Below are 57,671 nucleotides of genomic sequence, written 5' to 3'. Positions count from 1 at the left end.
GATGATAAGTTTTTTGTCATCCGTCTTGTTTTGTAAATTGAGGAAAATTATTTTTTGACGTAGAATACACTCAGAAACAGGAAATACTAAATAAAAGGCAGCAGAATTTCGAATTAGTCAAATAAAAGCTTTTTATCTGAAGGTTAGGAAACAAAACTGAGAAAGCTTAGAAGCTGATTCGAAAAGTTAAAACAAGAATAAACACAGATAGCCGGAAATAATGTAACGGCAAATTTCAGAAAGGTGGTAATTTTTATGTCAAAGAAAAAACATTCCGTATTAGGTATGGCAGCACTTGCTGCAGCAGGTGCAGGAGCAGCAGTTCTGGCAAACAAGAGCCGCGAAGAGAAACAGATCATAGAAGCACACGTAGACCCGAATTACCGCAATACAGAGCGTGGCAAAAATGAGAAAAACAGCAAGGGCATTTATTATACAAACGGTAACTACGAAGCATTTGCCCGCCCAGAGAAACCGGAAGGCGTAGATGACAAGCATGCATATCTGGTAGGAAGCGGACTTGCGGCTCTGGCAGCAGCTTGCTTCCTTGTAAGAGACGCGCAGATGCCTGGTGACCACATTCACATCCTGGAAGCGATGGACATTGCAGGCGGTGCATGTGATGGTATCTTCGATCCGATGAGAGGATACGTCATGCGAGGCGGCCGTGAGATGGAGAATCACTTCGAATGTCTCTGGGATCTTTTCCACAGCATTCCTTCCCTGGAAAAACCAGGCGCCTCTGTACTGGATGAGTACTACTGGCTGAACAAACATGATCCGAACTATTCTCTTTGCCGTGCTACTGTAAATCAGGGCCAAGACGCTCACACAGATGGCAAATTTAACCTGAGCCAGAAGGGCTGCATGGAAATCATGAAGCTGTTCTTTACAAAGGACGAGGATCTTTATGACAAGACCATTGAGGATGTATTCGATGACGAGGTTCTGAATTCCACATTCTGGTTATACTGGAGAACCATGTTTGCATTCGAAAACTGGCACAGCGCACTGGAGATGAAGCTTTATATCCAGCGTTTCATCCATCATATCGGCGGACTTCCGGATTTCAGTGCTCTGAAATTCACCAAATACAATCAGTATGAGTCCCTGATCCTTCCAATGAAGAAATATCTGGAGGATGCAGGTGTTGACTTCCAGTTCAACACAGAGGTTACCAATGTAATCTTCGATATTCACGATGGTAAAAAAGTGGCAACTGCTATTGAGTGCAAGGTAAAGGGTGTTGAGAAGGGAATCCTTCTTACTGAGAATGACTATGTATTTGTTACCAACGGAAGCTGTACAGAGGGAACCATCTACGGTGACCAGAACCACGCTCCAAACGGAGATGCTGAGGTTCGTACAAGCGGTTGCTGGAGCCTTTGGAAAAATATTGCAAAACAGGATCCGTCCTTCGGACATCCGGAGAAATTCTGTTCTGATATCGCGAAGACTAACTGGGAATCTGCAACTGTTACCACACTGGATGACAAGATCATTCCTTATATTACCGACATCTGCAAGCGAGATCCGAAGAGCGGAAAGGTTGTTACCGGCGGTATTGTAAGCTGTCAGGATTCCAGCTGGCTGTTAAGCTGGACCATCAACCGTCAGGGTCAGTTCAAGGATCAGGACAAAGATAAGGTTTGCGTCTGGGTATACGGTCTCTTCACAGATGTACCTGGCGATTATGTAAAGAAACCGATGAAAGAGTGTACCGGTAAAGAAATCACGGAAGAGTGGCTGTACCATATGGGTGTACCGACTGATCAGATCGAGGATCTGGCTGAAAACAGCGCAGTCTGCGTACCGACCATGATGCCTTACATCACTGCATTCTTTATGCCAAGAGCCAAAGGCGACAGACCGGACGTAATCCCGGATGGCTGTGTGAACTTCGCATTCCTTGGCCAGTTCGCTGAGACTCCAAGAGACACTATATTCACTACAGAATATTCTGTTCGTACCGCAATGGAAGCTGTATACGGACTTATGGGCGTAGACCGTGGCGTTCCGGAAGTATGGGGCAGCGTATACGACGTGCGAGAACTCCTTGACGCCAGCGTAAAACTCATGGATGGCAGATCACCACTTGAAATTGAGCTTCCTGGACCGCTGAATCTGGTGAAAAAACCTTTACTGAAAGCAATCAAGGGAACCTTGGTGGAGAAGGTGCTGAGAGACCATGATGTGATTAAGGATTATATGCTGGAGAAATAAGCGGTTGTAAAAATTTTATATGCTGAAACGAGCGAAGAGTCGGAGTGATCCGGCTCTTTGTTTAATAGTAATGAATGAAAGATAGAAGACTGAAAAATGTTGGAATATTGGAGAGTGAAAAAATCAAAGTAGGCATAACCGTTATTTATGTTTTGAGCAGACATAGGTAACGGTTTTTTGTGTCATGTTTTTGCAAGATAATAGATTAGACACTTTAAATAATATAAAAATATACAAAAAATGCAAAAAAACAATGATTTTATAGTGCGTTTGTATTATAATATTTGCATACTTGACCAAAATGATAATTATTTTAACGGAGAATGAAACATGTATGTAGAATTATGCATGGAGTTTGGAAAAACAGAAATAAATTTTCAGCAATCTTCAAATTTACAAGGTGTCATTATGGAGAATATAAGCACGGAGTATGCGGGAATTCTTCATGGAAATCAGCTTAATCCGTATAGTCAATATGTGTCAAAAGAAGAGAACGGTGTAGTTTGGCATATAAAGACTATTACAGATGAAGCATATAAGAATATTATACTTCCAATGTCCGAGCTGAAAGAGATTACACTAAGAAAACGAGGAATTACAATTGTTCCTGAGAAAAAAACAATACAAATGATGGAAGCGAAAACTCTATTGGATGAGTTTTATGACAAGAAATGCTCTAGGTATTTTGAGGTATATTTTTTAACACCTACAGCATTTAAGCATGATGGAAATTATATTTTTTATCCGGATTTAAGTCTGATATATGGAAGCTTAATGCGTAAATATAGTGCATTTTCACAGCAGATGACAATGGAAGATAAAGACACTTTAGAGGAACTGTGCAGGAGCAGTGAAGTCGTAAATTATCGTTTACAAACAATACCATTTCCATTGGAAAAAATAAACGTGACTGGGTTTGTTGGAAAAATTGGAATTAAAGTGAAAGGTTCAGAGACTATAGCAAGATATATAAGGCTTCTTTTTCATTTCGGGGAATTTTCAGGAGTGGGAATAAAAACTGGAATGGGAATGGGAGCTATAAGATGCGGAGGGAAAAAGGATGAATGATCGAAAAGCGAAGCTGATTATAGGAAGCCTTTTACATGATATTGGAAAAGTAATCTACAGAGAAGGTGGTGACAAAAGAAACCACAGCGTAAGTGGATATGATTACTTAAAAGAAGAAGCTGACATAAAAGAAAAGGAAATTTTGGATTGTGTTAAATATCATCATGCACTGCTATTAAAGAGTGCAAATCTTGAAGATGATAACCTGGCGTATATAACATATATAGCTGATAATATCGCGGCATTTGCAGATAGAAGAGAAAAAGAAAATGTCGATGACAAAGGATTTGAAATCGCGGTTCCACTTCAAAGCATTTTTAATATTTTAAATGGAAATAAACAAGAATATTATTATCAACCGGGAGACATGGATCCGGAAAGTGGAATCAATTATCCGTCAGAAGAGAAGAAAAACTTTTCACAGACATTTTATATAAAAATCCGTCAGAGAATAACGGATAATCTTCGAGGAATAGACTGGAATGATGAATATGTGAATTCCCTGTTGGCTGTAATGGAGGCAAATTTGTCATATGTACCGTCATCTACAGCAAAGGCGGAGCTGGCAGATATTTCATTATTTGATCATGTAAAATTTACAGCAGCAGTAGCCAGTTGCATTTATGATTATTTAAATGCTGGAAAAAAGAATTGTAAGGATGAACTTTTCACGAAAGAGAAAGAATTTTATGACAGACAGGCTTTTTTACTTTGCTCTTTAGATATTTCAGGTATTCAGAATTTTATTTATACAATTACTTCCCAAAATGCATTACGTACATTAAGAGCACGTTCTTTTTATTTAGAAATAATGATGGAGCACATTATTGATACGCTTCTTGAAAAATTAGAATTATCCAGAGCGAATTTATTGTATTCTGGTGGCGGACATTGTTATCTTTTATTGGCAAATACGGAAGATACGCTACATAAATTGGAAGATTGGAAAAAAGAGTTAAAGTTATGGTTCCTAAAGCATTTTCAAAATGAACTGTTCGTTGCATGTGGATATGTCAAATGTAGTGCTAATTCTCTGAGGAATATTCCTGAGGGAAGTTATTCTGAAATGTTTCGCGGGGTGGGAGAAAAACTGTCAGCGGAAAAAATGCATCGATATGAAGCGGACGAAATTATTTGGTTAAATAGCCAAAAGGCTGATGATTATACGAAAGAATGTAAAGTATGTAAGCATGTTGGGAAAGTAAGCGAAGATGGACTATGTCCATTATGCAGTAAAATACAGAAATTATCCAATAATGTATTGTATAGTGATTTCTTTTCTGTCGTATTAGAAGGAGAAGCGGATGGTCTTCCGCTTCCAGGGGGATATTTACTTCTTGCAGATGATGAAAAAACGTTATCAAAACGTATGGAAAAAGATTCATATTTCGTAAGGGTATATGCAAAAAATCAGATGTATACTGGAAAACATATTGCCACAAAGCTTTGGGTAGGAGATTACACTACTGGGGATACATTTGAAAAATTTGCGCAAAAGGCAGAAGGAATTAAACGTATTGGTGTTTTGAGAGCTGATGTGGATAATTTAGGACAGACTTTTGTTGCTGGATTTGCTGGAAAATATGCGACATTGTCAAGAACAGCAGCACTTTCAAGGCAGTTATCAATTTTCTTTAAATATTATATTCGTTCAATTTTAAAAAATGGAGAGTATCATATTGATGGAGAAAAGAAGTTGACAGAAAGAAATGCAACTATTGTATATTCAGGTGGAGATGACGTATTTATTGTAGGTGCGTGGAATGAGGTAATCGAGCTATCAATTGATTTACAGGAAAAATTTAAAAAATACACGCAAGGAACCTTGTCAATATCGTCTGGAATTGGAATTTATGAATGTACATATCCGATAGGTGCCATTGCGAATGAAACTGGGGAAATGGAAGCGGAGTCAAAAAGAATGCCTGAAAAAGATTCTGTGACGTTTATGGATGATGGTGAGACGCATTTGATTAATGAACTTGAAATATGCGATGGTACTTATCGGTGGGAAGAATTATATAAGAGTGTTCTTGGAGAAAAATATGATGTAATTCAAGATTTTCTTGGAGAATCAGATGAAAGAGGAATGTCATTCTTATACCGCATGCTGGAACTGATCCGAAATCAGAAGGAGAAAATTAACTTTGCAAGATTTGTCTATCTTCTGTCTCGCTTGGAGCCAGATAAAGAAGGTGAAAAGAAAGAAAAATATCGCAAGTTTTCCAGAAAAATGTATCAATGGGTGCAATCTGAAAAAGACTGTAGAGAATTGAAAACAGCAATAAATCTATATGCTTATATGCACAGAGAGAAGGGGGCTCATTAATATGCGAATAAATGAGAAAAATTATGTCGATAAGGCTGAAAAAGTAATTTCGGATCTGGCAGAAGAATCAAAGGTGAAGAACAGAGGGCGTGTAAATATTGTAACGACCTCTAAACTTCGAAATCTTCTGGCAATGACAGCTGATATATATAATCAGGTATTACTTTATCCGTCGGAGAGGCTTGATGATGAACTGCTAGGAAGAATAGAATATTTAAGAGTTCGGGTTATGTATGAATGTGGGCGTGATAATGAGCACAAGGTAGAAAAGTTTATAAAAAAGGCTGAAATAATTGAATGTTTGAAAGAAATTGGTGCAAGTAAAAAGAACTATTTGCTTTTTAGTCGATATATGGAAGCTCTTATTGCATTTCATAAGTACTATGGTGGAAAAGAACAGTAAAGGGGGAGCATTATGTACGCAAAAATTAGAATTAATGGGGATATTTTAGTGAAAACCGGTATGCATATTGGAGGAAGCAGTGCTTTTGCGGCAATTGGAGCAGTTGATTCTCCAATAGTAAGGGATGTAAGATCAAATCTTCCATTGCTTCCTGGAAGTTCTTTAAAAGGCAAAATGAGGAGTTTACTTGCTAAGGAATTTAATGAAAGTCTTCAGGATCCAGATAATGATCATGAAAGAATTGTACGTTTATTTGGTTCAGCTAAGAAGGGAAACGTAAAGCGAAGCAGGCTGTTATTTTCAGATATGGTATTGGCGAATGAAGGAGAATTAAGACGAGCAGGTCTGCAGAGTATGACCGAGGTGAAATTTGAGAATTCGATTTCCAGACTTACTGCAGTAGCAAACCCAAGACAAATAGAGAGAGCTGTTCGAGGTTCTATTTTTGAGTTAGATTTAATATACGAAGTGGAAGATGAAAAAGAAATGATAGAAGATGTGGAAACGCTGGCAGAGGGTATGCGCTTGCTTCAATACGATTATATTGGAGGAAGTGGTTCACGGGGATATGGGAAAATTGCATTTGAGAATATAATTGCGGAAACTGTTGTAGGTGAGGTAAGTGAAGAATTATTGGCGCAGTGTAATAAGATATTATCACAAGCAATTCAGGAGTGAATTCTGAAAGGAGAAAACATTGAATTACACAAGTTATCGTTTGGAATTCTTTAATGGAGTACGATTTGGACATGGGAATCTCGACAGTACAGATATATCATTTCATGCAGATACTCTTTTTTCGGCTCTTTATCAGGAAGCATTAAAATTAAATAAGGAAAATTTATTTTTGGAATTTGTAGAAAATGATAGGTTATTATTTTCAGATGGATTTCCCTATATTGGAAAGGAATATTTTATTCCAAAACCAATGTTAAAAATTGAACGAAAAAGTTCAGCTTCGCGTGGAGATTCGAGAGAAAAAAAGTTGATTAAAAATATGAAATATATTCCAGTAGAGCTTTTGGAAGAATACATAAATGGAGATTTTCCGTTAGATCAAATGGATTTACTCCATAATCTAGGAAAATCAGGAATGAGAGTATCTGTTGGAATCAGTGGCAATGAGGATCCAGAGCCATATAGAGTAAATGCTTTTTATTTCAATGATGGAAACGGGCTATATATTATAGTTGGTTTTCAGGATGAAAAAGTGAAAAATTTGTTTGAAGAATTATTAGAAAGTTTATCGTATACTGGAGTTGGAGGAAAGAAGAGCACAGGATTAGGGCGCTTTGAATATCAGGAAAGTGAAATTTCTACAAATTTAGAAAAAAAATTACAAAAAGCTGGAAAAATAAATATATTGCTTTCTACTGCGATGGCAGCAGATATGGAGCTGGAGAAGATTCTTGATTGTGCCTATTATAGTCTGTTAAAGCGAGGGGGCTTTATAGATTCGGAAAAATATGCAGAACAACAGATGAGAAAACAGGAAAGATATGTTTTTATACCGGGATCTTGTTTTCAGCAAGTATTTAAAGGAACTGTGATAACAGAAAAGAATCGTGGAACACACCCTATATTCAGATATGAGAAAGCACTTTTTCTGGGGGTAGACATATGAAAAGAGTATTAAAAACATATCAGTTAGAATTAGAGGTATGCGGACCTGTTTATGTCGGAAGTGGCATGGAAATTCAGAAAAAGGAATATCTTTTTTTGAATAGAAATACAGTTGGTATTATAGATATTGATAAGTTGTATATGTTAGCCAAGAAAAAGCACTTGGAAATTGAGTTTGAAAAATTTATGGTTGTAGATGGAAGAGAAGATTTGAAGCATTGGGTTGAAAGAAATCGAATTTCTCTGGATGAAATCAAGTGCTGTATGAAGTATAAAATAAATGTAGGAGATATTCAGATGGAAAAAGGGCGCATGCAAATTATGAATTTCATGCGAGATCCTTATGGAAATCCATATATTCCTGGCAGTTCAATAAAGGGAATGCTTCGTACAATTTTACTTGCAGCAGATATTATGAAAAATCCACTGTACTATAAACAAGATGTCCAGAAGATAAAAATGGAATTGGATGGACCGATTAGAAATAGAAATATTTTACAAAAAAATATAGGGGGAATTGAAGAAAAAGCATTTCATAAATTAAATAGAACAGAAAAAAGCAAAGATGCAGTGAATGATATTATGTCAGGAATTATAATCAGTGACAGTAAACCACTGAGCAATGAAGATATGATACTTTGTCAGAAATGGGAATATCATATCGATGGTAGCAGCAAAACACTAAATCTGCTTCGTGAATGTGTCAAGCCAGGAACTGTGATAAAGACGAGTATGAAAGTTGACGAATCAATCAATCAGATTACAAGTGAGAAAATTATGGAAGCAGTAAAAAAATTTTATCAATTTTACTATAGTGTATTTCAGAGCAAATATCCTATTGCAGATCAGATGTTTGATGAAACGGTATTTCTTGGTGGCGGAAGTGGATTTGTCTCAAAAACTGTGATATATTCTCTGTTAGGAGAAAGAGAAGGAGTTCAAGCTGTGCAGGATATTTTTGATAAAACTTACGTGCCAAAGGAACATAAGCATTACAAAGATTGCAGACTGGGAGTTTCTCCTCATGTCCTAAAATGTACGAAATATTGTGGGAAAACTTATATGATGGGGCAATGTAAATTCAAAATATATTAGTTTTCCCGCGCACCGCATAAAATAGGCATTTGGAGAGTTTCTTATAATGAAAAATAAACTTATATTTCTGAAAAATCATTTCCCACGCAAATTGCGTAATACAGTCAGTGTTTACAAGGAATTGCGGAGATGGTATTGAGAAATATAAGTCCCCGGTAGGGGACGGAAATGATGGAAAATCAGTGATTTCGGATTTTACATGAACAATTGAGAAATATAAGTCCCCGGTAGGGGACGGAAACGGATTCAAACCCGCGTGCGAAGTTAAAACCGGAACAATTGAGAAATATAAGTCCCCGGTAGGGGACGGAAACCCGTATGCCATTTTCAAAGTACAGAATGCCGAATGCCATTGAGAAATATAAGTCCCCGGTAGGGGACGGAAATCTAGTCTTTGCTGTGTACGGAGTTTCAAAAGGAATTGAGAAATATAAGTCCCCGGTAGGGGACGGAAACACTTCTTGTAATTCTCCAACGAAATCTTTTTTACTATTGAGAAATATAAGTCCCCGGTAGGGGACGAAAACCATTCGTCTACAATTCTCTGATTGTCTTTTGGCGTGTTATTGAGAAATATAAGCCCCCAATAGGGGACGAGAAAAACAAAGGGGGAACACAATGGGATTACTTTATGTTAATGAAAATGGAGCTCAGATTGGTTATGAAGCAAATAAATGTGTAGTAAATTATAAAGATGGTTTGAAAAAATTGATTCCTATTGAATCTCTAGAGGGTATCACTATTATGGGGCAATCACAGATGACGGCAAAATGTACCGAAGAATGTCTGAAAAGAGGAATTCCGGTCGTCTATTTTTCAAAAGGTGGGGTATACTTTGGTCGTGTAATGTCTACAAGCCATATAAACGCTGGAAGACAAAGAATGCAAAGTGCACTATATGACACAGAATTCGCGGTAGAACTTGGAAAAAGAATTTTAAGCGCAAAGATTAAAAATCAGAGTGTTGTATTGAGAAGATATGAAAAAAGTCGAAATATACGTCTTGAGGAAGAACAAAAAATGTTAAGTATATGCAGAGGAAAAATAGAAAATTCCAGACGTATTGAAGAAATTATCGGCTATGAAGGGCAAGCTGCGAAGTTCTATTTTAGAGGTCTTTCAAAGTGCATTGAGAGAGAATTTCAGTTTAACGGAAGAAGTAGACGCCCACCAAAAGATGAATTTAATTCAATGATCAGTTTAGGGTACTCTATTTTGATGAATGAATTATACTGTAAAATAGAAATGAAGGGGTTAAATCCATACTTCGGATTTATACATAGAGATGCTGAAAAGCATCCCACATTGGCAAGTGATATGATGGAAGAGTGGCGCGCTGTTATTGTGGACGCAACGGTTATGAGCATGATAAATGGGCATGAAATTTCAAAAGAAGATTTTGTTTTCAACTTGGAGCAACCAGGTTGCTATTTAACAAAGACTGGATTAAAATTATATTTGAATAAACTGGAACGTAAATTTCAGACAGAAATTCGATATTTAAAATATGTAGATTATCCTGTAAGCTTTCGTCGTGGAATTTTATTGCAAATGGAGCAGTTAACCAAAGCAATTGAGAAGGGAGATGCTTCTTTGTATGAACCAATTGTTATTCGATGATGAGGAATATTATTTTCAGATAACAGATGAACTGGAAAGTGACCGTCAATTTATCTTGATAATTTATGATATTGTTGACAATAAGCGTCGAACCAAGTTTGCCAAATTATTAGAAGGATATGGAAAACGGGTTCAAAAATCAGCATTTGAGGCAATGCTTTCAGAAAAAAATTATTACAAGCTGATTGATCAGATTCCAGCATACATTGACCGAAATGGAGAGGATAGTGTGCGGGTTTACAAAATTACAGGAAAGGGAAAAGTCAAGTCCTGGGGAATAGAGCCTGTTTCTGAGGAAGAGATAATTTTAGTATAGAGGAAAATGAAAATGGGAAAGAAGTATTTATTTTCACCAGTAGGAAATACGGATCCAATTAAGTATTTTCATGATGGTTCATTACTGCACATATGTAGACATTACCAGCCAGATGTTGTTTATTTGTATTTGTCTAAAGAAATGATTGAGAATCATAAAAAAGATAATCGATATGTAAGATCAGTGGAGTTATTGAGTGAAAAAATCAACCATAACATTGAAGTCCATGTGATTGAAAACAGTGATATGATTGACGTTCAGCAATATGATGTATTCTTTACTGAATTTCGAAAAATTATAGGAGAAATTGAAAAACAGAAGAACAACGAAGATATATTGTTGGTAAATATGGCATCGGGAACACCGGCAATGAAAAGTGCTCTCCTGGTTATGGCAACATTAGCTGAATATAGATTTATTCCAATACAGGTTTCCACACCAAAGAAAAAAGGAAATCTGGAATACGAAGACAGAGACGATTATGATGTTGAAACAAACTGGGAACTGAACGAAGATAATAGAAGCGAGGCGGAAAATCGATGCCATGAAATAAAGTGTATGAACTTAATGCGCTTGTTAAAGATTGATATTATAAAAAAGCATTTGCTTTCTTATGATTATCGTGCTGCTTTAGAAGTGGGAAAAGATATAAAGGATGATATTAGTCCAGAAATTTATAACTGGCTAGAAGCAGCGGCGGCAAGATCGGTATTAGATTGGAATAAAATGAACAAAGCGCTTCCAAAGGGAAATGGTATTGTTACGCCAGTGAAAACAGATGATGTTAAACGCTCCCTCTTTGAATATACTTTAATTTTGGATTTGAAGCTAAAAAGAGGAGAATATGCGGATTTTATTCGAGCGTTTACGCCTTTGGGTGTTGATCTAATGGAATCTGTAATTGAGCAATATTGTGAAGTGAACATTTCGGATTATTATAAGGGAAAGAATTCTGCTAAGCAGTGGAATCAGAGAAAACTGGAAAGTAGTGAAATATTGCCGCTTTTGCAAGGTGATTTTTCTCGGTTTAATTTTGGACCAGTATATTCTATTCAATTAGTTAATTTAATAGAAGCGAAGTGTTCTGATGACTTATTGAAACAACGAGCAAGAGAGTTGGTTACAGTGGAACAAAACACACGAAATATTGCCGCTCATAATATTGTATCTGTGACAGAGAAATGGGTCAAAGAACAGACCGGAAAAAGTGTATCAGAAATTATGTGGCTTATAAAATACATTTGTTCGCGAGTGAAGATTAATATCAGAGAGGAAAATTGGAATTCATATGATAAAATGAATACTCATATTATAAAGCTGCTAGATGAATTATGATAACGTTTAAAGCAATATGAGGCTGTAATTGTAATATCCATTTACGGTGTAATAATTCTATTAAAACTGAGGGAGACTTCAAAATGAAGAGAATACCTATTACCCCATTTCTTATTCTCGCTGCGCTATTTACAGTTATAGGTGCCTCAGTTTATATGGAAGCTGAGGCAGAGAAACGTAAGCAGGAAGAACTGCAACGACAGCAGGAGGAGTATTTGGAGAAGTATGAAAAGGCGGAGAATGCTATTCTGATGCAGGATTATAATACCGCAGTAGAGCTATTGGAGAATTTGCCAGAGAACTTTAAGGACAAGGAATATGTTTTGGTTTATGCAAAGTATTGTAAAAGTGTAGCCGATGGAGAAACAATACATACGCAGTATCGGATAACGTGGGAGTTGCCTCATGAAGGTGATATGTATACGGGAGATTTTGCAGAAGAAATGAAAATTGCCAGGGAAACAGCAGCTAAGGAGAATGAAGCAGAAGAACGGCGGTTAAAGAAGGAGAAAGAAAAGAAAGAGCGAGAAAAAATCAAGCAAGATCAGCCGTATAGAGGAATGGATGAGAAATACATTACAAGTACTATCTGGGGTTTTTATGATAAAAAAGAGTCAGAAAATTACAGAGATAGTAATGGACAGGTGAAAGTGCAGAATACGTATAAGTGGAAGGGAAGCGATGGCGCGTACAGAAATGGAGCAGTCTGCCGGGATGGAAAAGTTACGGACCTTATACGATATGTACAGAAATCTTCTTCTAGTTATAGTAGTTCTTCCAATAAATATTCGTCACGCAGTAAATCCTCTTCCAACAATAAATTGTCACAGAAAAAAGATGAATATGATGTATATGATTATGATGATCCAGAGGATTTCTATTATGATCATGAAGATGATTTTGACGAATATGGAGATGCGGAGGATTACTGGGATGAGGCTCAATAAAGCTACTTCGATATAATGATAGAAATAATTGAAATCAATCAAAAAAACAATCGTAAAAAAATACGATTGTTTTTTTGCGCGTTTTTGCATATAATAATAGAAATATAATTGAAAAGGAGCTGAATCGTATGAAGGAAACACGAACAATGGAGTTTAAAGAAACTGTCACAAATACTTTTTTGAAAACTGTTAGTGCCTTTTCAAATTACAATGGCGGCATGATTCTTTTTGGCGTTGATGATAATGGTGTTGCCAAAGGGTTACCAGATGAAAAGCAATCATGTCTGGATATTGAAAATAAAATTAACGATAGTATTTACCCTCAACCAGACTATACACTTGAGGTGCAGCAGGATCATATAATTAAACTGGTTGTCAAAAGTGGCGTTCATAAGCCTTATTTGTATAAATCCAAGGCGTATAAAAGAAACGATACTGCTACGATAGAAGTAGACACGCTGGAACTGTCAAGACTGATCCTGGAGGGGAAAAATATAAGATTTGAAGAGCTTCCGTGCAAAGATCAGGAATTATCGTTTGAAATCTTATATCATAAATTAAAAGAATGCATTCAGCTTGAGACTTTTGATCAGGATACTTTAAAAACATTGAATTTATATAATAATACGAATGGATATAATAATGCAGCAGGTCTTCTGGCTGACGAAAACCATTTTCCAGGGATTGACATTATGAAGTTTGGCGAAAATATCAGCATTATTCAGAGGAGAGCAACCTTTGAAAATATATCAATTCTTGAAGTATACGATAAGACAATTGATATATTCAGAGATTACTATCAATATGAAGTAATTGAGGGGGCTGACAGGAAAAAGGTAGAAAAAATACCAGAGGCTGCGTTCAGAGAGGCGGTTGCAAATGCGTTGATCCACAGAGCCTGGGACATAGAGGCCAGAATCAGAATTTTAATGTTTGATGACAGGATAGAAATTGTTTCTCCAGGCGGGTTGCCATCTGGAATAACAGAAGAGGAATATTTAGCTGGGAAATTATCTGTTTTAAGAAATAGAAATCTTGCAAATGTATTTTATCGGCTGGGGTTTGTTGAGATATTTGGAACTGGAGTTATGAGAATCAAACAACTATATGAAGATGGATTCAGTAAACCAGATTTTGAAGTATCAGAAAATTCTATTAAGATTGTACTCCCGAATTTTGAAAAAGATGTGGACTTAACGGAAGATGAAAGAATTGTATATAAAATTTTGAGCAAGAATTTGATGAAATCAATTAGTGAAATTGCACCATATATTCCTTTTGGAAAATCCAAGACAACGCAGTTGCTGAAGAGTATGGGACAAAAAGGCATTATAACAGTTGAGGGCAGAGGAAGAGGTACAAAATATATCATAAGATAAAGTGGTGGTCTTTTATGTTGCTATAAGGAGTCGCTGTCGGTTACTCCATTCACGGTAAGTAATTTGCAATGTATGGAAATAAAACTTCGCCAGATTTTTCAACAAAAAGAGAAGAGTACACTGATAGATAAGCTGAAATTGAGGAGAACCATTATGGAAAACAAAATTATCGTAAGAAAATACGAGGAAAAAGATCTTCCAGCTATGATCCGCATCTGGAATGAGGTTGTGGAAGATGGCGTGGCATTTCCACAGGAAGAATGTCTGGATGAGAAAACCGGCGCGGAATTTTTCGCAGCGCAGACTTATACAGCGGTAGCCGAGAATATGGAAAATGGACAGGTTCTTGGATTATATATTCTTCACCCGAACAATGTAGGCCGCTGCGGACACATCTGCAATGCAAGCTACGCCGTATCCCGCGACAGCCGCGGACTTCATATTGGAGAAAAGCTGGTAAAGGATTGCGTAGCCCAGGGAAAAGTACATGGCTTCCGTGTACTGCAGTTTAACGCAGTTGTGGCGAGCAATGTTCATGCAAGACATCTTTATGAGAGGGTTGGATTTCACCAACTTGGTGTGATTCCGGGAGGATTCAGATTGAAAAATGGGGAGTATGAGGATATCTGTCCGTATTATATTGAACTCATTAACACCGTTGATGAGTAGCGAGCAAGATCGGAAAGATACAATAAAAACAGCGATATTGCTTGCAAAACAGGATACCAGAGTAACCGCAGAAAAGACCGTAGCGATATTATATACAATGGCGGATAAGTTTTTGCAGGAAAGTGATTTGGAAGAGATAAAGGAGGTTGTTGCGATGACAAGATTAGGTCAGATGTTGTACGATGATGGATTAAAAGCTGGAAAAAGTGAAGGAAGAATAGAAGGAAGTGATAGAATGGCATCATTAACCAAGAAGCTTTTGGAAGCTGACAGAATGGCTGACTTGCAACTGGCATTGGACGATCCTGGATATCGTGAAAAACTGATGGATGAATATGGAATAAAATAAAGTGAATTAAGCGAAAAGTCGGAAAATTCCGACTCTTTGTTTCAAAAGAATTGAATTAGAAAGGAGCAGAATATGAGAAAACCACAAAATTTTCAATGGAAAGAAATGACCATGGGAACCTGTTATTATCCAGAACATTGGAGCAGAGAATTATGGCAGGATGATTTACAGAGAATGAAGGCGGCAGGGATTACTGTGATCCGTGTGGCAGAGTTTGCCTGGAACAAAGTGGAGCCGGAGGAGGACGTTTTTGTATTTGATTTCTGGGATGAATTTCTGGAATTATGTAAACTGGAAGAAATACAGGTGATTTTTGGAACACCTACAGCCACACCACCAGCGTGGCTTACGGAAAAATACCCGGAAGTTTTAAATTGCCGTCAGGATGGAGTTCCATATCGTCATGGAGCCAGAAGACATTACAATTACAATTCACCAAAATATAGAGAATTATCTGCAAGGATCGTAGAAAAGCTGGCGCAGCATTACGGCAAACATCCGGCGATTGTGGGATGGCAGATTGACAATGAACTGAATTGTGAGGTAGATGAATTTTATTCAGAGGCAGATTCTGTTGCCTTTCGTAATTTTGTGAAAGAAAAGTATAAAACTCTGGATAACCTCAACGAAGCCTGGGGAACTGTTTTCTGGAATCAGACCTATACAGACTGGGAGCAGATTTATGTTCCGCGACCAGTGTTAAATAATGGTTACAATCCACATCTCAGGCTGGATTATTACCGCTTTATTTCAGAAAGTGCAATTTCTTTCTGTAAAATGCAGGCAGAAATAATCTCGAAATATAAGAAAGACGGAGACTATATCACCACAAATGGTATGTTCTGGAATCTGGATAATCACAAGATGGCAGAGGAATGCCTGGATGTTTATACATATGATTCCTACCCAAGCTTTGCCTTTGGGTTGAATAGAGAGCCGAAGACTGCGAAAGATCTGAATGACCGTCACTGGAGCAAAAATCTGACGGAAGTACGTTCCATATGTCCCCATTTTGGTATTATGGAGCAGCAGTCCGGGGCAAATGGATGGACTACGAGAATGGAAGGTCCTGCACCAAGACCAGGTCAGCTTACACTTTGGGCAATGCAGAGTGTGGCACATGGTGCAGATTATATTTCTTTTTTCAGGTGGAGAACCTGTACATTCAGTACGGAGATGTACTGGCATGGAATCTTAGACTATGATAATCGGGACAACCGTAAACTGGCAGAGGTAAAAGATTTTTATAAGAAATTGAAATGCCTGGATGAGGTTTGTGGAGCAGATTATACTGCTGCATTTGGAGTATTAAAAGACTACGACAATATGTGGGATACCAATGTGGATGCATGGCATAAAAGGATGGAAGCACAGAGCTCAGAAGAAATCTTTATTGCTTCTGAAATTTATCATACTCCATATAATACGCTATATCTGAGCGAGAATACAGATATAAGGGAATTACAGAAATATCCGGTACTCATCTATGCACACCCTGTTATTATGACGGGAAAAAGAGCCGCTATATTGAAAGAATATGTATCAAATGGCGGAATTCTGATCATAGGCTGTCGTTCCGGATACAAGCAGGAAAACGGCAAATGTGTTATGCTTCCGCAGCCCGGACTTTTGCAGGAAATTACTGGTTCGGATGTGAGAGATTTTACGTTCACAAGCCCGGCAGAGCCGCCTGTTACTGCCAGCTGGAATGGTCAGATGATTGACATGCCATTATTTAACGACATTATGGAGCCAGTAGAGGGCGGAGAAACTCTGGCTTTCTACGATAACAGCTATTACGCAGAAAAACCAGCCATAATCAGAAAGAATACAGGAAAGGGATATGCAATTCATTTTGGCAGTACTTTTTCCAGAGAAAACATGAAGGTGCTGTTAGAATACACAGGAATTCTGGAACCGTTCCAGGAGATGCTCCAGACTCCACAGGAGGTGGAAGTCATTCAGCGTGTGAAAGGAAATAAGAAATACTTCTTTGTTCTGAACTATATGGATTTAGAACAGAAAATCGTGCTGAAAAAACAGATGCGGTCCTTATATGATAATGTAACTGTAAACGGTGAAATTTGCCTGAAACCATATGAGACAATAGTTTATGAAGTTTTGGAATGAAACAGGAAAATATTTTTGAAAATATGAAATTAAATAAATCAGAAATAGTTAAACAAAGAGTCGGAGAAATCCGGCTCTTTGTTGTTTATAAGGTAGTGAGCCAAATTCATAGAACGCGTTTGATTTCAGTTTTTAAACGCGCCATGGTTAGGTGTTAGGTTATGAATAAAACAGGTTAATTCAACAGAAAAACAAGTCATATCCAATAATTGCCTTGCATACCTATTATTTAATCCAGTATAATGATTATATCAAAAATATTGCGGAGGGGGTATGCAGATGAAGACACAATCGAAGAAACATAAGATAATCCGTACGGTTTTACTGGTGATTCTTTTGCTTCTGATAGTGGCTGCTGGTGGTTTTATTTCAGTGTATGAGGGGCGTTTTCAAACCATAAGCAGTATACAGAAAGTGACAGATTATGACGAGTATAATCTGTATCGCATGGATGTGAAATATGATTATGATCTGGATCGGCTGATCGAATACGGCATAACAGATAACCAGAGCTTTGTTGATGCCATTGTGAAAGAGGCACTTCCTATCTTGCCAGTACATATTAAAGCACCGGATTTTGGCTGCAGTGCTTTTACCCTGCAGGAAGCAGACGGAAATGTGCTGATGGGCCGAAACTATGATTTCAAACGGGATACTTCCGCAATGCTGGTTTACTGTGAACCGAAAGATGGATACAAATCCGTGGCTTTCGCAGCATTGGATAATATCTCGGCAAATATTCCGGATGCGAGTATGAAGAAAAAGCTTGCCACATTAACAGCACCATTTATCTGCCTGGATGGCATGAATGAAAAGGGGGTATCTATTGCAGTCCTTACTTTGGACAGCGAACCCGTTCACCAGAATACAGGCAGACCGGTGATCGGAACCACGCTTGTGATCCGTTTGATCCTGGACCGCGCGGCAACTACAGAAGAAGCCATAGAGCTTCTGAACCAGTATGACATGTTTGCTACAAGCGGCAGAGATTATCATTTTTATATCACAGATGCTTCCGGTGACGGCAGAGTAGTGGAGTATGACTGTGAAAGCGAAACCAGAGAAATGGTTGCCACACCAATACGCTCCATCACGAATTTCTTTGGACTCTATGAGGATAAAGTCCTTCCGAATCAGAAGAATGGCATTTACGGTCACGGAAAAGAGCGGTATGACAAAATGGAAGCCATTTTTGACTATGAGGAAGTTTACACCAGTGATGTTGCATGGGAGGCTTTGAAGGCCGCATCACAGGAGCCGTCAGAGGAGGAAGTTACCAGTAATACCCAGTGGTCTATTGTTTATGATGATACCAATCTCACCGCAGAGATTGCCCTTCGGAGAAACTGGGATGATGTGATCGGGTATAATCTGAAGGATAACACGATTACACTAAAATAATAACATAGAGCCGTTTTCAAACATGATCCGGTAGTCTTAAAGTAAGAGAAAGACACGTGAACCAGTTCAGCATAAGGTTTTTAATGCCTCGCCAAAGGAAAATTCATCATTTCCCCTGGCGGGGCATTTTGATTATTTGAAATATTAATCTCGTTACGGCGTTGACTGGAATGTTAGTTAAATTTGTCTATAAATTCAAAGCAATATATCAACTTAGTCTGAAAAATAACACTTTAACACGTTAATTTTAATTGACTCCACAGTATACGAAGTGTATTATGAATTTATAATTGCTGTTTGCGGAGTGGATAAATGTATGAGGTATACATAAGAAAAAAGTGTAAAACTCTTCAGGCAAAGCGAATAGTTTTTATAATCCATCTATCTAAAGGGGGAGTCATTTATGACGGGAAAGAGAAAAAGAAAACTGGCAATGCCAGACACCCTGATCATCGTAGCATCCGTTGTACTTCTGGTGGCGATTCTTTCATGGATCATTCCATCCGGAACCTACGATTATCAGGAAATGAACATCAATGGAAGAATTCGAAATGTAGCCATTGATGGAACTTATCACACAATTGATAAATCCGAAGTTACCACAACCGGATTCCTTGGATTTTTCAGTGTACTGTATCGAGGCTGCGTGGAGGCTGCTGATGTAATTTTCATGATTCTCTGCTGCTGTGGAACCTTCGGTGTTGTGGTGAAAACAGGTGCTTTTCATGCAGGAATCGGAACCATCTTAAAGAAACTGAAGGGAAAAGAAATTCTGCTTGTTCCAATCATTATGATGATCTTCGGACTGGGCGGTTCCGTGTTTGGTATGGCAAGTGAATTCTACGGATTTTATCCATTGATCGTAGGTCTGGGAGTTGCTCTTGGATATGATGCAATGTTCGGATTTGCCATTATTGCGGTTGGAGAGTTTGTTGGATTTATGGGAGCGACATTGAATCCATATTCTGTAGGAATTGCCCAGACAATTTCAGGTGTAGAGCTTTATTCCGGAACCGGATACCGTGCGATCTGCTTCGTGATCTTCATGGCAATTTCCATTATCTATGTAATGGTTTACGGGCGGAAAATTAAGAAAAATCCAGGTGCATCCGTTGTATTTGGTGAAAAAAACATTCATGCCTTTGACAGAGATGAGTTAAATGAATACAGCTTTACCTTAAAAGATGGTCTGGTTCTTCTGGATGTTCTTGTAGTGCTGGTTGTTCTTATGCTGGGTCTGATCAAATGGGGATGGGATTTCCCGCAGCTTTGTGGCTTGTTCCTTCTTATGTCTATGATTGCTGCAGCAATCTGTAAGTGGTCTCCGAATAAATGGTGCAGTGAGTTTATTGACAGCGCAAAGACTGCAATGTGGGGATGTATCCTGACTGGTATTGCGAAGGCTATCACAGTTGTTATGCAAGATGCGCAGATTATGGATACGGTTATCTACGGTTTGTCAAACGTGCTGAAAAATGCGCCTCATGCAGTTTCTGCACAGGTAATGCTCGTAGTACAGACGCTGATCAATTTCTTCATTCCGTCTGCAACAGGTCAGGCTTCTGCAACCATGCCAATCATGGCACAGCTGGCAGATATTATTGGTGTGAGCAGACAGACAGCAGTTCTTGCATTCCAGTTTGGCGACGGACTTTCCAATATTTTCTGGCCGACGGCAGATATTGTTATCATCTGTGGCCTGGGTGGAATTTCCCTGCAGAAATGGTATAAGTGGTTTACTCCGCTGTTTCTGATCTTGTTTGTGACACAGGCGATTTTGCTGGGAATTGCAACTGGAATTGGGTTCTAGAGTGTGTTTGATATTTAGAAAAGGTAAGTCTAATGGAAAGAAAAGGAAACTTAATTAAACTTACGGACCTGTCTTCCGATTTCATCATCGACCTGAAATATGCCACGCCGCACAATTTCACCGGCGTGCAGGTATACCAGTCTGCGGATTGCTGGCTGGATGAGCACACTGCACAGATTCTGATAAAAGCGAAAGAAATTTTCGAAAAAGATGGATACCAGGTGAAAATCTGGGACGCTTATCGTCCCATTCGTGCACAGAAGCGGTTCTGGGAGATTATGCCAAATGATGACTTCATTGCCCGTCCACCGGATATGACGAAAATTAAGAAATTCCGTCCTACTCATATGAACGGAATGTGTGTTGACGTCACACTAACTGATAAAGAAGGCAACGAAATCGAAATGCCATCTCCATTTGACACTATGGACGAACGCGCTTCACTGAATTATTCCGGTCATTCCGAAACCGGAAGAAGAAACGGCGAGTATTTGAAACAAGTAATGGAGTCCGTAGGCTTCCAGGCATATGAATGTGAATGGTGGCATTTTTATGATGTATCTACGGATCCGGCACCGTTTTCGGATTATGAAATTTAATTTTTTAAACTACTAACGGGCAGCATAAGTGCAATTATGCTGCCTTTTTCATTACTTTCTAATACTTTTACTGAGCCACCGTGTTCCCGGGCAATAGAGTCAACCAGCGCCAGTCCCAGTCCGGCACCGCCCATAGCCCGGCTGCGGGATTTGTCTACACGGAAAAAAGGATCAAAAATTTTTTTCTGATTTTCAGGTGAAATGCCGATGCCGGTGTCTTTTACCAGGATCATAGCCTGACCGTTTTTCTCCTTCACCGAAACTGTGACAGAGCCATTGGGACGGTTGTATTTAATGGCATTTTCCACAAGATTGTAGACTGCACGATAAAGAAGCACATAACTGCCGGTGATATTGAGAATATTGTTATTAAGTGCAGATGCATCAGGCGTGTGGACATCAGTATACAAATCCTGACTGGAGCTGTCATCAAAATGAATAGAAATCCCTGCTTTTTCTGCAACTGGATCCAGGTCGCAGAAAACCTCATCTACAAGCTCTTCCAGTGAAACATGGTCTGTTCGTGGAACAGACTTCAGATTCGTCATGTCAAGAAGGGTTCCCACCAGCTGGGAAAGCCTTGCTGTCTGTTCTTTGATCATAGTGAAAAGCTGTCTGTATTCAATCATTTCCGGTTCCTGCTTTTTCTCAAAAACTTCCAGGTTGGTCTGCAAGACTGCAAGGGGTGTCCGCAGCTCATGAGCTGCATTTGCGGAAAACTGCTTCTGTGTACTGAAGGCATTGTCCAGCCTGGTCAGCATTTCATTGAAAGAGCTGGTCAGCTGTGCAATTTCATCCTTTGAATTGGGAACTTCCAGCTGGGTGGAAAGGTTCTGCGCTTGGATCTGACTGACTTCGCTGGTTAGCTTCTGCAACGGTGTAAGGGCCTTTTTCGTAAGAAAATAAGTACACACGCTGGAAAGAAGAATAATGATCGTGGTTGCAATAACACTTCGGAGAAGAAAAGCCTCCTTGGTTTCCTGGATTTCCTGCTCAAACTGAGGAAAAAGAGCTTTGGGATCTACATTAAAGGTAATGGGTGAATCTCCATCCTGTGGGTCCACCTTGATCATATAATTCTGCAATCCGTCCATTCCCGATACGGCAGAATGGCTGATGAAGAAGTACATAAGAACACAGGAGATGATCATCAGTAAGGACAGCAATAAAGTAAGTTTCAGTTGAAGTGAGGTGTGGAAACGTTTTTTTGTCATCTGTATTCCTCCAATATATAGCCTTGGCCAATTTTATTCTGAATAGGGTCAAATCCAATTGCAGCCTTTAGTTTTTTTCTAAGAGATGAAATGTGCACACGGATGGAATTGCTGAAGGTGTTTACACTTCCATCCCAAATATGTTCAATCATTTCTTCCGGCGAAATGACACGGTTCTGATGGAGCAGGAAATATTCCAGAAGGCTGCTTTCTTTTCTGGTAAGGGAAAGCGGCACTCCATTTACAGAGGTTTCTCTTGTTCTGGTATCAAAGGTAAGCTGATTCCATTTCAGGCATACATCCTCCTGAACGAACTTCCGCCGGGTAAGGCTTCGGATCCTGGCTTCCAGCTCCTGGAAGTGAAAGGGCTTGGTAAGATAATCATTGGCTCCCAGATCCAGACCGTTTACCTTATCTTCAATCTGATCCCGGGCAGACAGGATCAGAACCGGGGTATTGGTATTGTGCTCCCGGAACTGGCGGAGAATTTCCAGCCCGTCCGTGCCGGGAAGATTCAGATCCAGCAGGATCAGGTCATAATTTTCTGTCATACACAGGCAAAGCCCTTCGTCTCCATCGAAACAGATATCTGTCTCATAACCATCTATGCGAAGTCCCTCCGCAACAGAGCGGCAGAGCTGTTCTTCGTCTTCTATAATTAAAATGTGCATAGCTGCTCCTTTCGTAATATGATTTTGCGCAGATCAGATACTCGCAAAAAAGAGTATTTATAATTTAAATATTATGATACCAGTGTCAGAAGGTCAAAAGAGCTTTTGCCCCCAACATCATCATATTATCATATTTTGAAAAAAATAGAAATCTTAACACAGATTTTATAGGAAAGATGTTAAAATACGTTCAGATAAATAAAAAACGCTGAAAGGAAAAATAAAAATGATGAATAAAAAAAGACTTATGGCAATTCTGGCAGCAGGAGTTCTGACAGCAACATCTTTCAATCCGGCTATGATCAAGGCTGAAAGCGTATCAGCAGAAGAAGCTGGCATGGCAGTTCCGGCAGATGCAGCAGGCATGAGCGTACCTGCGGATGCAGCTGGCGCAGCAGTATCAGCAGATGAGGCCGGCGCAGCCGTTTCAGCAGACGAAGCTGGCGCAGTGGTAGCCGGTGACGGTTCTGAGACAGCTGTTTTCTCTGAAGATGGCACACCTGTGAAAAAAACAGTAAAAGCAGCAGATATTAATATGAAGGTGCAGGATTCCTACGATTTCCCATTCCTTGGCTTAAAGGCAGTCCTTCCGGAAGAACTGAAGAAACAGATCGAAAACTCCGATATGCTTATGATCACAGAGGAAGAATGGAATGATGACAGTACTGGCTTCAAGTATGCCTTTTTCCACTGGAATAAGCTTACTGAGGAGCAGAAAAACGAAGATGTAAACCTTCTTGGAACCGGCTATGAGGACTGGCTCAAGAGCATCGAAAGAGTTGGTACACTTGGTGTTTACAGCAAGGATGTGATCGATGATCTGGATTCCATCACAGGCTGCAACGAGCACAAAGAGCTGGGAACAAGCGAGGATGGAAATTATAAGTACTATCTCAGCATTAATAAAGATGCAGAGTCTGATCTGACAGACGAGATTGAAAAAATTGAGACTACAATCACTGAAATGACAGCATTTGATCCAAACAAATCTGTATTTGATATGCCGGCAGAGAATGCCAACCCGGCTGCAGAAAATGTAGGCGCATTTGAGACAACAGATATTGATGGAAATGCCTATACAGAAAAAGTATTCAGTGACTATGACCTGACACTTGTAAACTGCTTTACAACCTGGTGCTCTCCATGTGTAAATGAAATGCCAGACCTTGACAAGCTTTATCAGGAAATGAAGGAAAAGGGAGTGGGCGTAGTAGGAATGGTTATCGATTCTGTAGGCGAGGATGGAACTACAGATGAAGATACTGTGAAAAAAGCTCAGATTCTCAAGGAAAAAACAGGAGTTACCTATCCCCTTCTGATTCCGGATGCAGGAAACATGAACGGACGTATCAGCGGTCTCAGCAGCTTCCCGGAATCCTTCTTTGTAGATAAAGATGGAAACATTGTAGGAGATCCGATCATGGGCAGCAGAAATCTGGAAGACTGGAAAACAGCTGTAGAGGATGCACTGGAAAAAATTAATTCCGAAAAATAAAAAGTGGTTAGGGAATGTAGGATGAAAAATTATATAAATAAAATCACTCAGTCCAAATGGACAGGAATCGCCCTTGCAGCGGTGGGGATTCTGATGATGGCCTTTGGTATTTACCGGGGTGAAATGGAAGTTGTTTTTACAAAAGCTGTAAATATCTGTATGGAGTGTATTGGAATTGGATGATAAGAAAATGAACATAAAAAACTGGCCCAGACATACCATACAGGCACTCTGGGCGGCACTTACAAATTCCCATATATCCGGATTTGTAACTGGAAAAATATATACAGGAAAGCTGAAAAATGCCTGTGTTCCGGGACTGAACTGCTATTCATGTCCTGGGGCAGCAGGAGCCTGTCCCATTGGTTCCTTACAGGCTGTGGTTGGAAGCTGGAACTTTAAATTTGCCTACTACGTAATCGGATTTCTGATTTTTGTAGGTGCGATCCTGGGAAGGCTGGTGTGTGGTTTTCTCTGTCCGTTTGGACTGATCCAGGATCTGCTGAATAAGATTCCTTTTCCAAAGAAAATCCGTACCTTTAAAGGGGACAAGCTTCTTCGAAAGCTGAAATACGTGATTTTTTTGGTGTTTGTAATTCTGCTTCCCCTGTTTCTCACAGATATAATGGGGCAGGGAGCTCCCTATTTCTGTAAGCTGATCTGTCCGGCCGGAACTTTGGAGGGCGGACTGCCGCTGGTACTTTTGAACAAGGCTATGCGTGGTGCCATTGGCTGGCTGTACATATGGAAAAATACAATTCTGATCGTGACAATTGTTCTTTCCATTATTATTTACAGACCATTTTGCCGTTATATTTGTCCGCTTGGCGCATTTTATTCCGTATTCAATAAGGTTTCCATTTACCGCTACCGTGTAGATATGGAAAAATGCGTTCACTGTGGAAAATGTGCAAAGGCTTGCCAGATGGTGGTCAACCCTGTGGAAAACCCCAACAGTCCGGAATGTATCCGTTGCGGACGGTGTAAGCAGGCATGTCCGGTACACGCCATTGCAAGTGGGTGCAAGAGATAACAGGAATGTTTTACCATTTTCATAGGAATTAACTTTATGTATGTTTTATAAGTAAAAAAGCTTACTGCGATTCAGACATTGGAAAATAAATGTCTAAGTTGTAGTAAGCTTTTATTATTTATGGTGTCAGGAAATACTCTCGATTACATTACGGAGATACTCGTAGCAGATCTTAAGATTTTTCGCACCCTCTTTATCCAGCGGAATCTGCAGTGTGCGTTCCACGCCATTTCGTGAAATAACGCATGGAAGGCTCATTGCGATTCCTTCTAATCCGTATTCCCCTTCCAGAACAACGGAAGCCGGTACAACGGCACGTTCATTTCGCATAATGGCTCCTACAAGACGGCAGACGCTGAGGGCGATGCCGGAGCTTGTGTAGCCCTTCAATTCTACAATGTCCAGACCGCTGACCTTCACCTCGTGAAGCAGCTTTTCACAGTCAACAGGCTCTTTCAGGCCAAACTGCTTCTGAAAATCATGGAAAGGAATTCCTACAATATTAACCGCATTCCATGGGATAAAGCTTGTGCCGCCGTGTTCGCCCAGAACGAATCCGGTGACATTTTTGGCATCTACGCCGCACAGGTCGGCAAGCATTTTATTGAAGCGGGCGGTGTCCAGAAGAGTACCGGTACCGATCAGAAGATTTCGGGGATAGTTGAATTCCTTCTGTGCAATATAAGTAAGAATGTCCATTGGATTTGAAACATTGATAATAATGGCAGAACGGGTGTAAGTGGTGATCTGTGTCATGATCTCTTTCATCACCTGTACATTGGTCTGCAGCAGCACCATGCGGTCACGGGAATTGCCTGGCTGAATGCTGGGACCTGCGGTGTTGATGATAATTTGGGCGTCTTTACAGTCCTCGTAGGTACCCACCCGGATGTTTGCGTTGGCACTGTATGCAAAGGCGGTGGTGTGGCTGGCATCCAGTACGACTCCCAATGCTTTTTTTTCATTTCTGTTTATGACAACGATCTCATCTGCAAGATTCATTCGCAGAAGAGAGTCCAGAATTGCAGATCCCACATGACCTGCGCCGATCAGAACAATTTTTCCATAACTTATATTTTCCATGATGTCAGGCTCCTTTAGAAACGTAAACTTTCATATATAGTGATGTCACCGATAGACGACATGTCTGTTTTATGAATAAGAATAGCACTTGTGTGCTGCAGAAACAAGAGAATTTTTGATTGCACTGTAAAAAATACGGAGTGACAAAAATGAAAACGATTTTCATATTGACTTTGAAAAAGAATCTGCTATAATATGAAAATGATTTTTAAATTGGAGGCGCGGGAAATGAGCGAAAAAGCACAATATCGTACCAGACAGATTACAGAGCTGGAGAATTATCTGTGCTCTATGGAAGGAAAACATGTTACAGTCAGCGATATATGTAAATACTTTAAAAGTCAGGGGATTTCTATCGGAACCACAACGGTGTACCGCCAGCTTGACCGGATGGTGGAGCAGGGACTGGTTGCCAAATATGTGGTAGACGGCACCAGCAGTGCATGCTTCGAGTATCTGGGACATGATGAGCATTGTCATAAACATATATGCTTTCATTGCAAATGCGAGAAGTGTGGAAAGGTGATTCATCTGGAATGCGGGGAAATGACACATCTGGGCGAGCATATGCTGACAGACCATGGATTTCAGTGGGATTTTACCAGGACGGTGTTTTATGGAATCTGTGAGGAGTGTAGAGGAAAATAATGAGGTTGAACATGCACAAATTAAAAAATAAATTCAAAAGGCTATTTATGTCAGCTGCCACAATAGGTACTGCCTGCCTTCTTGCAGGCTGCGGTGCAGGTGCGGCGGCAGGAACTGACAATTCCAGTGTGGCGGAAAGCCAGAGCGGGGTAAATGGCAGCGAACAGGAAAATGCCAGATCAGATAGTCAGAAGCTCCAGATTGTAGCCACTATTTTTCCAGAATACGACTGGGTAAAGGAAATCCTGGGCGACCAGGCTGATAATGTTGATCTTACCCTGCTTTTGGGTAACGGAACAGACATGCATAGTTTCCAGCCTACCATGGAAGATATTTTGAAAGTATCCACCTGTGACCTGTTTATTTATGTAGGCGGTGAGTCTGATTCCTGGGTTGCCGATGCATTGAAGGGCGCCGGAAACCCAGACCGAAAAGCAATCAACCTGATGGACGTGCTGGGAGACCAGGTGAAGGAAGAAGAGCTTGTAGAGGGGATGCAGGATGAAGACGACCACACTCACGAAGAAGGGCATACCCACGATGATGATCTGGAATACGATGAGCATGTCTGGCTGTCTTTGAAAAATGCGTCTCTATTCTGCGACACCATTGCCAGTAGTCTGGCTGATGCCGATCCGGAGCATTCCCGGCTTTATCAGCAGAACGCCGAGGCTTACGAAGAAAAACTGGCAGCTCTCGATCAGGAATACCAGACATCAGTGGAGAAATCCCAGTCAAAAACCCTGCTTTTTGCAGATCGTTTCCCGTTCCGCTATTTAATTGACGACTACAATCTTACTTACTACGCTGCATTTGCCGGCTGTTCCGCAGAAACAGATGCCAGCTTCGAGACCATCACATTTCTGGCTGGCAAGCTGGATGAGCTGAACCTTCCGGCTGTTCTCACCATCGAGAATTCCGATCAGAAAGTAGCGAAAACAGTAATTGAAAATACAAACACTAAGGATCAGAAGATTTTGACATTAAATTCCATGCAGTCCGTAACAACAAAGGATGTGGAAGAGGGAACCACATACCTTTCCATCATGGAAAATAATCTCCAGATTCTGAAGGAGGCATTATGAGTCTGATTACTTGCGAGAACCTTACATTGGGATATGAAGGAAAAGCGATTTTGTCCGGGCTGAATTTCAGCGTAAATTCCGGTGATTACCTTTGTATCGTAGGAGAAAACGGCTCTGGGAAATCCACACTGATGAAAACCCTTCTTCATCTTCAGAGCCCTATGAGCGGCAGTATCATTCTGGGAGACGATTTAAAAATCAACGAGATTGGCTACCTGCCACAGCAGACTGCACTTCAGAGAGACTTCCCTGCTTCGGTAGACGAAATTGTGATGTCCGGTTTCCTGGGAAGAATGGGACTTCGTCCTTTTTACAATAAAGCAGAGAAAAAAGAAGCCCACGAATTGATGGAGAAAACCAGGATTACGGATCTGGCTGACCGTTGTTATCGACAATTGTCCGGCGGGCAGCAGCAGAGAGTGCTTCTGACCAGAGCTCTCTGCGCCACAAGGAAAATCCTCCTTCTGGATGAGCCTGTTTCTGGCCTGGATCCGGTTGCAACTGCGGATATGTACCAGATTATCAACGAATTAAATAAAGAAGACCAAGTAACCATCATCATGATTTCCCACGATATCAGTGAAGTAGCGACTTATGCAAGTCATGTGCTGCATATTGGACAGAAGGTTTTCTTCGGAACAAAAGAGGAATATCTGGAAAGCAAGATTGGAAAGAGGCTTGTGGATGCTGGAGAGGAGGGAAAAGCATGAGCGGAATTTTTGAAAAACTGGCATTTTATTTCCAGTATCCATTTGTGTGGTATGCTTTGATCGTAGGCGTGCTTATTGCACTTTGCTCCTCTCTTCTGGGGGTAACGTTGGTGCTGAAGCGATTTTCCTTTATTGGGGACGGACTGTCCCATGTGGCATTCGGAGCTATGGCCATTGCATCAGTGCTGAATTTCAGCAACAATATGCTGTTTGTCATGCCGGTAACTGTGATCTGTGCGGTGCTGCTTCTTCGTACAGGACAGAGTACAAAGATCAAAGGAGATGCGGCAATCGCTATGATTTCGGTCGGAGCCCTGGCAGTTGGCTATCTGCTGATGAATGTGTTTTCCACAGGCTCTAATATTTCCGGAGATGTGTGCAGCAGCCTGTTTGGTTCTACATCAATTCTGACCCTGACCACAGCTGAGGTGTGGCTGTGTGTGGTGGTGTCTGTTATTGTTGTGGCACTGTTTACAGTATTTTATCATAAGATATTTGCGGTTACTTTTGATGAAAATTTTGCAAAAGCCACTGGAACCAGGACGGATATGTACAATCTTCTGATTGCGGTGATCACAGCAGTGATCATTGTGCTGGCTATGAACCTGGTGGGATCCTTGTTGATCTCAGCTCTGATCATTTTCCCGGCACTGTCGGCAATGAGAATCTATAAACGATTCAGCGCTGTAATTATCTGTTCGGCGATTTTATCCGTGTTGTGTGCATTTCTTGGAATTATTGTTTCCATTCTTGGCGGAACGCCGGTAGGGTCTACTATTGTGGCTGTAGATATTGCGGCGTTTCTGGTGACAAGCCTGGTTGGGAAGCTTTTAGAGAGATAGAATATGGTATAGAGTGGTAGAGCGTGTCTGAAAATCTGACAAGTTAATATGGCAGTTATTTAATATTCGATGTACAGGGCGTTCTTGTAAGTGGTTCAGCTTGCAAGGGACGCCTTTTTAATGTAATAGGAAATTCTATTGGAATTGCCTATTATATTAAAAGTCCTACCGGGCAGGAGCGCACTGCGGCGGAAGGATAGCTGTCGCTCGAGGCGGCCCCGCCGCAGGCGGAGAATCCTGCAAGCAGGATTCTTTTTATATGGGAAATGAGAAAAATACTAACCAGAGTATAGTGCTTTTTCCTGGGTAAATTTCTTATAATATAGTTACAGCAGAATGATACAGTTGTAGAAAAAATTTCTGGTTACTGTTTTGTATCTGGCTGCAAAGTTGAAATTATATTTTTCAGAAAAATTATATGATTCAGGGAGGGTGCTTATGAAAAGAAAAATAATTGCTGCAGTATTTACCGGAATGTTAACCGTCGCATTGTTTCCTGCTATTGCCCATGCAGAAATCGAAAATCCGGAGGACTATATGGGCATCTGGTATGCCAATTATGTAATATATTCTGACGAAAGCAGTGAACGCCACAATGTAGCGGAATATTTAAACCAATATTTGGAAATGAGGCTGATGGAAGACGGAAGTGCTTACATGGAAATGTCCTACAATAGTGAGGAGCCAGACTCGGCAGAAATTCTGAAGGTCTCATGGAAACTGGAGGATGGGAAAATACTTGTTTCCCTGGAGGAAGGAGACATTTATCTTGATACGGTGGACGGAGAGTTTGTGGGGAGCTTAGATGAGGATACCCAGGTGATTTTTGGACGTGAACTGGTGCAGACAGGAGAAGCTCAGAGCCTGGATAATCTGGACGATTTGGAAGATAGTGAAAAGGCTAAGATTCCAAAGGAGAATCCCTACATTTATCATCCAGAAAAAGACAATCCGGAGGAGATCATTGCCCGCTATCTTGGGGCTGCGAATTTGGAAAAAGATTATGAAGTTTCCCTGGATGAGGACAATGGAACCTTTACAGCTCATTGGGCAGGAGATGAATATTATGATCCCAGGGACTATGTTGGAAGCTACAGGATAACGGATGATAACTATATCAACATTTGCTGGAGAGAGGCCACCAGTGAGTATGGCGATAAATGCTATGGTGCAGTTCTGATAGACCGCTGGAATCAGTTTACGATAAATGAGGATCTTGGAAATCTGCCCGAAGTTATGACAGCCATGGCAAACGACATAAACAGCGGACGTGTTTTCACAGCTTACAGGACGGAAATCACAGAAGGCTCTGAAAACCAGGGGGCTGTGAAATTTATAGATGAGGATTACGAAGTTTCCTATAGCTACCAGATCATTCCAGGTGCAGATCCTATGGTGACACTTACCAGGTATGATTCGGAATATGATTATGAACAGGTGTATACAAATTATCAGCTGAGGGAAATGCTGTAGGAAAATAGAAAAATTGGAAAATGTGAAAAAAATGTGAAATTAGCACTCACCTCTTGACAGTGCTAATAATAGGTGCTATATTACAACTAGAACAAAGGAAGGGGATAAAAAGAAAGCAAAAGCGAAAGGCTTTATGAATTCCCTGCCACCCGAGTTCCAAGAAACAAGGTAAACAGCATATATAAAAAGGAGAGATGACTTATGTTAATGCCTAGTATTTTTGGAGAGAACTTATTTGATGATTTCTTTAATGATTTTCCATTCTATTATGATGATAAAGCAATGAAAGATACCGAGAAGAAGCTTTATGGCAAGAGAGCCAGCCACGTTATGAAGACTGATATTAAGGAAATGGATAACGGTTATCAGCTGGTAGTCGATCTTCCAGGATTTACCAAAGATGAGATTAAGGCTTCCCTGGAGAATGGCTATCTGACCATCAGCGCTGAGAAAGGTCTGGACAAAGATGAGCAGGAGAAAGAATCCGGTCATTATATCCGCAGGGAGCGTTACGCAGGAGCCTGCAGCAGAAGCTTTTATGTAGGCGAGGACGTTCAGCAGGAGGATATTAAGGCTGAGTTTAAACATGGCATTCTGAAACTGTTTGTTCCGAAGAAAGAAGCGAAACCAGCAGTGGAAGAGAAGAAACACATTGCCATTGAAGGATAACTTTTCCCCCTTCAGAAGCACATTCTGAGAGAATAGCATAATTAAGAAGTAAGATGCCGCAGAATCACGGAAAATGGTGGTTCTGCGGCATCTTTTTTTACATTTGTTCGCTATTTTTCTGTCTTGACAATGCCTGTTGATTTAGCTATAATGGTGAAACTGTGAATATCCTAGTGAATTTGTACCCTTTTGGGTAATGAAATGTCTGCTTCTGCAGGCATTAACAATTATAAAAGTGGACTGTTTGGCGCATGAATGTTATCTGTGGTTGGTATATTTCTGCAGCTTTTTGTTCAGGACTTTTATAGTAATGGAATTTTCCGGGAGAAACAGCATATAAGAAATGTATGATACGGGGCGACAAGCCGCCGGAATGAAAGGGAGTAAGGCTATAATGGAAGAAAAGAAGAACTTACTAACCTATGCAGGACTTAAAAAACTGGAAGAAGAGCTGCATGATTTAAAGGTAGTAAAAAGAAAAGAAGTAGCAGGTAAGATCAAAGAGGCAAGAGAGCAGGGAGACCTGTCCGAGAATGCAGAGTACGATGCAGCTAAAGATGAGCAGAGAGATATCGAAGCGCGTATTGAAGAAATTGAGAAAATCCTGAAGAACGCTGAGGTTGTAGTTGAGGACGAAGTAGATCTTGACAAGATCAGTGTAGGATGTAAAGTAAGAGTACATGACTTCGAATTCGACGAAGATATAGAACTGAAGCTGGTTGGCTCCACAGAGGCAAACAGCCTGGAAGGCAAGATTTCTAACGAATCTCCTGTAGGAAAGGCTCTTATGGGCGCACACACAGGTGATATTGTAGAAGTAGAGCTGCCATCCGGTATCATGAAGTACAAAGTGCTGGAAATCCAGCGTAATATTTAAGGAGGCACAAAAGTGGCAGAACAGAAGAATCAGGATCTGAATCAGCTTCTGAAAATCCGCCGTGATAAACTGGCAGAGCTTCAGGCGAATGGCAAGGATCCATTTCAGATAACAAAATTTAATCAGACCCATCATTCACTGGAAGTAAAGAACCTTTATGAGGCACACGAAGCAGAGCTGCTGAAGGATCGTACAGAGCCGGATGTAACAGGTCTTGATGAAGAGCAGGCGAAGGAAGTTCAGAAGAACGATTACGAAGAGAGAAGAAGTATTATGGATGCCAGCCCGGTCCATGTGGCAATCGCTGGACGTATGATGTTCAAGAGAGTCATGGGAAAAGCTTCTTTCTGCAATATCCAGGACTTACAGGGAAACATTCAGGTATATGTTGCAAGAGACGCTATCGGAGCAGATTCTTATGCAGACTTTAAGAAATCTGATATTGGCGATATCTTTGGTCTGGAAGGTTTTGCATTTAGAACCAGAACTGGTGAGATTTCTATTCATGCAGAGAAAATGACTCTTTTATCAAAGAGCCTGCAGATCCTTCCGGAGAAATTCCACGGACTGACAGATACAGATATGCGTTATCGTCAGAGATATGTAGATCTGATCATGAACCAGGAGAGCAAGAACGTATTTATCAAGCGCTCTCAGGTCATTAAAGAGATCCGAAACTTCCTTGCTGGCCGTGACTTCATGGAAGTAGAGACTCCAATGCTGGTTTCCAATGCTGGTGGTGCAGCTGCCAGACCATTTGAGACACATTACAATGCACTGAATGAAGATGTTAAGCTTCGTATTTCACTGGAACTTTATCTGAAACGACTGATCGTTGGTGGACTTGAAAGAGTCTACGAGATTGGCCGTGTATTCCGTAATGAGGGTGTTGATACCCGTCACAATCCAGAATTTACACTGATGGAGCTTTACCAGGCATATACAGATTATGAAGGAATGATGGAACTTACGGAATCCATGTTCCGCTATCTGGCAGAGAAGGTCTGCGGTTCCACCAAGATTTCTTACAATGGTATCGAGATTGATCTTGGAAAGCCATTTGAGCGTCTGACCATGAATGATGCGATCAAGAAATATGCAGGAATTGACTTTGACCAGGTTGCAGATGATGAAGCTGCCAAGAAGCTTGCTGCCGAACATCATATCGAGTATGAGGAGCGTCACAAGAAAGGCGATATTATCAATCTCTTCTTCGAAGAATATTGTGAGAAAGAGCTGATTCAGCCTACATTTATTATGGATCACCCAATCGAGATTTCTCCGTTGACTAAGAAGAAACCTTCTGATCCAAACAAGGTAGAGCGTTTTGAGCTTTTCATTAATACATGGGAAATGTGTAACGCATATTCCGAGCTGAATGATCCGATTGATCAGCGTGAGCGTTTCAAGGCGCAGGATGCACTTGCAGATGCTGGTGATGAAGAAGCAAACCATACAGATGAAGATTTCCTGAATGCGCTGGAAATCGGTATGCCGCCGACAGGTGGTATCGGATACGGAATCGACCGTCTTGTTATGCTTCTGACAGACAGCCAGGCTATTCGTGATGTGTTGCTGTTCCCGACAATGAAGTCACAGGGCGCTTCCAAGAACGAAGCAAACAATGCGGCACAGGCAGCACCGGCTGTAAAAGCAGAGGAAAAACCTGCTGAGAAGATTGATTTTTCCAATGTAAAAATCGAACCGCTTTTTGAAGAAAACGTTGACTTTGACACTTTCAGCAAGTCAGATTTTCGAGCCGTAAAGATTGAAGCGTGTGAGGCAGTTCCGAAGAGTAAGAAGCTTTTAAAGTTCACTCTGAATGACGGAACAGACCGTAAACGCACGATTTTAAGCGGTATTCACGAGTATTATGAACCGGAAGAACTGGTAGGAAAAACAGCGATTGCAATCGTAAACCTTCCGCCGAGAAAGATGATGGGCATTGATTCCGAAGGTATGCTGATTTCAGCAGTACACGAGGAAGACGGAAGAGAGGGATTACATTTACTGATGGTAGATGAACATATTCCGGCTGGTGCAAAGCTGTATTAAAAATCCGATAAAGGATTAAAAAATGTAGGCTTTTTGATGTAGAGTACGACAAAGGTACGACAAATAAAACCTCCTTAATGGGCTATAATAAATGATTTTAAATAGTCCATGCAAAATGAAATCAATATTTTTACATTATGAGGACACTTTTCTAAGAGAAATTTTAGAAGAGTGTCTTTTTTGTTACGGTCATGTACAAAAAAACAGGAGGAAATTAAAATGGCAAATAACACAGCGTTAAGAGCAGGTAAAGATACTACTCGCACAATTACTTTCAAAAATAAGGAGCACGAAAAATTTTATTACACCTATCTGCCAAAGTGCAGATATCAGGATGTATACCACAAGGCATTGGTGTATTGTCTTGGAATTGACCGGGATACAAGAGAAAACGCAGAACAGATATACGATTTTAAGACAGGATACGTGAAAACGGAATGCCTGCATGAAGGCTGGCAGACAAGCGGCAGCGTAAGGATTATACGGCTGGCATTTAACCTATATTGTGACGGTACTCCCAGTGTTTATGATTATGAAGGAGACAGTGACAGACAGGTAGATGAATGCAGGGAATATTCGGTCAGTGATTTATTCTGCTGTGGCTATGCAAGGTACTTTTGGGAGGCAGTCAAAATCCGTTATCCGGAGTATTGTTTTTATCGGGATTGGGAGGATTCATATGCTGAAGGTTAGATTACAGGGAACAGTTAAGGATATACAGTGGTTTGGGAAACTTTTGGAACAGCACCCGAAAATCCGGGTGCTTGGAGTATCGAAACCGTTTGCAAATAAAGGAACAAACAAATATTTTCGTGTATACGCAGAAATAGAGAAAAGAGAAAATACCATGCAGTAAAGCATGACAGGAGAAAGGCAGGAAGAAAGTATGTGTAGAGTAATCGCAGTCGCAAACCAAAAAGGTGGTGTCGGAAAGACAACTACCTGTGTGAATTTAGGAATCGGTCTTGCAAGGGAAGGGAAAAAAGTGCTTCTGATTGAAGCAGATGCACAGGGAAGCATGGCGGTCAGTCTTGGGATTCAGGAACCGGACGAGCTGGATGAGACACTGGTCAATATTATGGAAAAACTTATCAATGACAAGGAACCGGAGCCGGGAGAAGGAATTATCCATCATGAAGAAGGGGTGGATTTTATCCCTGCCAATATTGAACTTGCAGGATTGGAGACTTCCCTTGTGAATGTCATGAGTCGGGAAATGGTATTGCGGCAGTATATATGTGGGATAAAAAAACAGTATGATTATATCCTGATTGACTGTATGCCCTCACTTGGTATGATTACCATTAACGCATTGGTGGCGGCTGACAGGGTATTGATTCCGGTAGAAGCGGCTTATCTTCCGGTTAAAGGGTTACAGCAGCTTATTAAGACAATAGGGCGGGTACACAGAAAACTGAATCCGGAGCTTTCTATCATGGGGATTTTGTTCACAAAAGTAGACCGCAGGACAAATTTCGCAAAGGATATTGCGGCTCAGATTCGAGAGGTGTACGGAAACAAAATACATATTTTTGCAAATTGCATACCGATGTCTGTAAGGGCGGCTGAAACTACCGCAGAGGGAAAAAGCATCTATCTCCATGACCCGAAAGGAATTGTGGCAGAGGGCTATCACTATCTGACAGGGGAGGTGTTGGATGATGAAGAGTAAGAGCGCAGAAAAGATAAAGCTGACTTCTTATGATGATTTATTTGGCAGTAGTGAAGTAACGGCAGAAGAGAAGATTGTATCCGTTCCGATTCGTCTTTTTCACACCTTCAAAGACCATCCATTCCGGGTATTGGATGATGAAAAAATGCAGGAGACTGTGGAAAGTGTAAAACGATATGGAATACTGATGCCGGGAATTGTACGTCCGTATGGTGATGGTGAGTATGAGATGGTGGCAGGGCACCGCAGATGGCGGGCGTGTGAACTGGCAGGAATGGAAGAGATGCCAGTAATTATCCGGGAAATGGATGATGATACTGCTACGGTGATAATGGTGGATACGAACATCCAGAGGGAAGATATTCTGCCCAGTGAGAAAGCCCATGCTTATAAAATGAAATATGAAGCCATGAAACATCAGGGAAGCAAGGGAGAGAAGCATACGGCTGATCTGGTAGGAGAAGCTGTTGGCGAAAGCGGAAGGACGGTTCAGCGGTATATCCGTCTATCATTCCTTATTTCCAGATTATTAGACTATGTAGACAATAAAAGACTTTCCATGAAAGCGGGAGAGAAACTTTCTTTTCTGACGGTAGAAGAACAGGAATGGGTGTTAGAGGCAATAGATAATGCAGTTTTGACGGTAACAGATAAACAGGCGGAGTTATTCAAGAATCATAGCAGGGAAAAGACGTTGAATCAGGGAATTATCTATTCTGTTTTATTGCAGAAAAAGGAAGCAGAAACAAAGGTAACTCTTTCGGCAAAGAAGGTACGCTCGTATTTTCCGCCAGCCTATACAAAAGAGCAGGTTGAGGAAGTAATTTATACGCTGTTGGAACAGTGGAGAAAGAAGAAAGGGAAGGAGGAACAGGAAGATGCAGGAGATACAGTTTGATTATTTTCATGGAATGGAAGCGGAACAGTATACCTTTTACCGGATTCCGAAAATTTTATTTACCGCAGAATGCTTCAAAACTATTTCCTGCGAAGCAAAGGTTTTATACGGTCTGTTGCTGGACCGTATGAGCCTGAGTATTAAAAATCGCTGGTTCGATGAAGAGGACAGGGTATACATTATTTTTACTATGGAAGAAATTGCGGAGCTTATGAACTGTGGCACACAGAAGGCAGTGCGGTTATTAAAGGAACTGGATAGTGAAAAGGGCATTGGCCTGGTGGAAAAAAGGCGGCTTGGATTGGGGAAACCCAACGTGATTTATGTGAAGAATTTTATGGTCAAACAGCCTGAAAAGGAAGAAAAAGAGCCGGAAAAGCCTGTAAATACACAGAATTGTGAAAATCACAATTCAAGAGTTGTGAAAACCACAATTCAGGAATGTCCAAAATCACAATTCAAGAATGATGAAAATCACAATTCTGGAATGATGAAAACCACAATTCAAGAATGTGCAGAATCACAATTCAAGAATGATGAAAATCACAATTCTGGAATAGTGAAAATCACAACTCCTGAATGTCCAAAATCACAATCTAATAATACTGATATTAACAATACTGATTTTAGTGAAAATGAGTATAGTGACACTGAGAGTAGTGAAACTGATTTTAACGAGACAGATAATATCTTATCTAATCTTTCTCATCTATCAGTGAGGAAAACAGCAGGAATGATAGATATGGTGGAAGAGATGGAAGCCTATCGGAAAATTATCAGGGAAAATATTTCGTATGAGTGTTTTGAGGACAGCAGGTATCGACAACAGGAGGAAGTGGATGAACTTGTGGAACTGATGGTAGAGGTTATGGTCATGCCGGATAACAGCACTGTTCGCATTGGCGGAGTGGACAAGCCTGTGGTGATTGTGAAGAACCGCTTTATGAAGGTGGAACATGGGCATATTGAATATGTCGTTGGCTGCCTTGAGAAGAATACCAGCAAGGTAGGAAATATCCGGGCGTATCTTCTGACAACACTCTACAATTCAACCATGACCATAGAAAATTATTACAGAGCAGAAGTGAATCACGATATGTATGGAGGAGGATAAAACGGATGAGAAGAAAAGAATTTTTGGAGAATGTGGCAGTTCCGCTTTTAGGGATAGCTGTGGTAATGTTTATTGTTTATCTGTTTTGTGTGGAAAACGGTGTGTGTGATTACCGGAAATTGTGGATAGTTTCAGGGATTCCCTTTGGCATACAAAAAATGTATTTCTGGATGATTCCAAAAGGGTTTGATATAGGCGGTACTGTTGGAATGTTTGCTTTTAATCTGCTGATAGGAGGAATGATAGGCAGCGTGGTTTTGACATGGCGTTTGCTTATGGTGGGAACATATCTGTTAAAGAGTATTGGATATGGTGGTTTGTGGATAGTGAGAAAAGCATTTAGAACATGATTTCAAAGAGAAAAAACAAAGTATAAAAAATAGAATATAGAGTGTGAAAAGCAGCCAATGCGTAAAAAATATTGGCTGCTTTTTTGCCCTTTTTAAGAAAAACCTTGCGACACGGTGTCGCAAAGTAAAGGAGGATGTGTGTTGGGTAATCGTGCGGAATCGCAGGATTTGATTGACTTAGGAAACCGTATTCGCAAAAGGCGGCAGGAAATTCACTTATCACAGGAAGTATTAGCAGAAAAAACAGGTATCAGCCCCAACACGATCAGCAGGATTGAGGGAGGACAGACAGCAATGTCTATTGAGATATTCAGGAAGCTGGCGGTGATTCTGAAAACCGATGCAGGAACACTATTGGGGGAATGTAAGGAAGAAGAAAACCATCGTCTGTATGATTTGATTTGTCGTGCGAAAAAACTGAAACGGAAAGAACAGAAAATTTTGGAAAAGACAATGGAAGTGTTGATTGAGGGATTTGGTACGGAATTGTAGAAATTCAACAGATATGGTGGGAATATTTAGAAATATCCCCATATCTGATGAGGTAATGGAAAGCCAATGTTGTTAAACTTTAAGTCAGGAAAGAGAACAGATGCGGACAGAAAGGAGGCAGGATATGACAAGGGAAGAGTGCCTTGCATACAGACAAAGATGCCCATATGATGCAATGGGCGATTTCTCTGTTTTTTCGGAGAAAAAGGAAGATAGCAGGGATAATGAAGTGGCTGCTTCACAGCCGGAATTATCAGAACAAAATAAAGCATAAGAAATTTATGTGGCAGTAAAAGGAGTTTCAGGCTCCCGTTAAAAAAAAACGGGTGTGCCGGGAGCTGTCTTTTACTGTTTTTTCGTCTGTGATGTTTTTATTTTCTGCCACCCGGAAGAGGTGGTAGTTATGCTGACATTACAGGAATTAAAACAGATCGTAGATGTCCCATATCCGGGCATGAAAATTCCAACTGCAAAAAAATTAAAAGAATATGGAACGGTCATTGCCAAAAAGAGCATGGGTTGTGAGACAGAAATCTTGGCATTTCAAAATGGCTATGCGTTGTATCAGGTTAGTCGGTTCACTACGGTATTTCCGATTTGTTTTTGTGGGGAATATCAATACAATGCGGAACAGGCGGACTGTATTTCGGAAGAGTTTTTTAATCAAAGGGAGTGGTATATCCGTCTGGTATTGGAAGGAGAAGACCGTTTGAGTCGTAATCAGGAATCGAAAGAACAGGGCTGGACAATCTCATACAGTGATGTTTCGGAAGAATGGGGAATGCTTCAGACAGAAGAAAAGTCTCCATTGGAGATGCTGGTTGGCAGAGAGTCTGTAAATGAAATATTTGAGGTTTTGACGGAACTGCAGAAAAGGGTATTTTACGGATGTTTCTTTCATCAAAAAACACAGAATGAACTGTCAAAAGAATTGGGAATTTCTCCGTCTGCGGTGTCCAGAACCCTGTCAAGGGCGATGAACAGGATGCGGAGATATTATGCAGATGTACGGTCAGGTGGCTGCAATCGAAAAGAGATAAGATAGTGGGAGGAAAGAAGATATGCGTGGAAAGAAGCCGAAAGAACGAAAAAATTATATTTTGCGGACAGAAAACGGAACACTTGTGGAAGTAACCAGGGAGGTTTATCTGGAATGGTATCAGTCCCGGAGAAGGGAAAAATACCAGCAGGAACAGAAACAGAAATACGGTGTTTGCAGTCTTGATGTGGTGCAGGAAGGCAGTTTTGCAAAAACTTCTATATCGCAGGAAGGACAGCCGGAGGAGATGGCAGTACGCAGTGAATGCCTGAAAAAATTGAAGGAGAGTTTAGAACAGTTACCGGAACAGGAGGCATATCTGATTTATCTGTTATTTTTTGAAGAGGTTACAGTGAAAGAAGCGGCACAAATTTGTGGATGTAGCCGTAAAACAATACAGAACAGAAAAAAACGAATTTTGAAGACACTTAAAAATATAATGAAAGAACTTGGAATTGAGGGAGGATGTATTTATTTCAATTAAAATAGTGGAAAATTGTTCTAAAATCATATAAATTTAAAGTTATAGTATCAGTATAAGACAACGTATATGAAATGAAAACAGCTTTGTAAATTGGTGGGAAGAGCTGTCAGTTTACAAAGCTGTTTATGTATCCGAAGTTAGCTTCTATAATTATGATATAGAATACAAGCAGAAGAATGGAAAAATCTTTGGTGAGTAGCAGGTGGTTAAATATTTTTTTGCTTTTTTGGTTTAGGTGTCACCAATTATGTATTATATGTGTGATATATATGAGGAGAAAAAAAGATGAAAAGAAATGCTGATCAGATTTTTAATAAATATTGTAAACTGTTGTATAAAATATCAATTATTATGCTGTGTAGCGAAGAGGATGCTTATGATGCAGTGCAGGAATCATTTTTGAAATATTTAAATACAAAAAAGGACTTTAATGACGAAAGCCATGAAAGAGCATGGCTGACAAGAGTTAATATTAATATTTGTAAAAACATACTCCGTTTCAGAAGGATGCATCCAACGGTAGATTACGAAACTCTTGCACTACATTACCATAAACCTGAAGAAACAGGAATTATGGATACATTGATGACATTAAATGCAAAGGATAAAGAAGTACTAATTCTTTATTATATAGAAGGCTATTCTTGCAAGGAGATTGCTGATATGTTGAAGGTTTCAGAGAGTGCAGTGAAGAAAAAACTAGAACGGGCAAGAAAAAGATTAAAAGAAAAATATGAAAGTGAGGGCAGATAAAATTGGAAAAAAAATTAGAGAATATATCAAAATTAGCAGATGATATTGTGCTGACAGAGCAGAATGAGAGAAAACTCTTTATAGCATACAAAAAGAGAATTGAATCCCAAAGAAGAAAAAAAGTTCTTATGAGAGGATATTATCGTGTAGCAGTAGTTGCATTAGCTATGATGATAATGTTTTCTGTAAATTATTACCTGCAATCTCCTGATTTAGTAGTTTATGCGGCAACTGGGGATAAAATGGTGCAATTAAGACTAAATGAGAGAGTAAACTTGGAAAAACAAAGAACTCCATTGGGATATGGGTATGTTCTGGAAATGAGTGTGGAAGAAGGAAGCAGATATTATACGATAGAAAATGAACAAAACTTGAATGCTGATAATATTTTCAGAAATGGAAATAAGATTTTTTGGATGCCAGATGGAATGAATAGTATAAATTTCAGAGATCAGGACGGGAATGTTATTAAAATACCAGAAACTGACAGTTCAACACTAAATATTGAAGTATGTAATTATGACGGAAAAATGGTCGAAAGAATTACATTGATATTGGAAAGGAGAGATGGACAGTGTAGTGTTGAAATGTTAAAAAAATAATAAAACGGAGGAAGAATATGAAAACAATCAAAAAAATATGGAGCATATTATTAGTATGTGGACTGATTTTGGTGCCGACGATTAGTGTTTCAGCAGCAGAACAGGAGCCGGAAAAGGTTGAAGTTTCATTTTTTAATGAAAATGGCGAGGAAGTTAGCGTATCAGAGGAAATAGCAGATTCTTTTATGGAACAGTTGGATGTTGATAAAGAGGTAAACATTGTCTCAGATAAAAATTTAAGAGCTTCCTGTACGCATATTCCATGCAATCAGGTTAAGACAACTCTTTATGGTCATGCGAAAGTAAGTCCTACTGAATGCTGGGTCTATACCAAAAGAGTTATTATGTGCAAATGCTGTGGCGCTGCTCTAAAGAGTCTTTCTGATTGGCAGTTTGCATATTCACATGCACCACATTAGGAGGAAGAAATATGAGAAAAATTAAGCGTTTATGTGGTTTATTCATTTGTTGTTGTGTTGTAGTAACCAGTTCTGTGACTGCATTTGCGGCAGAGAAAGTTAAAGAGCCCTTTGCAAATTTAGAAGTTGTGACTGACAAAGAAACCATTAATGAAATTGTTTCAGAGAATCCCAGAATTCAAAAGTATTTAGACCAAAACGAAGTATTTGCCGATCTTGAAATTATCACAGATCAGAATGAGATTGAAAAAATCTGGGAAGAAAATCCAGATGTGAAGACACTGATGAAGTCAAAAGAATATTACTATCTCGCATATGTAAAAGGAAATGGTGTTCGTTTAAGAAGCACACCGAGCACTTCCGGAGTAATTAATGGGTTATTGTATGAAACCAGAAAAGATTGGGTTTTGTTAAATGATAATTATTCTTTGAATGAAAACTATATTTGGTGGCAGGTGTCTGACAGCTCAATCGGTTATCCGGGATGGATCGTGAATGACTATATCTATTTAAGTGCTGCCCAAAGTGCAGGAAGAGCAGTTACGGTACCAGAGATTGACTTTGATACATTAAAATTTGTTCAGTAGGTTATTTTCTTTGAAAAAGATAAATATACGTATGCTTAATGTAAAGAATAACAACTGATAATTCTACGATTGGAGGTAGCGATAATGTTCAGATTTAATAAAAACCATATAAAGATGGATATGAAAAAAAATTAGAAAAGTAATGAGCATATTTTTGGCTTGTTGTTTGTTGTTGTCGATAAATTTTGAAACAGTATTTGCTTCCGACATAGAGACAAATACGAATGCTGATATAATGTCTCTCGATGGACCTTCTACGACATTTGATGGACGTCTGTTTTTGGATGAAAACGGTAACTATTCAGGGCAACTTCGTAGTGGCTTTACAACGGTAACATGTGTCCTGAGTGGAAGAACTGGTGGAATTCCTACCTTATATACGATTTATATTCGTTGGCAAGGTTCTAATGCGGTTCAAGCGTTAAGGGCTGATAACCTATATATTGTAGGTGATTCACAATATTATAGTAAAGGTTTTCTTATTGATGGATTATCTGCAACACAAGGATATCGTTCAATAGGTACTTGCGTGATTCCTGACACTGAAGAAAGTGTATATATTTCAACAAATAATCTCCGATGCTATTTTTACAACGAAGATTATTGGATTAAATTTAATGAAATAGGTGGATGGGTTGATGTGTAAAAAAGTTTTAATAAATCCAGAGACAGAATCGTTTATAAATGACTTAAAACGAGAATATAATAACAGCATTGTAAAACCGTATAAGAAAACAAGAGATGTTCTTGAAATTCTTATGAAAAAATTTGTTTTATATCAAAAAGTATCCATACAAAAGATGGACGCTATAACACGTGCCACGTTGGAAACTTTACCAATTAAAAATTTAAATGTGTCAGATATTTATATAGTTAAAGACAATGAAATAAGCCATAGTTTCTATTTGTATTTTCATAGCAGATATGCATTAGAACCTTTTCTTTGTGTTGTGTATGATAATGATACGGATAGACTATATAGTAATTGTGCCATGCTTGAAATGTATATTACGATTCTTCATGGAATAGATGTTGGTGAAATAGAAACTGATTCTATAAAATACCATAATTATCTTAATACGTTATATTCATATAATGAATGTAAAAAAGAGACTGAATACTAAAGAATGTACATTGGTAGACACATTTAAGGAAAGTAGAGGTATATTGGTTGATTCTACATATCTTGATTGGGCTAATTAAAAATTAATGTGAATAATGATTACGGGAGAGAATTGTTTTTTATGCAGTTCTCTCCCGTTTTTTGTATCAAATACGCTAGTGTTGTTTTAACAATTCTCTTTAATAATGCTGGTGTTTGTTGCGATAGAAAACACACTGACAATTCTTTGAAATCCATATAACAAAAAATTTCTATAAACGGTCAATTTTTACCCTCTCCAGCCTGCGATTAGTGAGAGGGTATTTTCTTATTTCAAAAATCCCTTTATATGTACCTTGATAATTTCATAGCCTGCCTGAATAGATACCCGGCATGGAGTGGGCATTCTGCCCACCCTTTCGGAGAAAACGCTGCGGAAAGAAAACCGGAGCAGGGAACGGGTTCAGGATGAGAACAGGAAAAACGCTCAATAAAAAAACAGTCCGGTTACGGGCTGTATAACAGTAGATACCATGCAGGGAAGTTCCGCTTAGGGAAGTTCCCTGTATTCATGTACTGTTATGGGCAGTACAAGTAAAAAAGGAGGTAAAGAGATATGGGAACTTAGGAAAAATTTTTGAAACAGGACAGTATTAGAATGGCAAAAAACAAAGAAAGAGAGGTACTTAGCGAATGAAAGGGAAATCAAAGAGAATCGTATCGGGATTTCTCTCGGCATTGACAATCATTTCTTCTATTATGCAGCCAGTTACCACTTATGCGGCAGAAGCGGAGCCAGCGGCTTACGAAGCAGAATATCCTGACATGGAAAAAGTAAAGGGTGCCCTTGCTGAAGATGAGATTGTAACGGCGGAAGATTATGAAGTAGAAGCAGGAACGGGTTTTGACGTGAAAAGTGATTTCTCAGGAATGAAGATTCATCCGGAAAAAGTAAAGGTCACGTACCACGAGGCAAAGAACCAGAATGGACAGGCATTTGATGGAAATAAAGCAGATACGTATCATGCAGTGTATTTTGTAGAGCCTGTCAGTGGTCATCCGTCTTATCATGTGCAAAGAAATATTGTGGTAAGAGAGCCGTCAGCGGAAATCCATAAAGAGAAAAATGCACAGGATTCTGACGGAAATGATCAGACCGGGGGAGAGGATGCAGAGGAAGGCGAGACGGACTCGCATAAGAAAAAACTTTCGGAAACAGAACTGAATCAGGCATTAGAAGCATTAAAAGGGCAGGACACTTATGATGAGGAAAGTGGCCTGAAACTTTTAGATGTTATGGAACAGTTTAAAAACCATATGATTGCAGGGAATGTGGACCTTTTGGCATTGGAGGAAGGAGAAACGGTTACTTTTACTGCATACAATCCTAAAATGCTGCGTTCATCACAGGTAGAGGTAAGTTCCGGCGGCTGGTATTATTATGCAGACTATGGTCTGGGTTCCTACCTGACTTGTCCGTTTACCGTAAAGTTTGGAAGCGTGACGGCAACCGCATACTGCATCCAGCCGTCAAAGCCGGGACCGGGCAGCGGAGTATATGAAATTACAAAACTGGGAGACGGCAAAGAATTGTCCAAAGTGTGTTATTATGGGACAAATGCAAGCGGAGAGGATTGTTTTTTTGATAAGAAATATCCCGATTTTTCAGCCGGAAAAAGATTTGTCGTGACACATCTTGCGGCATCCTATGCAGAGGGAAGTGAAGATGCTTTTTATGGGGCGAATGATACCGGAATCGCATTGGCAAAAGAATTATATAGTTATGCGGTCAGCCAGCCGGAAATCCCGGATGCGGCTATGGCATTTTCAGATGACAAAGTAACTGCTTATGTAGATGGAAATATCCAGAGAACAAAAGAAGTAACGTTTCAGGCAGACAGCAGACAGTCCATTACCATGAAACTGCCAAAGGGCGTAAAGTTTCATAACGTATCCACAGGAAAAATCAGCAATGCAGGGGCAGATGTTGTAGTAAAAGGAGGTACAACGTTTTTTCTTTCAGCGCCGTTGACCCAGACGGAAGATGTGGGACAAAACTGGTCTGCAAAGATGAAAGGAAGCATAACAAAGGATTATTCTGCTTATAAAATTACCACAGGTTCCGATACGCAAAATCTGGCACTGGTTTTTGGAGAGGGAATAGAGGAAGAAACTACGGCTTCTTTTCAGGTTACATGGCTGGAACTTGCAAAAGTTCAGGTTGTAAAAGTAGATTCTGAAAAAGAGGATGCGAAACTGTCCGGTGCAGTGTTCGGCATTTATAAAGATAAAAACTGTACACAGCTTATCAAGGAGATGCCAAAGACAGATAAGAACGGTACGGCCTCTGTGGAAATTGTGAAAACACAAGATACGGTATATTTAAAAGAGATTACGGCACCAACCGGGTATCGTATCAATACATCCGCATATAATGTGAAACTTGTAGCAAATCAGTCTACTTCTGTAACTGTTCCGGATAAAGAACAGCTTGGAGAGCTCACTGTATATAAAGAGGGACAGGTATTGACGGGTGCAGATTTAAGCGAGAAAGGCATTGTGTTCCGCTATGAGAAACGCCGACAAAAAGGTGCTGTTTATTCTGTATATGCAGGAGAGGATATAATGACCGCTTATGGGGCACAGGTATATAAGAAAGGCGAGCTGGTAAAAGAGCATCTGGTAACGGGAGATAACGGTGCGGCAGTATTAAAAAATCTCCATCTCGGAACTTATATTGTGAAGGAAATGCAGGCACCAGAAAACTTTTATAACGCAAAAGAAGAAAAGACAGTGACGTTATCTTATGCAGGGCAGAATGCAGAAGCGGTATTTTCAGAGACTACTTTTATCAATGACAGACAGAAAGCAAAAGTATCCGTGGTAAAGAAAGATAAGGATACAGAAAAACCTTTGGATGGCGGTATTTTCGGTTTGTATGCCGGAAATGATATTGTAAACGCAGACGGCATTGTGGTTGTGAAGAAAGGTTCTCTGATTGAAAAGGCAGTCACAGGTGAGGATGGGACAGCGATATTTACAGCGGATCTTCCGATTGGAAATTCTTACTATGTAAAAGAAGAACAGGCTCCGTCCGGGTATCAGAGAAATAAAGAAGATATATATTCTTTTAAATTTTCATATACCAATGACAGCGAAGCTGACGTTTCTTTCTCCCATACATTTGTAAATGAACGTGTGACAGCAAAGATTTTCCTGAAGAAAAAAGATGCAGAAACAAACAAAGCAGAACCGCAGGGCGATGCCACATTGGAAAAAGCAGTATATGGTTTGTATGCACGTGAAGATATCGTACATCCGGATGGGGCAACAGGTGTGATTTATAAAGCCGGGGATAAGGTGGCATCACTGACAACCAATGAAAAAGGGGAAGCAGTTGCAGAAAACCTGTATCTCGGTAAATATTTTGTGAAAGAAATTACACCGCCGACAGGTTATCTGACAGATAAAAATGAATATGATCTTGTCTGTGATTATGAAGGGGATTTAGTGGCTGTGGTGGAACGAAGCTGTACATCCTTAGAGCAGGTCAAGAAGCAGCCGTTCCAGATTATTAAGGCTGCAAATAACGGGAATACCGATGCAGCACTTCTTGAAGGCGCAGGATTTACTGCTTATCTGGTATCTTCTTTAACTGTGAAAGAAGATGGAACTTATGACTTTGATTCCGTTACTCCGGTGGTACTTGGAGAAAATGGGGCAACTGAAATCTTTACCGATAAAAAAGGCTATGCAGTATCCATTCCACTTCCATATGGAACTTATGTGGTAAGAGAGACAACGACACCGCATAATTATAAACCAGTGGATGATTTTATTGTAAGAATCACAGAGCATAAGCCGACAGAGCCGCAGGTATGGCGTGTGCTTTTGGATGATGAGTTTTCTGCCAAATTGAAAATCACGAAACAGGACGATGAAACAAAGAAAACAGTGCTGGCTGCTGGAACAGAATTTAAGATTTACGATATGGATAATGAGAAATATGTAGAACAGGTAACGACCTATCCGACTACTATTGTACATAAATCCTATTTTACCGATGCTGATGGATATTTAATCCTTCCGCAGAATTTGAAAATCGGTCATTATCGTATTGAAGAAGTGACAGCGCCCGATGGATATACCATCAACAAGAATTATGCGGAAATTAAAGTAGATAGCGATACTCTGTATCAGATTGAACCGGTTTCAGGAGATGCCATTATCGAAGTGGTTTATGAAAATCATCCGGTAAAAGGGGAACTTACAGTAGTGAAAAAAGGTGAAGTTCTGAAAGACTACGGAAAGGACTTCAAATATGAGATGGAAAACCTTGCCGGAGCAGTCTTTGCAATCTACGCTGCAGAAGATATTTATACTGCAGATTTTCAGAAAGACGATGCCGGAAACCGTATTTTAGAGTATGCCAAAGATACTTTGGTGGCAGAGCTTACAACAGATGAAACAGGAAGTGCCACAATCAAAAATCTTCCACTTGGAAATTACAGGGTTGTAGAAAAAACAGCACCGGATGGTTTTGTACATAACAAAGCAGAGCAGAATGTGCAGTTTGTCTATGTGGATCAGGATACTCCTGCCGTGGTGGAAAGCGTAGAGTTCATCAATGAGCGTCAGAAAGTGGAAATTTCCGTGGAAAAACAGGATGCGGAAAATGGCAGCACCATCGCCGGAGCAGAGTTTGGTTTATATGCAAAAGAAGACATCAAAGCCGGGGGAAAAGTGATTGTGAAAGCAGATGAGCAGCTTTGTACAGCCGTCACAGGCGAAGATGGAACAGCAATTTTTGAACAGAATTTACCATTTGGAAGCTACTATATCAAAGAATTACAGGCACCGGACGGATTTGTTTCTTCTGATGAGATTATCGAAGTGACTGTTTCTTATCAGGGTCAGGATGTAGAAGTTGTCCGCCTGAAAGAAATCTTTAAGAATCAGCCTACAACGGTTGAGTTTAGAAAATCTGACCTTACCACAGGCGTGGAACTGGATGGTGCAACTCTAACGGTTCTTGATAAAGATGGAAATGAAATTGATAAATGGACTTCCGTAAAAGGGGAACCGCATATCATCAAACGTCTGCATGTCGGGGAAACCTATATCCTGCGTGAAGAATTTGCGCCATATGGCTACTTAAAAGCAGAAGAAGTGGAATTTACAATCACGGATACTGCAGAGATTCAGAAAGTGGAAATGAAGGATGACGTTCCGATTGGACGTATCATCATCAACAAAAAAGGTGAATTCTTAAGTGAAGTGAGCTGGAATGACATGGTTGCAGGAGCAATGGATTCCATCTGGGGTTATGTGACAGGCTCTTTGAAAGACGTTACCTTTGAAATTTATGCCAGAGAAGATATTAAAGCCGCTGACGGAGAAAGTGATGATTATTACAAAAAGGATGAACTGGTAGCAACCATCAAAACCGATGAACTTGGCATTGCAAGAACCGATGACCTGCCGCTTGGAAAATACTATGTGGTAGAAAAAGAAACAGCCGATGGTTTTGTGTTGGACGGAGAGCCGAGAGACATTGATCTGACTTATCGTGATCAGGATACTCCGGTGGTAACTTTCGATTCTGAATGGCAGAACAGCCGTCAGAAAGCAAAAGTGATCGTAACCAAAAAAGAGAAAGATTCTGACCGTGTGCTGGAGGGCGGCGTATTTGCCCTTTGTGCCAAAGAAGATATTAAGAATACTGACGGTGATGTGCTTGTAAAAGCAGATACCATTATGGAGCAGAAAGCGACTGACAAGGATGGAAAAATCTTCTTTACTGCAGATCTTCCGGTAGGTGGCAGCTTCTATGTGAAGGAAGTAAAAGCACCTGCAGGTTTTGTTACGACAGAAGAAGTAAAAGAATTTACTTTCGAGTATGCTGGAGCGGATGTGCCGGAAGTTACTTTTGAGCACACCTTTGAAAATGAGGCAACTATCTTTGAAATCACAAAATCTGACCTTACCACAGGAGAAGAGTTACCGGGTGCAAAACTGGAAGTAACCGATCAGGACGGAACTGTGGTAGATGAGTGGACATCCGGTACGGAGCCGCACATTATCAAAGAACTGGAAGTCGGCAAAGAATATACTCTGACAGAAACACTTCCGGCAGATGGTTATGTGACAGCGGAAAGTATTACGTTCACTGTTGAAAATACTGCAGAAGTTCAGAAAGTGGAAATGAAAGACGATGTGACAAAGGTTGAGATTTCCAAAACGGATATTTCGGGGAAAGAATTGCCGGGGGCAAAAATGACGGTGCTTGATAAAGATGGAAATGCGGTGGAAAGCTGGACTTCTACAGACAAGCCGCATTATATGGAAAAACTTCCGATTGGAGATTATATACTGCGAGAGGAAACAGCACCGGAAGGATATCTGATAGCGGAGGATGTGGAGTTTTCTGTAAAAGATACCGGAGAGATTCAGAAGGTATCCATGAAGGATGAAAAGAAACCTTCGGAAACGCCGCAGACACCGCAGGAACCTTCAAAGCCGACAGACACACCGAAAACAGGTGATGATAGCAATATACGGCTGTGGCTGCTTCTTGCTGGTCTTGCATTGTGCGGAACAGGGGGTTCACTGTTCCTGTTAAAAAAGAAAAAATAAAAAAGAAATATTGGGTGTTTCCGAAGTGCTGGTCATTTTGGAAACACCCTGTTTTTTTGTTGATGGACGAAAGAGGTGTATGGAGATGATTGGAATTATTATCGGCGGAGCTGCAGTGGTCATAGCAGTTAGCCTATATTGCTGTATTCGTGTAGGGGCAGAGGAGGACAGGAGATTGGAAGAATTGGACAGGAGAGCAAAACAGGATGCAGAAGAAAGCGGATAATCAGAAATATGCAGAGGATAAGCCAAAGGACTGCTCTTACTGTTATTTTTGGAATAGCCGGAAGAATGGATGTTCCAAAGAAGAATGCTATTATCGGCTTTTGCCGGAGGAACCTTTTGAAGAGAAAGAGGAGACTTGGTGCTGTGAGGGATGCCCTTATGGAAGATATTCTCCTTGCATCGGGTACTGCCTGCAGAAGATTCTGCTGGAAATAAAACAGAAGAAAGCAGTCAGGGAGAAGGAAGGTGATTGTCTTGCAGGATGAAGTAAATGAAAAGGTGGTGTCTTTGTGTATACGGGGAGGGAAAATTTCTGCACAGATTTTAAAAGCATCGCTGCAGAAGCTGCTCAGGGAGATGGAACAGTCCCAAAAGCGGCAAAAAATTTCTGGAAAGGGGCAGAAAAAAGAAACCGTATATCATGGGAAACAGAGCATGGAAAAACTGAAAGCACACAATCAGGAGCTTTCTAATATTGAGGTTACAGATGGGAATATCCGGTCTTTTGAAAAATATGCCAGAAAATATGATATAGACTACTGCCTGAAGAAAGACAGGTCGGCAGAACCTCCGAAATATTATGTCTTTTTTAAGGCGAAAGAAGTGGATTCCATAACTGCCGCTTTTAAGGAATATACCGGATGGCAGTTAAAGAAAAGCAAAAAAGTATCTGTCCGGAAGAAACTGTATTTGGCAATGGAACGTGTGGCAAAGCACAGGCAGAGGGAAAAGATGAAACAGAAGAATCGGGGGCAGGAACATTGAGCAGGAAGCATAAAAAGAAGCCGGAGTCAGAAGTTATGACAGTTTTGAAAAAAATAGGACAGGACATTGCCGGACAGATGCCTGCGGTGGATAAGAAACGTCTGCTTATGATGAATATTCCCTATGTAATTGTTTTTTACCTGGCAGATAAGCTGGCATGGCTGTATCGGTTCTGTGTTGGGGAATCCGCAATAGAACGTCTGGGGGTGCTGTTTTTGAATTTCCAGATGGCGTTCTCAAATCCAATTCTCAGTCTCCATATCTTTGATATGGCAGTTGGGATGATTACCACTGTAGTGATTAAGGCAATGGTGTACCTGAAAGGGAAAAATGCAAAGAAATTCCGGCAGGGAGAGGAATACGGTTCTGCCCGATGGGGAAACCAGAAAGACATCGCACCTTTTATTGATCCAGTGTTTGAAAATAATATCCTTTTGACACAGACGGAACGGCTTACCATGAACAGCCGCCCGAAACAGCCTAAATATGCAAGAAACAAAAATGTAATCATTATCGGCGGTTCCGGTTCCGGTAAAACAAGGTTCTATGTAAAGCCGAATTTAATGCAGATGCCATCCAATGTTTCCTATGTTGTAACTGATCCGAAGGGGACGATTCTGGTGGAGTGCGGGAAAATGCTCCGCCGTGGTACACCGAAGATGAAAAACGGCAAGCCAGTCAGGGATAAACAGGGAAAGGTTATTTATGAACCATACCGGATTAAAGTGTTGAATACCATAAATTTCAAAAAAAGTATGCATTATAATCCCTTCCGCTATATCCGCAGTGAAAAAGACATCTTAAAGCTGGTCAATACCATCATTGCCAATACCAAAGGCGAAGGAGAAAAATCTTCCGAAGATTTTTGGGTAAGTGCGACTCGTTCGCAGACGGTAAAAAGTCTGCGCACGAGCAACGGTTTTCCGTTGTTCGGAGAACTGGTAGTTTGATAGGTGGAATGACGGGGTAACGCCCTGAAACGCCTACCCTTGATGGGCGTGCATTAGCTGTAATGGCTGGTGTACGAAGCCCCATGACAAAGGCTGAGAGTAACCGTAACCACTGCCTAAAGTGGTCGAAAGCGGTCTGGAGGCAGACTGTGTTACCTATAAGCCGAGAGTCTATAAGATACCTATGGTTAGAATGTTCGCTTTGGCGGGCGGACTGACGAACCTGCGAATGTACAGGTCTAAAAGAAGACCACGCAGAAATGTGTGGGTGCGTTAATGCGCAGTCGGTGTGGTTTAGTAGAAATTGATCCTACGAACGACCATGCTGTGTTACAGGCACAGGCAAGCCGACAGGTCTATAGCAGGAACCTATGGGTATGTATGAACAGATAGAACTATCGGAACGAGGAAAGGCAGCAGATTCCGCAAGGAATAGTCTGACGAAAAACAATAAGCAGACGAACTGCTGCTGAAAAGTAGTGGTCGAACCTATGATGTGCTTGCGTTATGTGAGCTACGGAGGAATGGCCACAAGTCGGTTGAGATAAGCAGGCATTATTCAATCCAACATAAGGATTCGAGTAAGACCAAAAGGGTCACTTTCGCAAAAAGGAGGTGATGCCTTATGCCAAAGAAAAACAAAACTCTATGTGTAGATGACTTACGTCATGCCGAGTATTACGGTATGCAGCCAGTTTTTGATGAACTCTATCATCGAAGTTTGGAGGGAGAAAATTTTACCGACCTTATGGATTTAATTCTGAGCCGGGACAACATTCTTCTGGCATATCGGAACATCAAAGCAAACGGAGGAAGCTACACAGCAGGAACAGACAACAAAAACATCAGTGACATCGGGTGTTTACCGCCCGAAACAGTTGCAGAGAAAGTGAGGTTTATTGTCACAGGAAGTCAGCACGGATACCGCCCAAAGCCGGTAAGACGCAAAGACATTCCGAAACCAAACGGAAAAACCAGACCGTTAGGTATTCCCTGTATCTGGGACAGGCTGGTACAGCAATGTATCAAACAGGTCATAGAGCCAATCTGCGAAGCGAAATTCAGCGACAACAGTTACGGCTTTCGCCCGAACCGTTCCGTGGAACACGCCGTGCAGAAAACTTACACCATGCTTCAACGCATGAACCTGCATTATGTGATTGAGTTTGATATAAAAGGATTTTTCGACAACGTAAATCACAGCAAGCTAATGCGGCAAATATGGGCAATGGGAATACACGACAAACAGTTGATTTTTATTATCAAGCGGATTCTGAAAGCACCGATTAGAATGCCAGACGGCACTACACTCATTCCAGACAAAGGCACTCCGCAAGGCGGTATCATTTCACCGTTGCTTGCCAATATCGTGCTGAATGAACTGGACAAATGGGTTGAGAGCCAATGGCAGAACCACCCTCTTGTAAAGGAATACGGGTATGAGAGGAAAATCAGAAACTCGATTACTTTTGACCGGAGCAAGGCATTCCTCAAAATGAGGAAAACAGGGTTGAAAGAAATGTATATCGTGAGATATGCAGATGATTTCAGAATTTTCTGCCGGAATAAAGAGGACGCTTTGAGAACGAAAGAGGCTGTAACGGCATGGATAACCGAGAGGCTGAGGTTGGAGGTATCGCCAGAGAAAACAAGGATAGTCAATGTTAGAAAACGCTATTCAGAGTTTCTTGGGTTTAAGATACGAGTCAGACCGAAAAGCAGGAAGTACATCGTGCAATCTCATATCTGTGACAAAAAGTTGGAACTGGAAAGGCAAAAACTGGTGGAACAGGCGAAACGAATTGCCCGACCTCCAGAGGGAAAAAGACCTTTGGACGAAATACGGCTGTACAATTCAATGGTTCTGGGAATACAGAATTATTTTCAACTTGCCACCTGCATCAGCATTGATTGCAGGAAAATCCACAGACAGGTCATGACAGTTTTAACAAATCGGCTCAATACAGAAACCGGGTGCAGACTTGTTCGAGAGGGCGGCGCAATGACCGAGAGCGAAAAAGAACGGTTTGGAAAGTCGGCAATGATACGGTATGTATCTGGAATCGACCAACCTATCTACCCTATCGCATACATCAAGAACAAGATACCGATGGCAAAGAAAGCGGCGGTTTGCAGTTACACGGTAGAGGGACGGGCATTGATACACACGAACCTAAGTATGAACTCATCTGTTCTATCAGGTTTGAGGAATCAACCGTCTATGGGGCGAAGCACAGAACTTACTGACAGCAGGATTTCACTATTCTCGGCTCAACGTGGAAAATGTGCGCTAAGTGGGGAACTCTTTGAAAATGCGGCTGACATAGTATGCTGGCTGAAAACACCGGCAGAATTGGGCGGCAAGGAACGCTATCGAAATATGATTTTGTTCCATAATAGATTTCTTCCACTCCTGCAAGAGTGTCCTAAGAATGAGCTAAAAGAGATAGCCGACACGCTCAAGGCAACAAAGGAACTGATGTTAAAAGTGAACAGTCTGCGCCAGCAGGCTGGTTTGTCCGCAATAGAAAACTAACATTTCATTTGGTGATTGATTAAATGCTTGTGAAAACAACCGATGGAACGCCGGATGCGGTGAAAGTCGCACGTCCGGTGTGGAGTGGGGGAAAATCCGGCGATAACTTCAAAGGATTACCTATCACTATAGGCCGAAAGGCTTCTGTATTGTGCCCTGATTGGGTACATCTATTATGAAGCACCGGAGGACGAACAGAATTTTGCCACACTGCTTGAATTTATCAATGCTTCTGAGGCAAGAGAGGATGATGAGGAATTTAAAAATGCGGTGGACGAGCTGTTTGAGGAATTGGAGGCAGAAAACCCGGAACACTTTGCTGTGCGACAGTACAAAAAATACAAACTGGCGGCAGGTAAGACAGCAAAAAGTATCCTGATTTCCTGTGGTGCGAGACTTGCGCCATTTGATATTGCGGAACTTCGGGAACTGACTTCTTATGATGAGATGGAACTGGATATGCTTGGAGACCAGAGGACGGCAATGTTTGTCATTATCTCTGATACGGATGATACCTTCAATTTTATTGTTGCGATTATGTACACGCAGCTTTTTAACCTGTTATGTGACAGGGCAGATGATGTACATGGAGGAAGATTACCTTACCATGTACGTTTGCTTTTAGACGAATTTGCAAACAGTGTGACACGTTCTACGCCTAAAACGGTGGGAATAACCGACAAAAGCGTAGCCTAAAGTCACAAACAATTAAATAAATGTGGTTTTAGAGAACTGCATAACTGAAATCTCAAATGACGGGGTAACGCCCTGAAGGGGATTCACTAATACTCCGAATAGCGTCAGCCGAATACAGACGGTTGGGGTTATAAGCTCGGGGAAGTCGTGCGAAGCACACCCTAACGCTTAATGGCGAGGAAAGATTCGTAGAGGTACGGGTTGTGTGTGACGGTGCGGGTGGGGTTGCCATATGGTTAGAATGACCAAAAAGGCGGTCTGACAAAGATTCCGAATGTACGGCTCTAAACGAATGGCTTGCAGAAATGCAAGTGTACCAATGGGTACGCAAGCGGGGCAAAGTAAAAGTTGTTAGTATGAAATGCCCTCTGTGTTTACAGGACACAGGTATCTTGAGGGATTCGCTCGAAGATAATGCTTGCAGGGCTAAAGGAACGACCTAAGTGGCAACAATCCTAAGTTATGCGGAACGTGGAAAGCAGCCAATACGGGAGCTGACTGTATCAGCGGAAAAAGCACCGTAGTTGTATCGAAAAGGAAAGGGATTGAAAGAGCCTTTCTATAATAAGTGCATTAGTGGCTGTGAGAGTAGAGGCACAGTACCTGTGAAGCCGTAACAATAAGCGGTGGAGGGATAGCCTCAAGCCGATACTAAGATTTTCTTTCATGCCTATATAGTAATCACCAAAATGGAGATTTTCATAGCTGTCGTGGTGCGACTAAGAAAAAATCATTCTCTGATAAGGAGCTGGTTACTATGGCAAAACGAATTGTAAACAAAGCAGAGCGAAATGCAGAAAGGTATGACGCTAAAGAAACAGGCTACCGATTATTTGAGGACAGCCAGAATGGAAAGACATTTGACAGGCTCATGCCGTTGATTGTGTCAGAGCAGAATATCATACTTGCATATCGAAATATCTGTAAAAACAGTGGGAGCAAAACTCCCGGCACAGATGGGAAAACGATTGTAGCGATACAGTCACTGCCCATCGAATCGGTCATTAAAACCGTCAGAAATAAGTTGAACTATTATCAGCCAAAAAAGGTTAGACGAGTTGAAATCCCGAAAGACAACGGAAAAACCCGCCCATTAGGGATTCCGAGTATTTGGGACAGACTGATACAACAGTGTATCTTACAGATACTGGAGCCGATTTGTGAAGCGAAATTTCATGAGCGGAACAATGGTTTCAGACC

General features: G+C 40.5%; 53 protein-coding genes, 3 pseudogenes and 1 CRISPR repeat array. Of the genes and pseudogenes, 53 read left to right on the top strand and 3 right to left on the bottom strand.

From position 1 onward, the window contains the following. The first annotated feature begins 255 nt into the window (after nt 1–255). The 18 genes from AB5706_RS08155 to AB5706_RS08070 all read left to right on the top strand — a co-directional run bounded on the left by AB5706_RS08155 (nt 256) and on the right by AB5706_RS08070 (nt 21,296). Nucleotides 256–2,223: an oleate hydratase gene (locus AB5706_RS08155; RefSeq protein ID WP_368361448.1), complete on the top strand. Its 1,968-nt coding sequence runs from the start codon at nt 256–258 to the stop codon at nt 2,221–2,223. Between the two features lie 330 nt (nt 2,224–2,553). Further along, nucleotides 2,554–3,291 carry a CRISPR-associated endoribonuclease Cas6 gene (gene cas6 / locus AB5706_RS08150; protein ID WP_173718027.1) on the top strand — a complete coding sequence of 246 codons (738 nt, stop codon included), beginning with the start codon at nt 2,554–2,556 and terminating at the stop codon, nt 3,289–3,291. Continuing rightward, on the top strand, nt 3,284–5,620 hold the full coding sequence (gene cas10, locus AB5706_RS08145) for a type III-A CRISPR-associated protein Cas10/Csm1 (RefSeq protein ID WP_173718028.1): 2,337 nt from the start codon (nt 3,284–3,286) through the stop codon (nt 5,618–5,620). The genes cas6 and cas10 overlap by 8 nt, the downstream gene beginning before the upstream one ends. Before the next feature lies 1 nt (nt 5,621). Continuing rightward, nucleotides 5,622–6,023, top strand: coding sequence for a type III-A CRISPR-associated protein Csm2 (gene csm2, locus AB5706_RS08140; RefSeq protein ID WP_173718029.1), 402 nt, complete (start codon nt 5,622–5,624; stop codon nt 6,021–6,023). A 12-nt stretch (nt 6,024–6,035) separates the two neighbouring features. Then, entirely contained in the window at nt 6,036–6,701 is a 666-nt protein-coding gene (gene csm3 / locus AB5706_RS08135; protein ID WP_173718030.1) for a type III-A CRISPR-associated RAMP protein Csm3, read from the top strand. A 19-nt stretch (nt 6,702–6,720) separates the two neighbouring features. Continuing rightward, the gene (gene csm4, locus AB5706_RS08130) at nt 6,721–7,647 is read left to right on the top strand and encodes a type III-A CRISPR-associated RAMP protein Csm4 (RefSeq protein WP_173718031.1); all 927 of its coding nucleotides are present in this window, start codon (nt 6,721–6,723) and stop codon (nt 7,645–7,647) included. Next, complete coding sequence (gene csm5 / locus AB5706_RS08125; RefSeq protein ID WP_173718032.1) at nt 7,644–8,741, top strand: type III-A CRISPR-associated RAMP protein Csm5; 1,098 nt, start codon at nt 7,644–7,646, stop codon at nt 8,739–8,741. Before csm4 ends, csm5 begins: the two co-directional genes overlap by 4 nt. 134 nt (nt 8,742–8,875) lie before the next feature. After that, a CRISPR array of direct repeats spans nt 8,876–9,341; the repeat unit is 35 nt; unit sequence ATTGAGAAATATAAGTCCCCGGTAGGGGACGGAAA. Nucleotides 9,342–9,359: 18 nt separating this feature from the next. Further along, nucleotides 9,360–10,361: a CRISPR-associated endonuclease Cas1 gene (cas1, locus tag AB5706_RS08120; RefSeq protein ID WP_173718033.1), complete on the top strand. Its 1,002-nt coding sequence runs from the start codon at nt 9,360–9,362 to the stop codon at nt 10,359–10,361. After that, nucleotides 10,339–10,677, top strand: a complete 339-nt coding sequence (cas2, locus tag AB5706_RS08115) for a CRISPR-associated endonuclease Cas2 (protein ID WP_173718034.1) — start codon at nt 10,339–10,341, stop codon at nt 10,675–10,677. Before cas1 ends, cas2 begins: the two co-directional genes overlap by 23 nt. 12 nt (nt 10,678–10,689) lie before the next feature. Next, complete coding sequence (gene csm6, locus AB5706_RS08110; RefSeq protein WP_173718035.1) at nt 10,690–12,012, top strand: type III-A CRISPR-associated CARF protein Csm6; 1,323 nt, start codon at nt 10,690–10,692, stop codon at nt 12,010–12,012. An 83-nt stretch (nt 12,013–12,095) separates the two neighbouring features. Further along, nucleotides 12,096–12,959: a hypothetical protein gene (locus AB5706_RS08105; RefSeq protein WP_173718036.1), complete on the top strand. Its 864-nt coding sequence runs from the start codon at nt 12,096–12,098 to the stop codon at nt 12,957–12,959. 128 nt (nt 12,960–13,087) lie between these two features. Continuing rightward, nucleotides 13,088–14,338 (top strand): ATP-binding protein, encoded by a 1,251-nt coding sequence (locus tag AB5706_RS08100; protein WP_195983069.1) that lies wholly within the window; start codon nt 13,088–13,090, stop codon nt 14,336–14,338. Between the two features lie 153 nt (nt 14,339–14,491). Beyond that, nucleotides 14,492–15,007, top strand: coding sequence for an N-acetyltransferase family protein (locus AB5706_RS08095; protein WP_368365983.1), 516 nt, complete (start codon nt 14,492–14,494; stop codon nt 15,005–15,007). A 154-nt stretch (nt 15,008–15,161) separates the two neighbouring features. Continuing rightward, nucleotides 15,162–15,356: a hypothetical protein gene (locus AB5706_RS08090; RefSeq protein WP_195478264.1), complete on the top strand. Its 195-nt coding sequence runs from the start codon at nt 15,162–15,164 to the stop codon at nt 15,354–15,356. A gap of 72 nt (nt 15,357–15,428) precedes the next feature. After that, nucleotides 15,429–17,486 (top strand): beta-galactosidase, encoded by a 2,058-nt coding sequence (locus AB5706_RS08085; RefSeq protein ID WP_226815071.1) that lies wholly within the window; start codon nt 15,429–15,431, stop codon nt 17,484–17,486. 279 nt (nt 17,487–17,765) lie between these two features. Continuing rightward, a complete protein-coding gene (locus AB5706_RS08080; RefSeq protein WP_368365982.1) occupies nt 17,766–18,887 on the top strand; it encodes a carcinine hydrolase/isopenicillin-N N-acyltransferase family protein in 1,122 nt (373 codons plus the stop codon). Nucleotides 18,888–19,290: 403 nt separating this feature from the next. Beyond that, the gene (locus AB5706_RS08075; protein WP_118577704.1) at nt 19,291–20,697 is read left to right on the top strand and encodes a YfcC family protein; all 1,407 of its coding nucleotides are present in this window, start codon (nt 19,291–19,293) and stop codon (nt 20,695–20,697) included. Between the two features lie 32 nt (nt 20,698–20,729). Continuing rightward, entirely contained in the window at nt 20,730–21,296 is a 567-nt protein-coding gene (locus AB5706_RS08070; protein WP_173769130.1) for a M15 family metallopeptidase, read from the top strand. Here the strand turns inward: AB5706_RS08070 and AB5706_RS08065 are convergent. Then, nucleotides 21,293–22,510 carry a HAMP domain-containing sensor histidine kinase gene (locus tag AB5706_RS08065; protein ID WP_368365981.1) on the bottom strand — a complete coding sequence of 406 codons (1,218 nt, stop codon included), beginning with the start codon at nt 22,508–22,510 and terminating at the stop codon, nt 21,293–21,295. The two genes, AB5706_RS08070 and AB5706_RS08065, sit on opposite strands and share 4 nt — an antisense overlap. Further along, nucleotides 22,507–23,181 carry a response regulator transcription factor gene (locus tag AB5706_RS08060; RefSeq protein ID WP_173769129.1) on the bottom strand — a complete coding sequence of 225 codons (675 nt, stop codon included), beginning with the start codon at nt 23,179–23,181 and terminating at the stop codon, nt 22,507–22,509. Before AB5706_RS08060 ends, AB5706_RS08065 begins: the two co-directional genes overlap by 4 nt. Before the next feature lie 226 nt (nt 23,182–23,407). On the opposite strand from AB5706_RS08060, the gene AB5706_RS08055 reads away from it, so the two are divergent. The 3 genes from AB5706_RS08055 to AB5706_RS08045 are packed head-to-tail and all read left to right on the top strand — an operon-like array spanning nt 23,408 to nt 25,709. Next, the gene (locus AB5706_RS08055; protein WP_195589600.1) at nt 23,408–24,676 is read left to right on the top strand and encodes a TlpA family protein disulfide reductase; all 1,269 of its coding nucleotides are present in this window, start codon (nt 23,408–23,410) and stop codon (nt 24,674–24,676) included. Between the two features lie 21 nt (nt 24,677–24,697). Continuing rightward, entirely contained in the window at nt 24,698–24,859 is a 162-nt protein-coding gene (locus AB5706_RS08050) for a CD1871A family CXXC motif-containing protein (protein ID WP_148461398.1), read from the top strand. Between the two features lie 7 nt (nt 24,860–24,866). Beyond that, nucleotides 24,867–25,709: a 4Fe-4S binding protein gene (locus AB5706_RS08045; protein WP_118577806.1), complete on the top strand. Its 843-nt coding sequence runs from the start codon at nt 24,867–24,869 to the stop codon at nt 25,707–25,709. Between the two features lie 126 nt (nt 25,710–25,835). On the opposite strand, the gene AB5706_RS08040 is transcribed toward AB5706_RS08045, so the two are convergent. Beyond that, nucleotides 25,836–26,792 (bottom strand): L-lactate dehydrogenase, encoded by a 957-nt coding sequence (locus tag AB5706_RS08040; RefSeq protein WP_195589602.1) that lies wholly within the window; start codon nt 26,790–26,792, stop codon nt 25,836–25,838. Nucleotides 26,793–27,020: 228 nt separating this feature from the next. On the opposite strand from AB5706_RS08040, the gene AB5706_RS08035 reads away from it, so the two are divergent. The 32 genes and pseudogenes from AB5706_RS08035 to AB5706_RS07880 all read left to right on the top strand — a co-directional run. After that, nucleotides 27,021–27,440: a Fur family transcriptional regulator gene (locus tag AB5706_RS08035; protein ID WP_226838035.1), complete on the top strand. Its 420-nt coding sequence runs from the start codon at nt 27,021–27,023 to the stop codon at nt 27,438–27,440. A gap of 11 nt (nt 27,441–27,451) precedes the next feature. Next, nucleotides 27,452–28,525, top strand: coding sequence for a metal ABC transporter substrate-binding protein (locus AB5706_RS08030; protein WP_226838036.1), 1,074 nt, complete (start codon nt 27,452–27,454; stop codon nt 28,523–28,525). Next, nucleotides 28,522–29,235: a metal ABC transporter ATP-binding protein gene (locus AB5706_RS08025; protein WP_195589606.1), complete on the top strand. Its 714-nt coding sequence runs from the start codon at nt 28,522–28,524 to the stop codon at nt 29,233–29,235. Before AB5706_RS08030 ends, AB5706_RS08025 begins: the two co-directional genes overlap by 4 nt. Continuing rightward, a complete protein-coding gene (locus tag AB5706_RS08020; RefSeq protein ID WP_173716478.1) occupies nt 29,232–30,077 on the top strand; it encodes a metal ABC transporter permease in 846 nt (281 codons plus the stop codon). The genes AB5706_RS08025 and AB5706_RS08020 overlap by 4 nt, the downstream gene beginning before the upstream one ends. 438 nt (nt 30,078–30,515) lie before the next feature. Continuing rightward, complete coding sequence (locus AB5706_RS08015; protein WP_226838037.1) at nt 30,516–31,550, top strand: hypothetical protein; 1,035 nt, start codon at nt 30,516–30,518, stop codon at nt 31,548–31,550. A gap of 201 nt (nt 31,551–31,751) precedes the next feature. Continuing rightward, entirely contained in the window at nt 31,752–32,219 is a 468-nt protein-coding gene (locus AB5706_RS08010) for an Hsp20/alpha crystallin family protein (RefSeq protein ID WP_148461412.1), read from the top strand. A 394-nt stretch (nt 32,220–32,613) separates the two neighbouring features. Beyond that, a complete protein-coding gene (gene greA / locus AB5706_RS08005) occupies nt 32,614–33,096 on the top strand; it encodes a transcription elongation factor GreA (protein WP_148461413.1) in 483 nt (160 codons plus the stop codon). Between the two features lie 12 nt (nt 33,097–33,108). After that, nucleotides 33,109–35,151, top strand: coding sequence for a lysine--tRNA ligase (gene lysS, locus AB5706_RS08000; protein ID WP_368365980.1), 2,043 nt, complete (start codon nt 33,109–33,111; stop codon nt 35,149–35,151). 219 nt (nt 35,152–35,370) lie between these two features. Then, the gene (locus AB5706_RS07995; RefSeq protein WP_151190430.1) at nt 35,371–35,844 is read left to right on the top strand and encodes a DUF6075 family protein; all 474 of its coding nucleotides are present in this window, start codon (nt 35,371–35,373) and stop codon (nt 35,842–35,844) included. After that, nucleotides 35,831–36,007, top strand: a complete 177-nt coding sequence (locus AB5706_RS07990; protein ID WP_173770147.1) for a hypothetical protein — start codon at nt 35,831–35,833, stop codon at nt 36,005–36,007. Before AB5706_RS07995 ends, AB5706_RS07990 begins: the two co-directional genes overlap by 14 nt. 30 nt (nt 36,008–36,037) lie before the next feature. Beyond that, nucleotides 36,038–36,823, top strand: a complete 786-nt coding sequence (locus tag AB5706_RS07985; protein WP_151190431.1) for a ParA family protein — start codon at nt 36,038–36,040, stop codon at nt 36,821–36,823. Further along, complete coding sequence (locus tag AB5706_RS07980; protein ID WP_368365979.1) at nt 36,810–37,721, top strand: ParB/RepB/Spo0J family partition protein; 912 nt, start codon at nt 36,810–36,812, stop codon at nt 37,719–37,721. Before AB5706_RS07985 ends, AB5706_RS07980 begins: the two co-directional genes overlap by 14 nt. Beyond that, nucleotides 37,702–38,835: a DUF6017 domain-containing protein gene (locus tag AB5706_RS07975; protein ID WP_368365978.1), complete on the top strand. Its 1,134-nt coding sequence runs from the start codon at nt 37,702–37,704 to the stop codon at nt 38,833–38,835. Before AB5706_RS07980 ends, AB5706_RS07975 begins: the two co-directional genes overlap by 20 nt. 5 nt (nt 38,836–38,840) lie before the next feature. Continuing rightward, entirely contained in the window at nt 38,841–39,185 is a 345-nt protein-coding gene (locus AB5706_RS07970; RefSeq protein WP_151190433.1) for a DUF6050 family protein, read from the top strand. 138 nt (nt 39,186–39,323) lie between these two features. Next, nucleotides 39,324–39,677 carry a helix-turn-helix domain-containing protein gene (locus tag AB5706_RS07965; RefSeq protein WP_334284918.1) on the top strand — a complete coding sequence of 118 codons (354 nt, stop codon included), beginning with the start codon at nt 39,324–39,326 and terminating at the stop codon, nt 39,675–39,677. A 124-nt stretch (nt 39,678–39,801) separates the two neighbouring features. After that, complete coding sequence (locus AB5706_RS07960) at nt 39,802–39,951, top strand: hypothetical protein (RefSeq protein ID WP_173770149.1); 150 nt, start codon at nt 39,802–39,804, stop codon at nt 39,949–39,951. A 129-nt stretch (nt 39,952–40,080) separates the two neighbouring features. Further along, a complete protein-coding gene (locus AB5706_RS07955) occupies nt 40,081–40,722 on the top strand; it encodes a sigma-70 family RNA polymerase sigma factor (RefSeq protein ID WP_151190434.1) in 642 nt (213 codons plus the stop codon). Nucleotides 40,723–40,738: 16 nt separating this feature from the next. Next, nucleotides 40,739–41,200, top strand: coding sequence for a sigma-70 family RNA polymerase sigma factor (locus tag AB5706_RS07950; protein WP_173770150.1), 462 nt, complete (start codon nt 40,739–40,741; stop codon nt 41,198–41,200). 285 nt (nt 41,201–41,485) lie between these two features. Then, nucleotides 41,486–41,953 carry an RNA polymerase sigma factor gene (locus AB5706_RS07945; protein WP_151190355.1) on the top strand — a complete coding sequence of 156 codons (468 nt, stop codon included), beginning with the start codon at nt 41,486–41,488 and terminating at the stop codon, nt 41,951–41,953. 2 nt (nt 41,954–41,955) lie between these two features. Further along, nucleotides 41,956–42,555, top strand: a complete 600-nt coding sequence (locus AB5706_RS07940; RefSeq protein WP_151190354.1) for a hypothetical protein — start codon at nt 41,956–41,958, stop codon at nt 42,553–42,555. Nucleotides 42,556–42,572: 17 nt separating this feature from the next. After that, nucleotides 42,573–42,974, top strand: coding sequence for a hypothetical protein (locus AB5706_RS07935; protein WP_117639526.1), 402 nt, complete (start codon nt 42,573–42,575; stop codon nt 42,972–42,974). An 11-nt stretch (nt 42,975–42,985) separates the two neighbouring features. Further along, nucleotides 42,986–43,561 (top strand): hypothetical protein, encoded by a 576-nt coding sequence (locus tag AB5706_RS07930; RefSeq protein WP_151190353.1) that lies wholly within the window; start codon nt 42,986–42,988, stop codon nt 43,559–43,561. A 280-nt stretch (nt 43,562–43,841) separates the two neighbouring features. Continuing rightward, nucleotides 43,842–44,207, top strand: a complete 366-nt coding sequence (locus tag AB5706_RS07925; RefSeq protein WP_173770151.1) for a hypothetical protein — start codon at nt 43,842–43,844, stop codon at nt 44,205–44,207. Next, nucleotides 44,200–44,685: a hypothetical protein gene (locus AB5706_RS07920; protein ID WP_117639532.1), complete on the top strand. Its 486-nt coding sequence runs from the start codon at nt 44,200–44,202 to the stop codon at nt 44,683–44,685. The genes AB5706_RS07925 and AB5706_RS07920 overlap by 8 nt, the downstream gene beginning before the upstream one ends. Before the next feature lie 671 nt (nt 44,686–45,356). Next, the gene (locus AB5706_RS07915; protein WP_173770152.1) at nt 45,357–51,299 is read left to right on the top strand and encodes a SpaA isopeptide-forming pilin-related protein; all 5,943 of its coding nucleotides are present in this window, start codon (nt 45,357–45,359) and stop codon (nt 51,297–51,299) included. Nucleotides 51,300–51,384: 85 nt separating this feature from the next. Further along, nucleotides 51,385–51,525: a hypothetical protein gene (locus AB5706_RS07910; RefSeq protein WP_173770139.1), complete on the top strand. Its 141-nt coding sequence runs from the start codon at nt 51,385–51,387 to the stop codon at nt 51,523–51,525. Then, complete coding sequence (locus AB5706_RS07905; protein WP_158422086.1) at nt 51,506–51,790, top strand: hypothetical protein; 285 nt, start codon at nt 51,506–51,508, stop codon at nt 51,788–51,790. Before AB5706_RS07910 ends, AB5706_RS07905 begins: the two co-directional genes overlap by 20 nt. Beyond that, nucleotides 51,771–52,289 (top strand): PcfB family protein, encoded by a 519-nt coding sequence (locus tag AB5706_RS07900; protein ID WP_330382937.1) that lies wholly within the window; start codon nt 51,771–51,773, stop codon nt 52,287–52,289. Before AB5706_RS07905 ends, AB5706_RS07900 begins: the two co-directional genes overlap by 20 nt. A 77-nt stretch (nt 52,290–52,366) precedes the next feature. Further along, nucleotides 52,367–53,167, top strand: a pseudogene (locus AB5706_RS07895) (type IV secretory system conjugative DNA transfer family protein); the annotation flags it as partial. A 697-nt stretch (nt 53,168–53,864) separates the two neighbouring features. Continuing rightward, a complete protein-coding gene (gene ltrA / locus AB5706_RS07890) occupies nt 53,865–55,775 on the top strand; it encodes a group II intron reverse transcriptase/maturase (RefSeq protein WP_113998925.1) in 1,911 nt (636 codons plus the stop codon). Nucleotides 55,776–55,907: 132 nt separating this feature from the next. Next, a pseudogene (locus tag AB5706_RS07885) lies at nt 55,908–56,414 on the top strand (type IV secretory system conjugative DNA transfer family protein); the annotation flags it as partial. 814 nt (nt 56,415–57,228) lie between these two features. Next, nucleotides 57,229–57,671, top strand: a pseudogene (locus AB5706_RS07880) (group II intron reverse transcriptase/maturase); the annotation flags it as partial.

Source organism: Ruminococcus sp. RTP21484sp1_RTP21277st1_D2_RTP21277_210401 (assembly GCF_040924225.1).
In the GTDB taxonomy this organism is placed as follows: domain Bacteria; phylum Bacillota; class Clostridia; order Lachnospirales; family Lachnospiraceae; genus Blautia_A; species Blautia_A faecis.
Note: the sequence above shows the minus strand (reverse complement) of the source record. Positions and strands in the feature narration are given on the sequence as shown.

What these genes read in the sequence shown, in the direction of transcription:
- AB5706_RS07905 (WP_158422086.1), top strand. Translation starts at nt 51,506, where the DNA reads ATGCAGAAGAAAGCGGATAATCAGAAATATGCAGAGGATAAGCCAAAG.
- AB5706_RS07970 (WP_151190433.1), top strand. Translation starts at nt 38,841, where the DNA reads ATGAGAAGAAAAGAATTTTTGGAGAATGTGGCAGTTCCGCTTTTAGGG.
- ltrA (WP_113998925.1), top strand. Translation starts at nt 53,865, where the DNA reads ATGCCAAAGAAAAACAAAACTCTATGTGTAGATGACTTACGTCATGCC.
- AB5706_RS07910 (WP_173770139.1), top strand. Translation starts at nt 51,385, where the DNA reads ATGATTGGAATTATTATCGGCGGAGCTGCAGTGGTCATAGCAGTTAGC.
- AB5706_RS08030 (WP_226838036.1), top strand. Translation starts at nt 27,452, where the DNA reads ATGCACAAATTAAAAAATAAATTCAAAAGGCTATTTATGTCAGCTGCC.
- cas10 (WP_173718028.1), top strand. Translation starts at nt 3,284, where the DNA reads ATGAATGATCGAAAAGCGAAGCTGATTATAGGAAGCCTTTTACATGAT.
- AB5706_RS08155 (WP_368361448.1), top strand. Translation starts at nt 256, where the DNA reads ATGTCAAAGAAAAAACATTCCGTATTAGGTATGGCAGCACTTGCTGCA.
- AB5706_RS07995 (WP_151190430.1), top strand. Translation starts at nt 35,371, where the DNA reads ATGGCAAATAACACAGCGTTAAGAGCAGGTAAAGATACTACTCGCACA.
- AB5706_RS08060 (WP_173769129.1), bottom strand. Translation starts at nt 23,181, where the DNA reads ATGCACATTTTAATTATAGAAGACGAAGAACAGCTCTGCCGCTCTGTT.
- cas1 (WP_173718033.1), top strand. Translation starts at nt 9,360, where the DNA reads ATGGGATTACTTTATGTTAATGAAAATGGAGCTCAGATTGGTTATGAA.
- AB5706_RS07990 (WP_173770147.1), top strand. Translation starts at nt 35,831, where the DNA reads ATGCTGAAGGTTAGATTACAGGGAACAGTTAAGGATATACAGTGGTTT.
- AB5706_RS08045 (WP_118577806.1), top strand. Translation starts at nt 24,867, where the DNA reads ATGAACATAAAAAACTGGCCCAGACATACCATACAGGCACTCTGGGCG.
- cas6 (WP_173718027.1), top strand. Translation starts at nt 2,554, where the DNA reads ATGTATGTAGAATTATGCATGGAGTTTGGAAAAACAGAAATAAATTTT.
- AB5706_RS07950 (WP_173770150.1), top strand. Translation starts at nt 40,739, where the DNA reads ATGCGTGGAAAGAAGCCGAAAGAACGAAAAAATTATATTTTGCGGACA.
- AB5706_RS07930 (WP_151190353.1), top strand. Translation starts at nt 42,986, where the DNA reads ATGAGAAAAATTAAGCGTTTATGTGGTTTATTCATTTGTTGTTGTGTT.
- AB5706_RS08075 (WP_118577704.1), top strand. Translation starts at nt 19,291, where the DNA reads ATGACGGGAAAGAGAAAAAGAAAACTGGCAATGCCAGACACCCTGATC.
- AB5706_RS07955 (WP_151190434.1), top strand. Translation starts at nt 40,081, where the DNA reads ATGCTGACATTACAGGAATTAAAACAGATCGTAGATGTCCCATATCCG.
- AB5706_RS08090 (WP_195478264.1), top strand. Translation starts at nt 15,162, where the DNA reads ATGACAAGATTAGGTCAGATGTTGTACGATGATGGATTAAAAGCTGGA.
- AB5706_RS08085 (WP_226815071.1), top strand. Translation starts at nt 15,429, where the DNA reads ATGAGAAAACCACAAAATTTTCAATGGAAAGAAATGACCATGGGAACC.
- AB5706_RS08055 (WP_195589600.1), top strand. Translation starts at nt 23,408, where the DNA reads ATGATGAATAAAAAAAGACTTATGGCAATTCTGGCAGCAGGAGTTCTG.
- cas2 (WP_173718034.1), top strand. Translation starts at nt 10,339, where the DNA reads ATGAACCAATTGTTATTCGATGATGAGGAATATTATTTTCAGATAACA.
- AB5706_RS07945 (WP_151190355.1), top strand. Translation starts at nt 41,486, where the DNA reads ATGAAAAGAAATGCTGATCAGATTTTTAATAAATATTGTAAACTGTTG.
- AB5706_RS07960 (WP_173770149.1), top strand. Translation starts at nt 39,802, where the DNA reads ATGACAAGGGAAGAGTGCCTTGCATACAGACAAAGATGCCCATATGAT.
- csm2 (WP_173718029.1), top strand. Translation starts at nt 5,622, where the DNA reads ATGCGAATAAATGAGAAAAATTATGTCGATAAGGCTGAAAAAGTAATT.
- AB5706_RS07935 (WP_117639526.1), top strand. Translation starts at nt 42,573, where the DNA reads ATGAAAACAATCAAAAAAATATGGAGCATATTATTAGTATGTGGACTG.
- AB5706_RS07980 (WP_368365979.1), top strand. Translation starts at nt 36,810, where the DNA reads ATGATGAAGAGTAAGAGCGCAGAAAAGATAAAGCTGACTTCTTATGAT.
- AB5706_RS08020 (WP_173716478.1), top strand. Translation starts at nt 29,232, where the DNA reads ATGAGCGGAATTTTTGAAAAACTGGCATTTTATTTCCAGTATCCATTT.
- AB5706_RS07985 (WP_151190431.1), top strand. Translation starts at nt 36,038, where the DNA reads ATGTGTAGAGTAATCGCAGTCGCAAACCAAAAAGGTGGTGTCGGAAAG.
- AB5706_RS07975 (WP_368365978.1), top strand. Translation starts at nt 37,702, where the DNA reads ATGCAGGAGATACAGTTTGATTATTTTCATGGAATGGAAGCGGAACAG.
- AB5706_RS07915 (WP_173770152.1), top strand. Translation starts at nt 45,357, where the DNA reads ATGAAAGGGAAATCAAAGAGAATCGTATCGGGATTTCTCTCGGCATTG.
- csm5 (WP_173718032.1), top strand. Translation starts at nt 7,644, where the DNA reads ATGAAAAGAGTATTAAAAACATATCAGTTAGAATTAGAGGTATGCGGA.
- AB5706_RS08025 (WP_195589606.1), top strand. Translation starts at nt 28,522, where the DNA reads ATGAGTCTGATTACTTGCGAGAACCTTACATTGGGATATGAAGGAAAA.
- AB5706_RS08040 (WP_195589602.1), bottom strand. Translation starts at nt 26,792, where the DNA reads ATGGAAAATATAAGTTATGGAAAAATTGTTCTGATCGGCGCAGGTCAT.
- AB5706_RS07920 (WP_117639532.1), top strand. Translation starts at nt 44,200, where the DNA reads ATGTGTAAAAAAGTTTTAATAAATCCAGAGACAGAATCGTTTATAAAT.
- AB5706_RS08080 (WP_368365982.1), top strand. Translation starts at nt 17,766, where the DNA reads ATGAAGACACAATCGAAGAAACATAAGATAATCCGTACGGTTTTACTG.
- csm6 (WP_173718035.1), top strand. Translation starts at nt 10,690, where the DNA reads ATGGGAAAGAAGTATTTATTTTCACCAGTAGGAAATACGGATCCAATT.
- AB5706_RS08100 (WP_195983069.1), top strand. Translation starts at nt 13,088, where the DNA reads ATGAAGGAAACACGAACAATGGAGTTTAAAGAAACTGTCACAAATACT.
- AB5706_RS08010 (WP_148461412.1), top strand. Translation starts at nt 31,752, where the DNA reads ATGTTAATGCCTAGTATTTTTGGAGAGAACTTATTTGATGATTTCTTT.
- AB5706_RS08065 (WP_368365981.1), bottom strand. Translation starts at nt 22,510, where the DNA reads ATGACAAAAAAACGTTTCCACACCTCACTTCAACTGAAACTTACTTTA.
- AB5706_RS08105 (WP_173718036.1), top strand. Translation starts at nt 12,096, where the DNA reads ATGAAGAGAATACCTATTACCCCATTTCTTATTCTCGCTGCGCTATTT.
- AB5706_RS08070 (WP_173769130.1), top strand. Translation starts at nt 20,730, where the DNA reads ATGGAAAGAAAAGGAAACTTAATTAAACTTACGGACCTGTCTTCCGAT.
- AB5706_RS08015 (WP_226838037.1), top strand. Translation starts at nt 30,516, where the DNA reads ATGAAAAGAAAAATAATTGCTGCAGTATTTACCGGAATGTTAACCGTC.
- csm3 (WP_173718030.1), top strand. Translation starts at nt 6,036, where the DNA reads ATGTACGCAAAAATTAGAATTAATGGGGATATTTTAGTGAAAACCGGT.
- AB5706_RS08050 (WP_148461398.1), top strand. Translation starts at nt 24,698, where the DNA reads ATGAAAAATTATATAAATAAAATCACTCAGTCCAAATGGACAGGAATC.
- greA (WP_148461413.1), top strand. Translation starts at nt 32,614, where the DNA reads ATGGAAGAAAAGAAGAACTTACTAACCTATGCAGGACTTAAAAAACTG.
- AB5706_RS08095 (WP_368365983.1), top strand. Translation starts at nt 14,492, where the DNA reads ATGGAAAACAAAATTATCGTAAGAAAATACGAGGAAAAAGATCTTCCA.
- AB5706_RS08035 (WP_226838035.1), top strand. Translation starts at nt 27,021, where the DNA reads ATGAGCGAAAAAGCACAATATCGTACCAGACAGATTACAGAGCTGGAG.